The following is a 57522-nucleotide window of genomic DNA, read 5'->3' on the forward strand; positions in this document are numbered from 1 at the left end:
ACCCCCCCGCCCCCAGGGTCCCCCGCTCGCGAGCGGTGCACCGTCGGCGCGTCGTCAGCGGCCGGTGGTGACCGGCTCGGGGACGGGCTCGTGGGCGGGGGCGGGGATCACGGCCTTGCGGGCGTGCAGGACGGTGGCGCCCAGCGGGAGGGGGCTCCGGCCGACGAGGTGGAGGCCGGCGTCGGCCAGGAGGTGGGCGTAGTGGTCGGCGCGGCGTTCGCGGCCGCCGACGTTGCACATCATGTGGAGGTCCCAGGCGGTCGCCAGGGACGGCGAGCCGTCGGCGGGCAGGACGCGTTCGATGATGAGCAGGTCGGCGTGGGCGGGCATCGCGCGGGCGCAGTGGCGCAGGATCTCGCGGCAGCGCTCGTCCTCCCAGTCGTGGAGCACGCGGGACAGGACGTAGACGTCGCCGCCGGCCGGGACGTCGGCGAAGTCGCCCGCCCGGTAGGTGCAGCGCTCGCCGGTGCCGGCCGCGTCGAGCAGGCGGCGGGCGGCCTCGACGGCGTGCGGGCGTTCCAGCAGGACGCCGCGCAGGCGGGGGTGGGCGGCCAGGATGCGGCCGAGGAGTTCGCCGTTGCCGCCGGCGACGTCGACGACGGTCGCGGGGGCGGGCGCCTGGGCGGCGGCCGTGAGGGCGGGGTGGGCGGGAACCGGCTCGAACATGCGGGAACTGGCCGCCATGGAGCGGTCGAAGAGCTCGGCGAGTTCGGGGTCGCGGGCGAAGTGGTCGAAGTGGTTCTCGCCGAAGAGGTGGTCGAAGGCGGTCTGCCCGGTGCGCACGGTGTGGGCGAGGCCGCCGAAGGACTCGTAGAAGGGCCCGCCGTACATCAGGGCCAGCGGGCGCATCGAGCCCGGGGTGTCGGTGCGCAGCAGGGCGCCGAGTTCGGTGAGGCGGAAGCCGTCGGGGGTCTCGGTGACGGCGCCGAGCATGGCGAGGTAGCGCAGGAGGGTGGTGAGGCTCTGCGGGTGGGCGCCGATCGCGCGGGCGAGGGTGTCGGTGGCGGTGGCGGCGGTGGTGTCGAGGGCGTCGGGGAGTCCCAGTTCGGCGCTGACGGCGAGGGCCTGGGTCGTCCAGGCACCGGTCATCAGGCGCAGGAGCGCTTCGGCGGGCTGGTGGGCGCGGGAGTCGTGGAGGTGGGCGGCGAGGGTGGGGCGGTGGTCGCCGGGGACGTAGAGCTCGATGCGCCGGTAGCCGGTCCTGGCGTCGGCGGGGGCGGTGAAGTAGAGGACGGTGCCGTCCTCGTGGGGGTTGTAGCCGCCGCCGTCGGGGGCCGCGCCGTGGCGGGCGAGGAGGTCGCACAGGCCGCGCAGGACGAGCGGGTCGGGGCGGTTGACCTCGAGGGCGAGGTGGGTCTCGTGTTCGTGGGCGCGTTCGTGGGCGGCGAGGTCGGCGAGGCCGGAGCCGGGCGGCACGGTGAGGGCGAAGACCTCGACGAGGCGGGGCTCCTCGCCGGGGCCGGTGACGGGCGGGCGCAGGATGCGCACGTCGAGGGCGGCGGGGTCGAGGCCGTGGCGGTGGGCGAGGCGGTCGCGGACGACGACGCTGGGGTGCTGCGGGGTGTCGGGATCCAGGGCGCAGGCGGCGAGTTGGGCGCGCAGCGTGGCCTCGTCGGGCGGCAGGAGGAGCAGGGCGGCGTGGGCGAAGTGGCAGTGGTCGGCCAGTGCGCGCAGTTCCGGGCCGTCGAGGCCGGGCAGCAGGAGCGGGAGGAGGGCGGCGGTGTCCTGCCGGCGGACGAAGTCGGCGGTCGCGTGCAGGCGGGTCGCATCGTCCGGGGGCGTCGTCGTCATCGAGGGGGCGTCCTTGGTTCGGTGCTCGTGCGGGTGTGCTCGTGCGGGGTGCAGGTGGGGGGGTCGTACCGGTGTGCTCGTGAGGGTGCGCCCGTACGGGTGGTCCGGCTGCGGTGGGCTCAGATGCCGACGTAGCTCTCGGCGAACCAGTCCTGGAAGGCGCGGGAGGTGCGCAGCGAGTCGAGGCGTGAGCGCCGCATCGATTCGTGGAAGAACGATTCGCCGTCCGGTCCGGGCGGGCTGTGCAGGAGCTGGATCATCCAGTGCGAGAACTCCTGGGCGCGCCATATGTGGGTCAGGCAGGTCTGCGAGTAGCGGTCGAGGGCGCCGGTGTCGCCGTGGGCGAGGGTGTCGGTGAGGGCGTCGGCGAGGAGTTCGGCTTCCAGGACGGCGAGGTTGGCGCCCTTGGCGGCGGCGGGGGCTGGCAGGCTGGCGGCGTCGCCGGCCAGGAGGAGCGAGCCGTGGCGCAGGGGTTCGATGACGTCGGATTCGAGGTCGATGACGGTGCGCTGGATGATCGGGCCGCGGTGCAGGGGGCGGTGGTCGGCGCTGCGCATGCGGGTGTCGAGTTCGTCCCAGATGCGTTCGTCGGACCAGGCGTGGGGGTCGGTGCCGCGTTCGCACTGGAGGTAGTAGCGGGTGACCTCGGGGGTGCGGGCCATGTGGCCGGCGAAGCCGCGGCGGTGGACGGCGTAGCCGACGGCGTCGAGGCTGGGCGGGGCCTGGGCGAGCAAGCCGAGCCAGGAGATGCCGTGGTCGCGGTGGTGGCGGAGGGTGTCGGGGGGCAGCGAGCGGCGGGCGGCGCCGTGGCGGCCGTCGCAGCCGGCGACGTATCGGGCCTGCCAGTGGACGGTGTCACCGTCGGCGTCGGCGTCGGCGTCGGTGTCGCGGGCGGCGACGGTGGGGCGGGGACCGTCGGCGCCGTGGACGGCGAGGGCCTCGGTGTTGAAGCGGATGCGTCCGCCGGCGGCCAGGTAGTGCGCCAGCAGGTCGGTGACCAGGTCCTGCTGGGGGTAGACGGTGTGGGCCTCGCGGCGGCCGAGGCCGGCGTAGTCGAGGCGGAAGCTGCCGCCGTCGGTGCGGAACTCGCAGGTGCCGTGGGGCTGTCCGCGCCGGTGGAGGCCGTCGGCGAGGCCGTGGCGGTCGAGTGTGCGCACGGTGTTGGCGGCGAGGAAGCCGGCGCGGGCGCGGGTCTCGACGTGGGCGCGGTCGGCGCGTTCCAGGATGACGCAGTCGATGCCGCGGGCGTGGAGGAGGTTGGCGAGGGTGAGGCCGGCGGGTCCGGCGCCGAGGATGACGACGTCGGCCGTCTCCCGGGCCGTGCGGGTGTTCTGACTTTCGGTCACGGGAAGTGGATCTTAGTCACGGATGGATACAGGAAATGCCCCGAATCACTCGAATAGGTGATGGCGGTGACGTTCCGTGGTCGCTGTGGCGACGGCCGCCCCAGTGGGGAGCGGCCGTCGCCACCGGGAGTGACGAAGTGGGGCGGGACGGCACGGGATGCCCGGGCCGACGGGCCGGGCGTGTCAGGGGGCCGGGCGGGTGGCTGCGGTGAGGACGATCTCCCGGACGCGGTCGAGGTACTTCGGCACGCCCTGCGCGGCCTGCGGGGTGTCCGGCACGGTGACCACGAGGTCGGCCCGGTCGCGGAACCAGTTGAACCACATCGAGACGCCTGCCGCGCCGTCCGGGCCGGTCAGCAGTGTCGCGTCGGTGCGCAGGAAGTCGCGGGAACCGGGCGCGCCGCGGCCGTCCAGGTAGGAGACCATCGGCGGGATGACGGGCAGTGCCCCGCCGGGGAGCAGGTCGAGCGCCCGGTGCAGCGGCACGTCGCCGGCGGCGCGGGCGCGCTGGAAGCCCTGCTGGGCGGCGGGGATCGCCGCGGCGAGGTCCGGCGCGGCGGGCAGCCGGAAGAGCAGCGGGCCGAAGTTCACCAGCCAGCCGTGCACGGGCAGCAGCCGCGGGTAGGCCCTGGTCGACACCGCCGTGAGCACGCGGTAGACGTCGTTGCCGGTGAACTCCCGCTGCGCGAGCGCCAGCGCGGCGAAGGCGCCGGCGGCGAACCCGCCGCCGTGGCGGGCGCAGTGGGCCCGGAACGCCTCGGCCTGGGCGCCGGTGAGCATCGGGTAGTGGAGGCGGACACCGGGCACGAGTGCGTGGCCGTCGGTGCCCAGGTCGACGGGGAAGCCGGACAAGGCCCGGAAGCCTCCGGAGGTGGTGGCGGATCCGTCGTCGCCGGCGGCCAGGAAGGCGGACCAGAGGGCGAGTTCGGGGGCGTCGGGGGCCAGGGCGAGGGAGCGTTCGTGCTCGCGGCGGTTGTACTCCAGGTAGCCGACGGCCTCGGCCGGGCCGGTCGGCGTGGCGGCTGCGGTCGCCGCGGTGGTGCCTGCGGTGGCGCGGGCGGCGGCGTAGTGGGTGCGCAGCTCGTCGAAGAGCAGGGCCATGGAGTGGCCGTCGGTGTAGGCGTGGTCGATCGCGGCGTAGACGGTGGACGTGGTCTCCCGCAGGACGACTCCGGCGAGCAGGCCCGGGCCGGGGCGGCCGGGCGCGGTGTGCTCGTCGATCCGGCGGTGGAGGTGGTCGCGCAGGTCCGCGGCGGTGGCGAAGGCGCCGACGCGCACCGGGCGCACGGTGAGGGCCTGCGGCGGCAGGCGGAATCCCGCCAAATCGGTGCCGCGAGGCTCGTACCAGGCGCGGTAGGCCTCGTGCCGGCGCACCAGCTCCTGCCAGGCGCCGGCGAGCGCGCCGAGGTCGGCCCGGCCGGGCAGGTCGAAGGCCAGGGCCACCCAGGGCGACTGCCGCTGCCCGGCGGCGAGGCGGGCGGCGGCCATCCGGAGGTGGGCGCGCTGGAAGCCGGAGGGCGGCACGTCGTGCGGCTCGGGGGCGCGGTCGGCGCCCGGCACGAACTCGACCACCTCCCCGGGCTCGGGCCGCCAGTCGAGGATCTGGGTCATCCGCACGGCAGCATCTCCTCCGGGGAGTGGGCGGGGACGAGGACGGGGACGACGGCGGGGGCGGGCGCGGTCCGGGAAGCGAGGGCCGTCCGGGCGGCGATCCGCGCGACGGCCCGCTCGAAGCGGGCGACGTTCGTGCGCGCCACGGCCGTGTCGGGGAAACGCGTCGTCAGGTGCACGCCCCGCTCGCTCCTGGTCAGCCACACGTACACCTCTCCCGGGCTGTGGACGCGGCTGCGCAGCATCCGGTCCTCCTGCTCGGGCGGGGTGCCCTCGACCCGGCGCACGTCGAGGTACGACACGACGAACCGGGGGCGGATCTCCCGGCCCAGCATCCGGCGCACGTGCGCGAGCGAGCTGCCCGGGCCCGGGCGGTGGCGGCGCAGTTCGGCGGCGGCGTGCCCGAGCGTGTCCGCGAAGGTCGCCCCCGGGGCGGTGGGGATCCGCACCGGCTGAAGGCCCACGAACCAGCCCGGCGCCGCCCGCCACGGGTCGGGGCGGGTGTTGGCCAGCGCCACCGCGGACAGTTGCCGGGCGCCCGCGACCCTCGCCGCGGCGAGCGCGAGGCAGGACAGCAGCCCCGCGGACGTGGTGCCGCCGCCCGCGCGGCAGGCGGCGGCGAAGCGGGCGGCCGCCGGCGCGTCGAGCAGCCAGCGCCCGGTGCTGCGCTGCGTGTGCGGGGCCTCGCCGGCGCCCAGCGGCAGCGGGAAGGCGGGGGCCGCGCCGGCGTCGCCGCGCAGCAAAGCCCGCCAGCGGTCGAGGTGTTCGGGACGCATGGGCAGCCGCTCGGCCAGGGCCGGCTCCTCGGCGCCGAAGTCGAGGAAGGTCGGGCCCGTCGGATGCCCGGCGCCGCCGGCCAGCAGGTCGCGGATCTGGCCGGGGATCATGGCGAGCGTGAAGCCGTCCGCGACGCCGTGGTCGGCGCCCGCGAACACCGTCACCCCGCCCGGGGCCGCCACGTCCTCGACCGTCGCGAAGCGCACCTGCGGCCAGGCCAGCGGGCCGACGCGGTCGAAGAACGCCTCGATCTGCCGGCGCACCGAAGCACCGTCGGCGAACACCCCGACCTCCTCGCGGCGCAGCCCGACGGCGCCCGCGGGCAGTGTGCGGCGCGCGCAGCCCGCGGGGGTGGGCACCAGGTGGCTGCGCAGGTGCTCGTGGGCGTGCAGCCAGGCGGTGAACGCGCGGGCGAGGTGTTCGCCGCCGGTGGGGCCGACGCGGAAGGACACGCCGATCCACGCCGGGTCCACCTGCCGCGCGCCGCGGGCGGCTGCCGCGCGGACGTGGTGCTCGTGGACGAGTGCGGGCGCCCTCGGGTCGTCGGCCCAGGCCGAGGCGGGGGCGGTCGGCGTCCAGAACACCAGCCGGCCGGCGGGCGTCGTGCGGTCGCCCAGTTCTGTGAATTCCACTGACGCTCTCCTTGTGACGCCCGCGGTGCTGACGGCGCCTCGAATGCAGAGCCCCCGGACTTCCGGGGCCCGGTTGCGGGGATCTTTTCCGTGCGGGCCGCCGAAGCTATCCGGCGGCGATGAAGCGAGGATGAAACGAAACCGTTTCCGCTGGCCGGGCGTCCCGGGGCCGCCCGGCCGGGCGGGAATCGCTTGTCGGTGGTCCCGGCGATTGCTAGCGTCGGCGCCGTCCGCAGGGATTCAAAGCACGTCGGAAGTACGTCGGAAAAGAACGCGGGAAGCACGTCGCGAGGGACGTCGAATTCACGGGGAGTCAATTCATGGGCACACGAACGGACAGCGGGCCGTCCACGGACTACGCCGCCCTGCGCCGCGACCCGGAGTACGCCGGGCTGAACCGCGCGCTGCTCGACCTCGTCCCGGTCGGTGCCGGGCCGGCCGTCCTGGACGTCGGCTGCGGGGACGGCGCGGTGAGCGAGCAACTGCTGCTGCGCGACCCGGCCGTGTCACTGACCGGCGTCGACCCCGACCCGGCCCTGCTCGACGCGGCACGCACCCGCCTGGGCCACCGGGCCCGCTTCGTCGAGGGCGACGCGGCCGCCGTCGCCGGGCTGTTCCCGGCCGGCGGCTTCGACACCGTCGTGCTCGCCAACTGCGTCCACCTCGTCCCGGACCTCGGCGAGGCGCTCGCCGCGATCGGGCGGGTGCTGGCCGCCGGCGGACGCCTCGTGTTCAACTCCGCCTTCTACGCGGGCGCGGAGAGCGCCGCCGACCTCCCGCTGTACGCCGAGCTGGTCGGCGCGGCCCGCCGCACCGCCCGGGCCCGCGGACTGACACCGGCCCGCACCGCCACGGTCGCCGGCCGCCCGCCGGGGCTGCGCCGCAGCGCCGGCGACTACCGGGCCGCCCTCGCCGCGGCCGGCTTCACCGGGGTGGAGCGCACCGAGCGCGAGTTCACCCTCGGCCCGGGCTTCCTCACCGCCCTGTGCTCGACCCCGATGTTCGCTGCCGCCGCGCTGCCCGGGATCGAGCGGGACACCGCCGCCGGCCTGCTCGCCGAGGCGCTGGAGCAGCAGTACGAGCGCACGCCTTTCACGATCACGCGGCGCTGCGTGTACTTCTCCGCGGTCCGGCCCTGAAACACCCCACGAAACCGGCGAATCACGAAGGGAATTCATCATGACCGAAGTGCTGCCCGTGGTGGTCCGGGCGATTTCCGAAATCCGTCCGGACCTGGGTGGGAACCCGGATTCCATCACCCGGGAATCGGCTCTGTTCTACGCCGACGAACCCGGCCGTCCGGTGCTCGGCCTCGATTCCATGGAAGCTCTGGAACTGCTCGTCGTCCTGGAGCGGGAATTCGGCGTCGAGCTCGCGGACACCGGTATCCGGATCGGCGACCTGCAGACCGTCGGCGACGTGGTCGACGCGCTGAGCGGCGCTCGGGGCGGCGCGCCGTCGGAGGCACTGTGACGCCCCCGGCGGTGCGCCACCGCGTCCTGGTCACCGGGATCGGCGTCGAGTCGTGCGCGGGCCCCACCCCCGAGTCGCTGTGGACCGCTCTGGCCGCCGGGAAACCCGCGGTCTCGGCGCTGGACCTCGAACAACCGCTGCCCTGCCAGGTCGGCGGCGTCGTCACCGGCTTCGACCCCCGGGACTACCTGACCGCCCCGCAGGTCCGCCGCACATCCCGCTTCCAGCAACTGCTGTTCGCCGCCGCCGTCAAGGCCCGGGCGGACGCGGGCCTGCGCACGGCACCCGGCGCCCTGTACGTCGGCACCGGCGGCGGCGGGCTCGACGAGGCCGCCCGTCAGGTGACGGTCCTGCGCCGGGAGGGCTGGTCGCGCATGGACCGGCTCGGCCTGCTGCGCCTGCTGCCCAACCAGGCCGCCGGGCTCGTCGCCCAGGAACTGGACATCACCGGCCCGGTGCTCACCCTCTCGACCGCCTGCGCGTCCTCCACCGACGCGATCGGCGCGGGCCTGCGCGCGGTGCGCGACGGCACCGCCGACGTCGTCCTGGTCGGCGGTGTGGAGAGCTGGCTCGACCTGCCGTGCCTGGCCTCCTTCTCCCTCCTGGACGCCCTCTCCCGGCGGCCCGCCGCCGAGGCCGCGGCCGCCTCCCGCCCCTTCGACCGCGACCGGGACGGCATGGTGCCCGCCGAGGGCGCCGCGGTCCTCGTCCTGGAGTCGGAGCGCTCGGCGCTGCGCCGCGGCGCCACCGTCCACGGGGAGGTCCTCGGCGCCGCCACCACCTGCGACGCCCACCACGCCCTGGCCCCCCGGCCGGACGGCGCCGTCGCGGCCCGGGCGATCACCCTCGCCCTGGCCGACGCCGGGGTCGGGGCCGACGCCGTGGACCTCGTCAGCGCGCACGGCACGTCGACCCCGCTCAACGACCGGGCCGAGACCGCCGCCCTCAAGCGCGCCTTCGGTCCGCACGCCCGATGCCTGGCGATCACCGCGCCCAAGTCCGTCATCGGCCACGCCTGCGGCGCGTGCGGGGTCCTGGAGAGCGTCGGCGTGCTGCTCGCCATCCGCGACAAGTACGTGCCGCCGACGGCGAACCTGGAACACCCCGACCCCGACTGCGACCTCGACTACACGCCGCTCGCCGGCCGGTCGGCCCCGATCAACGTCGCCGTGAAGCAGAACTTCGGCTTCGGCGGCCAGAACTCGGTGGTGGTGTTCGGCGCCCCGTGAGCGGGAGGGCGCGGCGGGTGGCCGGTGACGGGTGACCGGCCACCACGGCCACCACGGCCACCGGCCGGATATGGCCGGTGGCTTGGCCTGTCCCCGGCCCGGTGGCCGGACCAGCATCGACGGCATCCACCGCAGAGAGACATCCAGTGTCCGGGGGCCACGATGCCGAGCATCACACCGTCCATCTCCATCACCACGACCAGCGCCCGCCCGGTCGACGCCGCGCTCGGGCCGCGCGAACGCGACCTGCTCTACGCCGTCGGCTGCGGCCTGAAGGACGACGAGATCGCCGCCGCCCTCGCCATCCCGCCGCGCGCCGTGGCCGGGCTCCTCACCCGGCTCCTCACCCGGCTCGGGCTGCCCGACCGCACCGCGGCCGTCGTCCACGCCTTCGACTCCGGTCTGGTCTCCCCCGGCCACGGCCCGCGCCGCCGCACCACCGGGCCGACGCCCTCGGACCGTGCCCGCCGCACGCCCGAACCACCGCTGCGGATCTCGCTGCTCGGACCGCTGCGGGCCTGGCACAACGGCCGCCCCCTCGACCTCGGGCACCTGCGCCAGCAGGCCGTCCTGAGCGCGCTCGCGCTGCGCCCGGGCCGAGCCGTCAGCCAGCGCGAACTCCTCGACGGCGTCTGGGGCGAGGAGCCGCCCGGCACCAAGGTCGTGCCGGTCTACATCTACCGCCTGCGCAAGGCCCTGCGCGCGGGCGAAGGACCGCACACGGCGATCGCCAGCGACCGCGACGGCTACCGGCTGGTGCCCGGCACGGTCGCCGTGGACGTCGCCCGCATGGAGGACCTCCGGGCCGCGGTCGGCACCGCCGAACGCGCGGGCGACCTGTCCGAGGCCGTGCGCCTGTGCACCCGGGCCCTGGACCTGTTCCGCGGCGAGCCCCTGGCCGGCCAGCCCGGCCCGCTCGCCGAACGGGAACGCCTGCGGCTCACCGAACACCGCACCGCCCTGGCCCAGCGCAAACTCGGCTGGCAACTGCGGCTGGGCCGCCACCGCGAGGCCGTCGCCGAGCTGTCCGCCCTCGCCGAGGCCCAGCCCCTCAACGAGCCGGTCGCCGCGATGCTGATGCACGCCCTCTACCTGAGCGGCCGCCAGGCCGACGCCCTCGCCGTCTTCGACCGCACCCGCCGCCGCCTGCGCGACGACCTGGCCGTCCACCCGGGCCCGGACCTCCGGCGCGTCCACCGCATGATCCTCCGCGGTGACGTCCCGGCCTCCACACCGTGACCGCCCGGCCCCACGGCCGGTCAGGTGTGCCGGTGCGGTCGCGCCCTTCCCCCGCCCCGTCCGGCGGCCGATCAGGAGTGCGGGGCGCGGGGTTCGATGTGGAAGTCGAAGGCGAGGGTGCCGGGGTCGACGGCGGTGACGCCGCCGTCGACGGTGAGGACGGCGCCGTTGACGAAGGAGGCGGCGGGCGACAGGAGCCAGGTGACGGCTTCGGCGGCCTCCTGCGGGGTGCCGGGGCGGGCGGCCGGGAGGAGCCGGGTGGCGGCGCGGTAGGCCTCGTCGAGGGTGTCGAGGCCGGCCTCGGCGGCGAAGCGGGTCATCCGGCGGTCGGCCATGTCGGTGCGGATCCAGCTGGGGCAGACGATGTTGGCGCGCAGGCCGCGGCCGCCGTAGTCGACGGCCAGGGAGCGGCAGAGCTGGAGGAGGGCGGCCTTGGAGGTGGCGTAGGCGGCGTCGCCGCGGCCGTTGCGCAGGGCGGAGACGGAGGCGACCGCGACGACGGCGCCGCGGGTCTCCAACAGGTGCGGCAGGGCGGCGCGCTGGAGCAGGAAGGGGCCGGTGACGTTCGTGCGCATCACGGCCTCCCAGCTCTCCGGGGTGAGGTCGCCGACGGCGCCGCCGACGCCGGTGCCGGCGTTGAGCACGAGTCCGTCGAGGCGGCCGTGGGCGGCCAGCGCGGCGTCCACGAGGGCGTCGGCGGCGGCCGGGTCGCCGGTGTCGGCGGGGTGGGCGAGGGCTCCGGTCTCCTCGGCGATGCGGCGCAGCGGCTCGGGCCGGCGGCCGGAGACGACCACGTGGTGGCCGGCGGCGCGCAGCAGGCGGGTGGTGGCGGCGCCGATGCCGGTCCCGCCGCCGGTCACGATGTAGACACGCTGGTCGTCGGACATTCTCCGCCCCCTGTTTCGGCACCGCTGTTGACGGTCAGTCAATCACGGCCGTGCTCCTGACAGGTGTCAGGGACCGGTGGGGCCCGCTAGTTCCTAGAGTGCTGGTGAGCGGCCCGACGGGGGCCGCTCACCAGCACCTGGAACGCGAGGGAGAACCACTCATGCGCAGGTTCCTGCACGCCGTCGTCGCCCTGGCCGTCGCGGGCGCGGCCCCGCTGGTCGCCCTGGCGGCGCCGGCCGCCGCCCAGCCGTCCTCCGTGCGGACGGACGCCTGGCCGTGCGACGGCCCGGCCCAGTTCTTCGCCGCCCGCGACGGGGGCGGCAAGTGGACGTGCTGGGCGAACTCCGGCGAGTCGTACGAGAAGGCGTACGGGGTGCGGCACTGGCAGTCGGGGCACAACTCGGGCCTGTTCGACTACGAGTGCCACGGCCAGACCGGCTCCCACCGCTTCGGCCAGGACGACGGCGGGGACCTGCCGGACTGCACGGTCTACCACGTCGAGATCGACTGACCGGCTCGCCCGGGGCGCCTGCCGTCCAGGCGGGCGGAGGCGTTGATCGCCGCGTCGTGGCCGGCGGCGGCCGGGCCCCGGTCCGGGCCATGATCGGGGCCCCGGCCGCCGCCGGCCGGGGCCCGGGTCAGGCCTTGACGGTGAGCCAGGCGCCCAGGCCGTTGCAGCCGCGGGCGTCGTAGGTGGTGCTGCGGTAGCCGGCCGGGATCGGCGAGTACGGGCAGGTCCAGACGCCATTGCGGACCAGCTCGTGGAACCAGGCGCCGACGCCGCTGCAGCCCTGCGGGTTGTAGCCCGTCAGCACGTAGCCGGAGACGATCGGCGAACCGGAGCAGGTCCACAGCCGGTTCTGGGCGGGCTGCTGGTACCAGGAACCGTGGTTGTTGCAGCCGCTGCTGTTGTACATGGTGATGACGTAGCCGGCCGGGACGGGCGCCCCGGAGCAGCTCCAGCCGCCGGCCGCGGAGGCCGTGCCGGCGGCGGTCGTGCCGGTGAGGGCGGCCGCGAGCACGGCGACCGTCGCGGCCGCCCTTCCCAGGCGGGTCGTCAACTGGCGGGGGGTCCTGGTCACGGCGACACCGTTCCGATCGGTCGTCCCCCGGGCCGTCGGTGCGGCACGGGGGGGTAACAACGGGGATGTGCCGCACCCTAGCGGCGGTGATCACACCGTCGATAGATCCTCACCAAAGGATCTTCACGTCTGACCGAAAACGATCGCACGGTCCACACAGCCCGAGGTCCCGCCCGGGCCAGGCCCTGCCGGTCGATGCGCCCGGCGGCAGGCGAGGCCGGCCGGTGCCGTGAAATGTTCGCGGTGAAGCGGGTTTTGACGGTACGTCGACATTCGGGCGGGTAACGTCGGGGCTCCGGCCCGGGTGGGGTGCGAGAAGCCGGGGCCGGTGCCGGGAGTGTCCGTTCGGGTGCGACGAGGGAGAGAACGTGTCGAACGTCAGTCGGCGGGGGTTCATCGGGGCGGCCGCGCTCGCGGGCGCCGGGGCCGCGCTCGGGCCCCTCGCACCGCCCGCCGCGGCGGCGGGCGACGCCGAGGAGGGCCGCCGGTCGCGGACACTGGCGTTCACCGCGGGCACCAACGCCTCCGCTGCCGTCTCCCCCGACGGACAGCGCCTGGTCATCGAGGTCCAGGGCGTCCTGTGGGCGCTGGCGCGCGGCGGCGGCGAGGCGAGCGCGCTCACCGCCCCCGGGCTGGAGCCGACGCGCCCGGCGTGGTCCCCCGACGGCTCGGCGGTCGCGTTCTGCGCCTACCAGGGCGGCGGCTTCCACCTGTGGACGATGGCCCCCGACGGGTCGAACCTGCGGCAGCTGACCTCCGGTCCGTGGGACGACCGCGGCGCCGCGTGGTCCCCCGACGGCCGTTTCCTCGCGTTCTCCTCCGAGCGCGGCGGCGACGCGGTGGCCGGCAGCTCGTACGACATCTGGACCGTGGAGGTCACCACCGGACGGCTGACCCGCCTGACCGACCGGGCCGACGTCGAGGACTACGACCCCGCCTGGCACCCGGACGGCGACCGGGTCCTGTTCGTGCGCGCCGACGCCGCCGGCGCGCGCACCATCGCCGCCGTCCCGGCCGCCGGCGGCCCGGTGAGCGTGCAGCGCACCGTGGACAGCGGCGCCGTCGCCTGCCCGGCCGTCTCGCGCGACGGCCGCGTGGCGTACGTGCGGTTCGGCGAGGTCTCGGCCTCCTACCAGGTCGCGAGCTCGTCGCTGGCCGTCGACGGCCAGGCGGTCTCCGGTGCCGAGGACGTCGCGCCGCTGCCGCCGAGCTGGACGCCCGAGGGCGGGCTCGTCTACTTCGCCGACGGCCGCCTCACCGAGCGCTCCCCCGCCCTGGACGGCGCGAAGGAGATCCCGTTCACCGCCCGCCTGGACGTGCCGCGGCCCCGCTACCGCCGCAAGACCCGCGACTTCGGCTCCACCGACGAGCGCGACGTGCGCGGCGTCCACCTGCCCGCGCTCTCCCCCGACGGCCGCTCCGTCGTCTTCTGCGCGCTCAACGCCCTGTGGCTGGCGCCGATCGGCGGACGGCCCCGCAAGCTCTTCCAGGCCTCCCCCGCCCACTACGTGCAGATGCCCTCCTGGAGCCGAGACGGGCGCAGCGTGGTGTACGTGTACGACGGTCCCACGGACGGCGACGCGGGCGGCGACGGCCTGGGGGCCGTGCACCGGCTGGTGCTGGACGGCGGGGCGGACACGGTCGTGGCGCGCGGCGGGCGGTTCAACCCGGCGCTGTCGCCCGACGGCACCCGCCTGGCCTGTCAGGACGTCACCGGCACCCTGCTGATCGTCGACCTCGCGAGCGGCGCCGAGACCAGGCTGGCGGCACCGCTGGGCGGCAACGGCCTTCCCGGGCGCCCGAGTTGGTCACCGGACGGGCGCTACATCGCGCTGTGCGACCGCAACCGGCTCAATCACCGCTTCCGCGAGGGCTACAACGTGGTGCGCGTGATCGACACCCGCGACGGCAGCGCGAAGGCCTACCTGCCGCTGCCGGACACCTCGGTGGCCGACCGGTGCGACAGCGGCCCGGTGTGGTCGCCGGACGGCGGGCACCTGGCGCTGGTCGTGGACTCGGCGCTGTGGGTGCTGCCGGTGGGCACGGACGGCACGCCGGCGGGCGAGGCGCGGCGGCTGACCGACGAGGCGGCCGACCACCCGTCCTGGTCGGGCGACTCCCAGCGGCTGCTGTACCTGTCGGGCCGGCGGCTGCGGCTGATCGGGCGCGACGGCGGCGGTGCGAGCACCGTCGCGCTCACGCTGCGCACCGCCCGCAGCCTGCCGGCGCGCTCGGACGTCACCCGCATCCACGCCGGGCGGCTGTGGGACGGCACCGGCGAGGGGGTGCGCGAGGACGTCGACATCGTCGTCACCGGCAACCGCGTCACCTCCGTCGAGCCGCACCGCCAGGGGGCGCGCCGCGCCGGGGAGCGGCTGGTCGACGCCACCGGCTGCACCGTGCTGCCGGGCCTGTGGGACTCCCACACCCACCCGTACCAGAACACCTACGGCGGGCGGCAGTTGCGCCTCGACCTCGCCTACGGGGTGACCGGCACCGCCTCGCTGGGCGGCTTCGCCTACGAGCAGGCGCGTCTGCGCGAGTCCGTCGACGCCGGGGAGATGACCGGGCCGCGGTTCCTGAGCACCGGTGAACTGCACGACGGCGCCCGTGTCGCCTACAGCATGGGCCGCGCCCACCGCACCGCCGAGGGGGTGCGGCGCAGCATGGAGCGGGCGGCGGCGCTGGAGTACGACTTCGTCAAGACGTACGTGCGGGCGCCTGCTTCGACGATGGCCGAGGCGGCGCGGGCGGCGCACGAGCTCGGGGTGCCCTCGGGCAGCCACCTGCTGACGCCCGGGGTGCAGGTGGGGCAGGACCTGACGACGCACCTGCAGGCCACCCAGCGCCAGGAGTACGGGCGGGTGTCCTCGCCGACCGGGCGCAGCTACCAGGACGTCCACGAGATCTACCGGGGCGGGGACTTCGCGATCATCATCACGCCGTTCTCGGCGTTGTGCCTGGTGGGCGCGGACCCTTCGCTGGCCGATGACCCCCGGGTGACGGCGCTGATGCCGCCGTGGGACGCGGCGGTGGTGCGCCAGCAGGCGAAGAGCGCGCCCACGCCGGACCAACTGCGCGCCTTGCAGCGGGAGATGGCCGTCTACCGGCGGATCCTGGACGACGGCGGAGCGCTGGCGATGGGCACCGACGCGCCGCTCACCCCGATCGGCCTGCAGGTGCACCTGGGGCTGCGGGCGCTGCACCACTACGCGGGGCTGACGCCGGCTCAGGCGCTGCGCACGGCCACGGCCGCGCCGGCGCGGCTGTGGGGTGTGGCGGACGACCTCGGCACGGTGGAGGAGGGCAAGCTGGCGGACCTGCTGGTGGTGGACGGGGACCCGCTGCACGACTTCGCGGACCTGGTGCGCACGGCGTGGGTGATGCGCGACGGGGTGGTGTACCGGCCCTCGGACCTGGTGGACGGCGGCGGGCAGGGGGCGCGGCGGTCCGCTGTCGCGGCGGCTCCGGGTGTGGACTGGCTCGCGGTCGGCGAGGCGCTGCGGCGGGAGGGCTGCTGCGCACCGTGAGGGCCGCCCCGGCCCGGCGGGCCGGGACGGCGGTGTCGTCCTGCACCCGTGCGCGCCGGTCCGCGGGCCGGCGCGGTCAGGTCGTGTAGAGGCACTGGGGTTCGCCGAACTCCACGAAGGTGTCGGCGAGTTGCAGGCCCAGCGCCGCCAGGAGGCGGCGGGAGCGGTGGTTGGCCTGCTGGGTGACGGCGATCACCGGGGTGCCGTCCGGTACCGTCCGCGCCCACCAGGCGAGGGCGGCGGCGACCGCCTCCCGGCCGAGACCGCTGCCCCAGGCGGCGGGCAGCAACTGGTAGGAGACCTCGGCCCGGCCCTCGCGGCGGTAGTCGGCGGCGAGGGTGACCAGGCCGATCGCCGCGCCGCCGGCCACGGGCGCGACCGCCCACGCGCCCGGTTTCGCCGGGTACTCGCGCCGCCGGGCTTCGACCCGTTCGGCGGAGGCGGGGCCGCCCAGGAAGGCGCGGACCTGCGGGTCGGTCAGCAGCTCGCCCATGACCGGGGCGTCCCCGGGGGCGACCGGGCGCAGCACGAGGCGGGGGGTGTGCAGTGTGACGGGCCAGGTGCGGGCGAGGACTGCGGTGACGGGGTCCATGGCCCTCAGGATGACAGCCGCGCGCGGAGTTCACCGGGATGATCCGCGGGCGTCCGGCGGTGTTCTCCGGAGACCGGGACACGTCCTGGAGTTTTTGTGCAAAGAAGCATCAGATTGTGCCGCACAGGTGCGGATTTACTCTTTGACGTGCACGGATGTGAACCGATACCGTCCGGCTGGTCTTTTCTTTGCCGGCTCTGGGGGGTGTTGGCACCTCCCGACGGCATGTCCTTTTCGGGAGAGTTTGTGCACGGGAATCGCGTCATACGCGGAATTCGAAGACTGGCCTGGCCCATGGGCCTGATGGTGGCGATACCGGTGATCGCCGGGTCGGTGCCGGTGGTGACGGCCTCGGCTGCGGAGGCCGTCGCACCGGTGGTGGTGGAGGACTACTCCTACCCGGGCGCCGCGAAGGTCCTGGCGGACCACAACGTGACCCTCAAGGCGGGCGACGGGCACATCGTGCTCGCCGACTGCGCCTCGGGTCCGGGCCTGGTGCAGCTGTACAGCCGGGCGGCCAACCCCAGTGAGGTCTGTTTCAGGATCACCGGGTCCACCGGGTACCTGTCGCTGGAGATCCCGCAGGTCTACAACATCCGCGGCGACGACCACACGATCAAGGCCACGCTGAACACGGCGGGCACGGTCACGAGCGTCGACGTCAACAAGAACGACTGGACGCCGGTCGGCGAGGGCGGCACCAGCGGCTCGACGACGCTGCTGGAGCTCAACGCCACCGACGGCCCGGTCACGACGGCCCCCGCCGGCACATACCCGGCGGTCGGGACGCTGACGGTCGGCCAGGCCGGCCACCCCGGCTCGCGCGCCTGCACCGCGACCCTGGTCGCCCCGCAGTGGGTGCTGTCGGCGGCCGCCTGCGTCGCCGGCAACCCGGCCGACCCCACCACCGCCCCGACCGGTCTGCCGCGCACCCGCACCACCGCGGCCGTCGGCGGCCACACGGTCGAGGTCACCGAGTTCGCCCCGCGCACCGACCGCGACCTGGTGATGGCCCGCCTGGCCGTGCCGGTCTACGACGTCACCCCGCTCGCGGTGTCCACCACCGCGCCGGCGGCCGGTGAGGCGCTGACGGTGGCCGGCTACGGCCGCACCGCGAGCGCCTGGGTGCCGAACGCGCAGCACAGCGCCGCGCTCACCGTCTCCGCGGTCTCGGCCGCCGGCGCCGACCTGGCCGCCACGACCGCGGCCGACACCGTCTGCAAGGGCGACTCCGGCGCTCCGGCGCTGCGCACCGAGAACGGCAAGCCGGCGATCGCCGCCGTCACCAGCCGCGCCTGGCAGGGCGGCTGCCTGGGCACCGACGCGGCCGAGACCCGCACCGGCGCCTCCGAGGCCCGCGTCGACGACCTCGCCTCCTGGATCGGCGGCCTGGTCAACCGCTCCTACCAGATCGTCAACCCGGGCAGCGGCCGCTGCGTCAACGTGTCCGGCGCGGGCCCGTGGACGAACAGCAACCCGATCATCCTGTTCGACTGCGTGCCGGGTGCCGGCAACGAGGCGTACCAGCTGACCGCTTCGGGCCAGCTGTTCAACCCGGCGAGCAACCGCTGCCTCAACGTCTCCGGCGCGGGCCCGACCTGGGCCAACAGCACCCCGATCATCCTGTGGGACTGCGTCGCGGGCGCGGGCAACGAGCAGTTCCAGCTGACCGCTTCGGGCCAGCTGTTCAACCCGGCCAGCCACCGCTGCCTCAACGTCTCCGGCGCGGGCCCGACCTGGGCCAACAGCACCCCGATCATCCTGTTCGACTGCGTGCCGGGCGCCGCCAACGAGACGTTCGCCCTCGCCTCCGCCGACAAGCAGGCCGCCGGCCCGACCGCCACGCTGCTCAACCCGGCCAGCGGCCGCTGCGTCAACGTCTGGGGCGCGGGCCCGACCTGGGGCAACAGCAACCCGATCGTGCTGTGGGACTGCGTCGCGGGCCAGGCCAACGAGCAGTTCCAGCTGACCGCTTCGGGCCAGCTGTTCAACCCGGCCAGCAACCGCTGCCTCAACGTCTCCGGCGCGGGCCCGACCTGGGCCAACAGCACCCCGATCGTGCTGTGGGACTGCGTGCCCGGCGCGGCCAACGAGCAGTTCCGGGTGACCGCCGACGGCCAGTTCCTCAACCCGGCCAGCGGCCGCTGCCTCAACGTGGCGGGCGCGGGACCGGTCTGGGACAACAACAACCCGATCATCCTGTTCGACTGCGTCCCCGGCGCGGGCAACGAGAAGTTCGTGTCCGGCGCCTGACGGCGGACAGCGGCGGGGCGGGCAGCGGATGCCCGCCCCGCCGCCGGTTTCACCCGCACCAATTCCAGGGCCGCCGGCGTGGATTGCGGACGCCTGCGGCCGTCACTGCGATTCACGTACGGATTGGGACATTCGTTGAAACTGTCATTGACCTCACGGGCCCGGTCGCGCCTCGCGGCCGGGTTCGTGGCGGGCAGCCTGCTGACCGGGCTGCTCGCGATACCGGCGACGGCCGACACCACGCCCGCCACCGCGGCGAACCCCGACCGGGTCAAGGTCGTCGCGGCCTGGCAGGCCGGCGGGCCGGCCGTGCGCCGCGCCGCCGAGACGGCGCTGACCGGCACCGGTGACGACCTGGCGGCCTTCCTGGCCAAGGGCCAGGCCACCGCCGCCGACCAGGACCTGCGGGCCAAGATCGAGGAGCTGGTCTCCGGCTCGGGCCCCGGCGTCCGCGCGGCCGGAATGACCGCGCTCGCAGGGTCTGCGGCTGATCTGCAGGCCTTCCTCGACAACGGTCTCAAGAAGGCCTACGAGGACGACCAGCGGGTGAAGGTCTCCCAGCTCATGGCCGCCGGCGGGCCGGGTGTGCGGGCCGCTGCCGCCAAGGCCATGGACGGCAGCCTGAACGACGTCAACCAGTTCCTGAACGTGGGCCAGTTCAAGGCCCGGGACGACGACGACCGCGTCCACCTGTCGCAGCTGATGGCCTCGGGCGGGGACGAGGTGAAGAAGGCCGCCAACACCGCGCTCAACGGTTCGATGGACGACGTCCAGCAGTTCCTGCAGTACGGCTACCAGACCGCGGCCGCGCACGACCAGGAGACGCTGACGGTCGCCCAGCTGGCCGACCTGACGAAGACCGCCTCCGACCAGGCCGGCCAGCAGGCCCAGACGGCCAAGGACGCGGCGGGCAAGGCGCTGGACGCGACCAAGCTGGCGAAGGACGCGGCCGAGCGGGCCGCGGCCGAGACCAAGGCCGCGCAGAACTCCGCAGGCGACGCCTCCAACGCCGCCGGACGCGCGGCCGACGCCGCCTCGCGCGCCGCCACCGCCGCGCAGACCGCCTCCACGGCGGCGAAGGCCGCCAACGAGGCGGCCCGGCAGGCCGCCAACGCCGCCGCCAACGCGGCCTCCGCCGCGACCAAGGCCGGCAACGCCGCGTCCCAGGCACTGGCCGCCGCGGCCGCCGCCGGCAGCGACGCGGGCAAGGCCGACGCCGCCAACAAGGCCGCGGGTGTCGCGCGAGACGCCGCCGTCAACGCGCGCACGGCCGCCGAGGCCAGCCAGTGGGCCGGCGTCGCCGCGACCCAGGCCGGCGCGGCCGCCCAGGCCGCCGCCTCCGCCGGTGCCAACGCCGCTGCCGCCGCCCAGGCCGCCGCCGACGCCGCCACCTACACCGGTGTCGCCGACGCCGCCGCCAACCAGGCCCGCCTCGCGGCCGCCCGCGCCAAGGCCGCGGCGGCGGAGGCCACCCGGGCCGCGAACGCCACCGTCGCGATCGCCGCCCAGGCGGCCGCAGCGGCCGGTGACGCGCAGCGCGCCGCCAACGACGCGGCCGCGCACGCCGAGGCGGCAGCGACCGCCGCGACGGAGGCCGCCCAGCACGCCGGTGAGGCCGCGAGCTGGGCCACCATCGCGGGCACGGCCGCCACCGCGGCCACCAGCTCCGCCGACTCGGCCGCGCAGTCCGCCCAGCAGGCCCACAAGATCACCGACATCGCCCGCGCCTCCGACCAGGAGCGCCTGGACGAGCAGCAGGCCACCGAGATGGCCGCCGCCGACCAGGCCTCGCGCGACGCCGACCTGAAGGCGAGGACCTCTGCCTGGGAGGCCGGCAAGGCCACCCAGTTCGCCGCCGACACCGACCAGCTGATCAAGGACGCCACCGCGTCCGGCGTCGACCCGAAGACGGCCGTGCTCAAGGGCCGCCAGGCCGCGCTGCGGCTGCTGGACGCCGGCGGCCCGTGGACCAAGGCCGCCGCCCAGACCGCCCTGGAGGGCGACGACACCGCCGTCCAGGCGTTCCTGACGACGAACCTCTCCGTCGCCCGCGACCGCGACGACCGCACCAGCGTCATGGCGATCGCCCGTACTCCGGGCAAGCTGGAGAAGCGCCTCGCCGCCGAGACCGCCGCCGCCGGAACTCCGGACCAGGTGAGGGCGTTCCTCGCCACCGGCCAGTACCCGGGCAAGGACGACGACGACCGCGTCCAGCTCTCCCAGATCATGGCCAACGGCGGGCCCGGCGTGAAGGCCGCGGCCGGCAAGGCACTTGACGGCACCATCGACGACGTCCGCGCCTTCCTGACGGTCGGCCAGTTCAAGGCCCGCGACGACGACAACCGCGTCCTGGTCACCCAGGCCATCGCCACCGGCGGTCCCGAGGTCAAGGCGGCCGCCCAGGCCGTCCTGTCCGGCCCCGCCGACGGCCTCGTGCCGTTCCTGCAGACCGGGATCCTCAAGGCCCAGCAGCGCGACGCCGTCACGGCCGCCCACGTGGCGACCATCCAGTCCTACCTCGCCACCATCGACGGCTCGGTCGCCCAGGCCCGCCAGTACGCCGCCCAGGCCGCCCAGTCCTACGCCACCGCCCGCGGCGCCGCCAACGAGGCCGCCGGCTACGCCAACCAGGCCGGCCAGTCCGCCCAGCAGGCCCAGGGCTTCGCCGCCCAGGCCGCCCAGTCCGCGCAGGCCGCCCAGGCCAGCGCCCAGCAGGCCGCGCAGTACGCCCAGCAGGCCCAGGCCTCCGCCGCCTCCGCCAACACGGCGGCGCGCAACGCCGGCTTCTCGGCCGCGGCGGCCACCAGCTACGCCGCCCAGGCCCACCAGTACGCGGCCACCGCGAAGGCGGCGGCCGACCAGGCCCAGGCCTCGGCCGCGGCCGCCAAGCAGAGCGCCGACGAAGCCGCCAAGGCGGCGGCCGACGCCCAGGTCGCGGTGTGGAAGAAGCAGGAGGCGGAGGCGGCAGCCGCCCAGACCGCGACCGCAACCGCCGGCAACGAGGGTGTCGACGGCAGCGGCGGTGACGGCGGACGGGCCTACTACGTCGAGACCGTGCCCCACGACGACATGAAGCCGGACAACGTCCAGGAGGACATGTCCAAGTGCATGGCCGACGACCCCGGAAGCATGAGCGGCATGTGGTCGTCGCTCTTCGGTTCCGACACGTGGCACAAGAACGCCGCGGGGGACCTGGTCTGCAGCGTCAAACTCACCGCGAAGGTCTCCGGCACCGTCGACTACGTCATGCGCACCTGCCCGGAGGCGGGACTCACCGTCGACGCGTGCAAGGGCAAGTACCAGACCTGGGACACCGTCGTCCTGAGCACCCAGCACGTGGACGGCGTCCCGTACGAGACCACGGTCGACCTGACGTACAAGGACTACAAGACCAAGTACGACCCGAACGTGGTCGCGGGTCAGATCCTGTGGCAGATGGTCGCCGGTGACTTCATCAAGTGCTTCAACAACCCGGGCCTGAACGCCTCCTGCGGCTGGGCCGCCGCGTCCCTCATCCCCGTCGGCAAGCTGGTCGACGCCGCCAAGGGCGTCGTCGCGCTGCGCTTCGCCATCGAGGCCGGAGTCGGCATCGAGGACGCCAAGCTCGCCCTCCAGGCGACGCTCAACGGCTACAGCCAGACGGTCGTCGGCAGCTTCACCGCCCTCGCCGACAACGTCGCCAAGTTCCGGCAGGCCCTGAAGGACGGCACCGGAACCGATGCCGCGCTCCAGGCCCTGCGCAACGACCCCAGCGTCGACCGGGCCCTGGTGGAACAGCTCGAAGCCGAAGCCGAGTTCACCACGGCCGCCCGCACGGCGTGTCCGGTCAACAGCTTCCCGGCCGGCACCCAGGTCCTGCTCGCCGACGGGTCGCACCGGGCGATCAGCGAGGTCCGCACCGGCGACCAGGTCATGACCGCGGACCCTGCGACCGGCGGCCTGCACCGGCAGCCGGTGACCGCCACGTTCGCCCACGACACCGAACGGCTCGTGGACATCGGCCTCGCCGACGGCAGCACCCTGTCCACCACCGCCGGCCACAACCTGTACGTCGACGGCGCCGGCTGGACCCTCGCGTCGAACCTGCGCGTCGGCACCAGCCTGCGCGGCGCGGACGGGCGGCCGCAGGCGATCACCTCCCTGCACGACCGCACCGGCCTCGCGCCGCAGCAGGTCTACGACCTCACCGTCGGCGGTGACCACACCTTCTACGTGCGCCCCGGCGGCGACAGCGGCCAGGACGTCCTCGTCCACAACTGCATCGACATCGTGGGCGACGGGAGCCTGTCCAATGCCCACACCCTGTCGGAGCACGTCGGCCTGACCACCCAACAGATCGAGGACAAGATCGCGAAGGACGGGGTCGCCACCGTCTGGACCGACCAGGCCACGGCCGCCCAGTCCGTGGCGGACGCGTTCCAGCAGTGGCTGGCGCGGTCCCCGAAGAACGCCGACAAGCTGCAGAAGTGGATCAAGGCCCAGTCGAGCAAGAGCTTCTTCGATCCGGCCGTCGATCTGTTCCCGATCGACTGGGAGCTCAGGGGCACGGGATCACTCGGCACGATCTACACCAAGGTCGGCAACAACATCGTCCCCACCGCGGCGGGCAGCAAGGTGGTCATCCGGCTGAAGTACGTCAAGAAGCACGCCGACAACTTCGTCGTCTACACCTCGTACCCGCAGTAGGGAATGATCGCCACCGTGAAGCCACGCGACGACTTCGACGAGGACTTCGGCCTCACCGGGCTCACGAAGTACCTCGCGATGCACCTGACGCTCAGGGACGAGGCAGCCTGCCTCGACCTCGCCGAGCGGCTCTTCGAACGGGAAGGGCCGGTGTACGCGCAGGAGGTGCTGGACGACGCCCGGCGCCTGGAGCGGTCGCGGCTTCCGGACGTCACGCTCTCGACCCTGTGGCTGGCGGCCGCCCGGGCGCGGTTCGACCCGGCGGGTGCCGGGCTCGGCATCCGCGCCTGGCTGCGCCGGGTGGAGGACACCTGTGCCGCCTTCGTCCGTCAGGACGAGCCGTCCTTCTCCCCTTCGCTCTCGCCGGCCGACCCGGACCCCGGGCTCCGAACGGCCGTGCTGGCCGAGGTGCGGGGCGTCGGACCGGCGCTGGCCGAAGCGGCCGTCACCAGTGTCTACGTCCCGCCACTGCCCGGCCTGGTGCCGGCGCTGGCGGAGGCCGTCGACGAACTGGGGGCCGACCTCGGGTTCCGGCTCTTCCTGCGGGCCGTGAAGGTCTACTTCGTCCCGATCGGCCCGGCCCGGCTGGGCCGGTTCGAGGAGATCGGCCGCAGGCTCGGCTACCACGAGTGGGTCGTCGAGGACGGGAACCTCAACATCTGGTCGGACCTGGAGGACTGACAGCGACACACGACGCACCGGCGGGGTCCTCCCCCGCCGGTGCGCCCCGGGCGGCCGGGTTCCCGCGATCTCGCGGGAACCCGGCCGCTTCGGCATGTCGGCCTCCTGAGGGAAAGTCGGCCGGGAGCCGGCCCGGCGGCGGGACATAATCCCGCCATGGGCAAGGACATCACCCGCACAGTGGACGCCCTGTGCGAGGCCGACGACTCGGACGTCTCCGTACTCCGCGCCGAGGTCGAATCGCGGGTCTCCACCGGCGAGTTCGCCTGGGCCGGCGGCCTCGCGGTGGAACTCACCGCCCGCATCTCCGCGGGAGAGGACCACAAGGGGCACTGCTCCGCGGTCCTGCACTGGACGCTGAACGCCCTGGCCGCCCGCCCGGGGGCGGAAAGCCTGCGCGCCCTGGTGCGCGTGCTGGACTCGCCGCACCGGAGCGTCTCCCCGCGCTACCTGGCCGCGGTCGTGGCCCGCGGGCACCGCATCGAGGACATCGCCGACGTGGTGTTCGACCAGGCGCCCGAGGCCGGCGCGCACGCGCACGAGTTCGCGGCCTGCCTGCTCCACGAGACGGTGCTCGTCTCGGACGCGGTGAACGGCCACCCCGCGCTGCGCGCCTTCGCCGAGGCCCTCGCGGCCGAGGGGCACCCCCTCGCCGCGCTGCCGCTGAGCCTGCTGCCCGAGGAACACGGGCTGCGGCGCCCCGCGGAGGCCGCGGACGACTGGACCTGGACGGTTCCCCCCGTGTGGCCGGAGCCGGGCGACGCACCGGAGATCACGCCGGCGATGCGGCGGCGGACGGCCGACCTCGATCCGGCCGAGACCGGCGTGCCCGCGACGGTGGAGGCCATGGGCGCAGCCGTCGCCCACTGGCTCGCCCAGTCCAACGGCAAGCTCGCCGCCCAGGAGTTCTGGCTGCCGGAGCCGGTGGCGCCCGAGGACGTCCCCGCGCTCCTCGCGCTCCTGCCGCTCACCCCCTGGCCCGCGGACGGGGCCCCGGCCAGGCTCCACCCGTCGAGCCCCGACCTCGCGCTGCGCACCCTGCTCACCGCCGCGCTGCGCGCACCGGCCTACGGCCACGGCTGCTACGGCGCGTACGGCAGGCTCGCCGCCTGGCGCTCCCTGACCGCCCTGACCGGCAGCCCCGCCAACGCGCCGATCGCCGGGACCGCCGATCGGGTGCGGCGGACCAGCTGGTTCCGCGTCGGCACCGCGTCCGCCCCCTGGTTCCACAACGTCGCCTGGGACCTCGCCCTCGCGGCCCTGCGCCCGGGAGGCCGGGAGATCGCGGTCCTGGCCGCCACCGACACCGACTGACCGCCGCCGTCCGGCCGACGGGTGTCGCGACGTCAGCAGCCCTGCGCGGCGCCATCGGACGGTCGGGCCGGCAGGCGCCGGCATCACCGTGGACATCCCCGTGACGCACGTCGCGGAGAGCCGGGAGGTGCTCGCGCCCGCCGGCCGGCGGGCGGTGGCCGTGGTGTCCCGGGGGCGGCACCGGGGCCCGGGCCGGCCGCCCGGGGACGGGCCCGGCCGGGTGACCTGTACATGATGCCGTAATCACGTTGTGACAGGGGGTGGCTGGTTCGTCCCCGTCCGGGTGTGGTGGGATGTGCCCCGTTGCCGGGCGACGGGCCCGGTGGTGGGCGCTGACGGGGGTGCGCGGTGAGGAGTGGATGGCTGCTCGGGCTGGACGGGGACGCGGCGAGGGTCGCGGGTCTGGGTCTGGTCCGGCTGGCGGCGGACGAGTGGGCGGGCGGGCCGGACGGGGCCGCCGAAGGGTCCACCGGGGCCGCGGCATGGCTGTGGCACGTGCGGGCGGCGTCGTTCGCGGACACGTGGCTGGCCTACGGCGAGTCGCCGGCGCGCGGGCTGCGGGTGCCGGCCGGGGCGGTGCTGGAGTCGCTCGCCCGACGGGCCGCGGAGCTGGTCCTGCGGGCCCGGCGGGACGACGGGCCCGCGGCGCTGGAATGGCTGGGCCAGTGGGCGGCCGAGGCCCGCGAACGGGCGCACTGGGCGGACACCGCCCACCCCAGCGAGCCCGCCGCGCTCGTCCTGGTGTGGCACGGCGTCCAGGCGATCACCGCCGAGGCCCCGGAGGACCGCGACGCCCACGGCCGGCACATCGCCGAACGCTGCGAGGCCTACGTCCGCGAGCGGCACCGCCGCCAGGACACCCTGGCCCTGCTGCTGTCCTGCGCCCGGATCGCCGCCACCGCCCTGGTCGAGCTGGGCGACGGCGACCCGGCCCGCGCCGGCCGGTGGCTGGAGGACCTCGCCGACCGCACCGTGCCCCACGACGGCCCGGCGCCCCTGTGGGTCCCGGGGCGGCCGTCGCAGCCGGCGGGCTGAGGGGCGGGCGAGGGGCCGTACACACCCCCTGCGGGGCACCCGGGCGGGCCGCCGGGGCCGACCGGCCGGACCGGGCGAACGGCTCCGGAGGAGCGCCTCGGATCGGGCCGGGGCGGCGGCGCCGCCCCGGCCGAGGTGCTCTGGCACGGGCCGGGTCCGGTCGGCGAGCCCACGAAGCACGCGACCCCGATCACCACCGTCTGACCACGGGCGGATCCGCGAGCGCCCTGCTCAGGCCGGCAGGCGCAGGCGGAACAGGGCGCCGCCGCCCTCGGCGGCCTCGGCGGTGAGGGTGGCGCCGTGGGCCTGGGCGATCTGGCGGGCCATGGCCAGGCCCAGGCCGGAGCCGGGGAGGGCGCGGGCGGCGGAGGCGCGGTAGAAGCGGTCGAAGACGTAGGGGAGGTCTTCGGGGGCGATGCCGGGGCCGTGGTCGCGGACGGTGAGCTCCAGCCGGGTGAGGCGGACTTCGACGGTGCCGCCGGGCGGGCTGAACTTGGCCGCGTTGTCGAGGAGGTTGGAGAGCAGCCGGGCGAGGCGGGCCGGGACGCCCGCGACGGTGCGTTCGGCGGCGGAGGCGTCCGGGTCGTCCAGGGTGAAGGCGACGGCCGGCCAGTGGCCGCGGGCGGTGTCGACGCAGTGCTGGACGAGCGGGGCGAGGGCGACCTGTTCGAGCAGCGGCTGGGGTTCCTCGTCGCGGGCGAGTTCGATGAGGTCGTTGACCATGCCGGTCACCTCCCGCAGTTGGCGGCGCAGCGCGGACGCCGCCCGCTCGCGCTGACTGTCCGTCAGGCGGTCGGCGCGGGAGAGGAGTTCGGCGTTGGTGCGCAGCGCGGTGAGCGGGGTGCGCAGTTCGTGGGAGGCGTCGGCGACGAGGCGGCGCTGGGCGGCGACGGACTGTTCGAGTTCGCCGAGCATGGTGTTGAAGCTGGCGGCGAGCCTGGTCAGTTCGTCCTCGCGGCGCCCGGGTGGCAGGTCGATGCGCAGGCCGGCGTCGCGGGTGGCGGCGATGCGTTCGGCGGTGCGGGTCAGGCGGGTGACGGGGGCGAGGGAGGTGCGGGCGACGGTGAGGCCGAGGAGGGCGGCCAGCAGGACGCCGGCGGCGGCGACGGCGGCCATCAGGGCACCGGCCTGTTGCACGCCTTCCTCGACGCTGTCGGAGCGCAGTGCGACCTGGACGGCCTGGCGGGTGCCGGGCGGTGCCGCGGTCATCGGGGTGGTGAGCATGCGGGCGGGGTGGCCGCCGATGGTGAGGTCGGTGAAGTAGCCGGGGCGCTGGCGGGCGGCGACCTGGCGGGTGGCCGGGGTGACGGGCAGCAGGTAGGGCTCGTTCGCCGTCCTGGCGGGGTCGGCGGAGACGATCTGGGCGCAGGCCGGGGCGGCGAGGTAGTTGCATTCGCCGTGGACGACCTGGGGGCCCTGGTCGCGGTGCTGCTGCTGGACGAGGGTGGCCTGCTGGGTGAGGTGCTGGTCGAGCTGGTGGTTGAGTTCGTAGCGGACGATGCTGAACGCGGCGGCGCTGATGCCGAGGGCGACGACGGCGACGGCGGCGGTGCAGGCGAGTGCGAGCCGGGTGCGCAGCGGGCGCCGGCGCCGCCAGCGGGCGTGCGCCGCCCTCACGTCGCCCGGTCCGGGGTGCCCAGGCGGTAGCCGACGCCGTGCACGGTGTGCACCAGACGCGGTTCGCCGCCGGCCTCCAGCTTGCGGCGCAGGTAACCGACGTACACGGCGAGGGAGTTGGAGTCGGGGCCGAAGTCCGCGCCCCACACCCGTTCCAGGATCACCTCGCGTGGGAGGACCTGGCCGGGGTGGCGCAGCAGGACGTCGAGGAGGGCGAATTCGGTGCGGGAGAACTCCACCGGCCGGCCGGCCCGGGTACCGGTGCGGGTGTGCGGGTCGACTTCCAGGTCGGCGAAGCGCAGGCCGGGTTCCTCCTCGGGGGCGGGGGCGCTGCGGCGCAGCAGGGCGCGCAGGCGGGCGGCGAGTTCGTCGAGGGCGAAGGGTTTGACGAGGTAGTCGTCGGCGCCGGCGTCGAGGCCGTCGACGCGTTCGCTGACGGAGTCGCGGGCGGTGAGGACGAGGATGGGGAGGCGGTCGCCGAGGGCGCGCAGGCGGCGGCAGACCGCGAGGCCGTCGAGGACGGGCATGAGGAGGTCGAGGACCATGGCGTCGGGCTGCCAGGAGGCGACCTCGGTGAGGGCGGCGAGGCCGTCGGCGGCGCCGCGTACCTGGTAGCCCTCGATGGCGAGGCCGTCCTCGACGGCGGCGCGCACCTCGGGGTCGTCGTCCACGACCAGCACTCTTTGCCCGTTGGCTTGCCCGTTGATCATGTGGGCCAGCCTCTCAAATGCTCTCTGAGAAGTCTCTTAGACGGCCTGAGCAGGCTCGTCGGCATGTGGACGACGACGAGAGAAGACGAGGTGCACGACCGGCGCCCGCCGCTGTCGGTGGTGATCGGGGCCGGCGGCACGGGTGGGCACATCTATCCGGGGCTGGCGCTGGCGGAGGCGCTGCGCCGGGCCGATCCGCGGGCGGTGATCTCCTTCGTGGGCACCGAGCGCGGTCTGGAGACGACGCTGATCCCGCAGGCGGGCCACCGGCTGCACACGGTCGACATGATCCCCTTCGACGCCTCGCTGGGCCCGCGCCGCTACCTGCTGCCGGCGGCGCTGCTGCGCTCGGGCCGACGGTGCAGGGAGATCCTGCGGGAGCAGGGCGCGCAGGTGGCGGTGGGGATGGGCGGGTATCCGAGTGCGCCGGTGATCGTGGGCGCGCGGATGGCGGGGCTGCCGAGCGTGGTGCACGAGTCGAACGCGGTGCCCGGGCGGGCCAACCGGTTCGCCGCCCGGCTCACCCCGCACGTGGCGCTCGCCTTCGACCGCACGCGGGAGCACCTGCCGGCCGGGCGGGAGGTTCAGACGGTCGGGATGCCGCTGGTGGGGGCGGTGGCCCGGTTGGACCGGGCGGCGCTGCGGGCCGAGGCGCGGCGGCACTTCGGCGTGCCGGAGGGCGCCGGGCTGCTGGTGCTCAACGGCGGCAGCCTGGGGGCGGCGCGGCTGACCGCGGCGGCCGTCGAGCTGGCCGGGCGCTGGCGCCACCGCACCGATCGGCGGCTGCTGATCAAGACCGGTCCGGCCGCGCTCGACCAGGTGCGGACGGCGCTGGCGGGCAACCCGGTGGCGCAGGCGGTCGCCTACCTGGACCGGATGGACCTGGCGTACGCGGCGGCCGACCTCATGGTGTGCCGGGCCGGCGCGGCCACCGTCGCCGAGCTGTCGAGCGTGCGGATGCCGGCCGTCCTGGTGCCCTACCCGCACGCGCCGCACGACCACCAGACGCACAACGCGCGGGTGCTCTCGGACGCGGGCGCCGGCCTGCTGCTGGCGGACGGGGAGTGCACCGGTGAGCGCCTGGCGGAGCTGGTGGATCCGCTGCTCGCGGATCCGCGGCGGCTCGCGGCGATGGCCGAGGCGGCCGAGCCGGGCGACCACGCGGTCGCCGCCGACCTGCTCGCCGCGAAGGTGCTGCGCGTCGTCGGGCGGGCGCCCGCCCCGCTGGTCCCCGCCCCGTACGGGCTCTGAGAACACCCGAAGAACTCCTGGAGGACAGTCATGACCGACATCAAGCACGCCGTGCAGCAGGACTGGAGCGGGCGGACCGTCCTGGTCACCGGCGCCGAGGGCTTCATCGGCAGCACCCTGGTCGACCTGCTGGTCGAGCGCGGCGCCCGGGTGCGGGCCCTGGTGCACTACAAGCCGTACGCCGAGCGCGGCTACCTCGCCCGCTACCTGGCCGGCCCCGACGGCGCCGTGGAGATGGTCGCGGGCGACGTGCGGGACGCCAACCGGGTCCTGGACGCGGTCGCCGGCTGCGACACCGTCTTCCACCTCGCGGCGCTGATCGGCATCCCGTACAGCTACCAGGCCCCCGAGGCGTACGTGCAGACCAACGTCGTCGGCACGCAGAACGTCGCCGCGGCCTGCCTGCGCCACGGCGCCCGCCTGGTGCACACCTCCACCAGCGAGGTGTACGGGACGGCGATCACCGCGCCGATCGACGAGCGGCACCCGCTGCAGCCGCAGTCCCCGTACTCCGCCTCGAAGATCGGCGCGGACATGATGGCGCTGTCCTACTGGCACGCCTTCGAGCTGCCGGTCGCGGTGGTGCGCCCGTTCAACACCTACGGCCCGCGCCAGTCGGCCCGCGCGGTGATCCCCACCGTGCTGGCCCAGCTCCACTCCGGCGCACGGGAGATCAGGCTCGGCTCGACCACCCCGACCCGTGACTTCACCTACGCGACCGACACCGCGGAGGGCTTCCTGGCCGTCGCCCGCGCCGACCGCGCGCTCGGCGAGGTCGTCAACCTCGGCACCGGCAGCGAGGTGTCGATCGGCGACCTGGCCAAGGCGATGATCGTCGCCTCCGGCCGGGACGCCGAGATCGTCGTCGACCCGAGCCGGCTGCGCCCGGGTGGCAGCGAGGTCGAGCGGCTGCTGTCCGACAACCGCAAGGCACGCGAACTGGCGGGCTGGGAGCCGCTGGTGGGCCTGGACGAGGGGCTGCGCCGCACCTCCGACTGGGTCGCCGGGCATCTGCACCTGCTCGCGCCGGAGCGTTACCAGGTCTGACGGGCCGCCGCCGGAACAGTGGTGACGGACCGTCGGGTCCGTCACCACGGGCGGGCTTTCAGTGGGTGGCACCCTCCGGGACGCGCAGGTCGGCGGAGGTGGTGGCCGCGGCGGTCAGCAGGGCGCGCAGCGCGTGGGCGACGGCGTCGGCCGGCAAGGAGGGCTGGGCGCGGTCGAGGACCTGCTCGGGCAGGGCGGGTATGTGGACGAACCCGCCGCGCACGCCGGGGCGTTCGGTGGCGAGCAGGTGCATCAGCGCGTAGAAGACGTGGTTGCAGACGAACGTCCCGGCGGTGTGCGAGAGGGACGCGGGCAGGCCCGCCGCCCGGACGGCGGCCACGCAGGCCTTGACCGGCAGCGTCGCGAAGTAGGCCGCGGGGCCGCCGGGGACGACGGGCGCGTCGACGGGCCGGGCGCCCGCGTTGTCGGGGATGCGAGCGTCGTCGACGTTGAGGGCCACGCGCTCGACGGTGACGTCCGGCCGGCCCGCCGCCTGGCCCAGACAGACCACCAGGTCCGGCGCGCACTCCCCCACCGCGGCGCGCAGTTCCTCGGCCGCCCGCCCGAAGACGCAGCTCAGGCGGACGGCGGTGACCAGCAGCCCCTCGGGCGGCTGGTCGGCGACGAGGCGGGCGACCTCCCAGGACGGGTTGACGTCGGCGCCGTCGAACGGTTCGAAGCCGGTGAGCAGGACCCTGGTCATGGGCGGCCTTTCTGGAGGAGACGGAGCGGGTCAGAACGCGAAGAGCGACATGATGGCGATGTTGCACACCAGCAGCGCGCCCGCGGTGGGGATCTGGGCCTTGATCGGCCCGTACTGGTCCTTGAGTTCGAGCAGTGCCGCCGGGACGAGGTTGAAGTTGGCCGCCATCGGGGTCACGAGCGTGCCGCAGAAGCCGGCCAGCATGCCCACGGCCAGGACGACGCCCGGGTGGCCGTGCAGCTGGGTGATGAGGATCGGCCAGCCGATCGCGGCGGTCATCACCGGGAAGGCGGCGAAGGCGTTGCCCATGATGACCGTGAACAGGGCCATGCCCAGACAGTAGACCGCCACCGCCGCGTACTTGCTGCCGTCCGGCAGGAAGTGGGTGGTGATCCTGCCGACCTGGGTGCCGACGCCGGCGCTCTGGAAGATCGAGCCCAGCACGGCCAGGAGCTGGGGCAGCAGCAGCGACCAGCCCATCGCCTCCAGCAGCCCGCGCCCGGAGTGCAGGGCGACGACGGGGTTGCGCTCGCGGGTGAGCAGCAGCGCGATGCCCAGGGCGACGAGCGAGCCGATGCCGAGCCCGAGGAGCGTCTCGCTGCCGGTCTGGAGCAGTGGACTCCCGCCCAGGTGCACGCCTTTGAGGAGCGTGCCGCAGGCGAGTGCGACCAGCGGCAGGGCGAGCGCGGGGACGAACAGCTTGCTGCCCAGGCGCTCGGCGGAGGCGGCCCGCTGCTCGGGGGCGGCGGCCGTGGCGGTGCCGCGGCCGGTGAGGCCGAAACCGGCCAGGCAGATCATCGCCAGGACGGCGGCGCCCAGCGGGGCCGCGGGCGCGCTCTTGTCGGCCACCCAGCTGCCGTAGACGAAGCTCGCGCCGAGCAGGCCCCAGAAGGCGGCGCTGCCGTAGCGCTTGGGGTTGGTGCGGTCCACGGCCATCTGCGCGGCCATCGCGAGGAAGACGGCCCCGACCAGCCAGTACAGCCACTCGACCTTGATCACTTCGTCTTCTCCTCGGCCCGGGTGGCGGCAGCGGTCGTGTTGCCCGTGGCGGGAACGTCCTGGACGTCCCGGGCGAGGGTGGCGTCCAGGCGCAGCAGGCGGGCGCCGTGGACGAGGGTGGCGCAGACCGCGGTGGGGATGGCCCACAGGGCGAGCTGCACCGGTTCCAGGTCGGTGTGGTAGGTCGCGTTGACGAAGCCGGTGATCAGGAGGATCGAGCCGACGGCGAGGAAGCAGTCCTCGCCGAAGAACAGGCCGACGGTGTCGGCGCTGGCGGCGAAGGAGCGCAGGCGTTCGCGGGCCCGTTCGGTCAGGGTGCCGTGGCGGCGCTCGGCGGCGGCCTCGGCCATCGGCGCGATCATCGGGCGCACGGCCTGGGCGGGCCCGCCGAGGCCGGTGAGGCCGAGGGCGGCGGCGAGCTGGCGCACCACCAGGTAGACGGCGAGCAGGCGTCCGGCGCTGACCCTGGCGAGCTTGTTCATCAGGGTGCGGGCCTGCTCCTGCAGGCCGTGGCGCTCCAGGAGGCCGATCACGGGCAGGGTGACGGCGAAGAGGGTCACCGAGCGGCTGGAGGCGAAGCCCGTGCCGAAGGCCTCCAGGACCTTCACCGGGCTCATCCCGCCCAGGAGTCCGGTGACGACGCCGGCGGCGCCGACGACGAGGAGCGGATTTCGCCGGGTGGCGAACCCGGCCACCACGACGAGGATGCCGACAAGAACGATCATGTTCCTGACCGCCTTTCAGAGGGGCCTCCGCCCCTGAAGGGTGGCCGTCGGGGACGCCGCGGGCGGAGGAGGTCCCGGCCGGGTGTGGCCGCGACCGTTCGGGGGTTGCCGCGAGGCTAGGGGATTGTGGAACAATCCGACAAGAGTTCAGGAGGTGGAACGTGACCGGGGTTTTCGACGCACTCGCGGCCGACCGGAGCCGGATCGAACGCGCCAGTGCCGCCCAGCGGGTGGCCGACGTGCTGCGCGACCACATCACCGAGGGCCGGCTCGCCCCCGGCACCCGGCTGTCGGAGGAGGCTCTCGGCGACGCGCTCGCCGTCTCGCGCAACACGCTCCGCGAGGCGTTCCGACTGCTGGCCGACCAGCGGCTGGTCGTGCACGAGCTGAACCGCGGCGTGTTCGTACGGATCCTCAACCCGGCCGACGTCGCCGACATCTACACGCTGCGCCTGGCCCTGGAGACGGCCGGCGTGCGCGCCCTGCGCAGCGCGGCGCCCGAGCGCCTGGCGGCCGTGCGGGCCGCGCTCGCCCGGGCCGAGGCCGCCGAGGCGCTCGGCGACTGGGTCACCGTCGGCACCGCCGACCTGCACTTCCACCTGGCCGTCGCCGGGCTCGCCGGCAGCGAGCGGATCGACGAGTGCATGGCGCGCCTGGTCGCCGAGCTGCGCCTGGCCTTCGCCGCCGTCCCCTCGGCGCGCGAGCTGCACGCGCCGTTCCTGCGGCGCAACCAGACGCTCACCGGACTGCTGGAGTCGGGCGAGATCGACGACGCCGAGGTGGAACTGACCCGGTACCTCAACGACGCGCGCGCGGTGATCACCCGGGCGATGACGGGCGGCGTGAGGTGACGCCGCCCGCCTCGACGGCCCTCATGGACCTCGGCGCCGGCCGCGGCGGGGACGTCATCGACCTCAACGCCGATCTCGGCGAGGGCTTCGGGCGCTGGACCCTCACCGAGGACGAGGCGCTGCTGTCGGTGGTCACCAGCGCCAACGTCGCCTGCGGCTTCCACGCCGGGGACCCGTCCACCATGCGGCGGGTGTGCGCCCTGGCCGCCGAGCGGGGCGTGCGGATCGGCGCGCAGGTCTCCTACCGGGACCTCGCCGGGTTCGGGCGCCGCGCGATGGACGTGCCGCCGGACGAACTGGCCGACGAAGTCGCCTACCAGATCGGGGCGTTGCAGGTGTTCGCGCAGGCGGCCGGGGCGCGTGTCGCGTACGTCAAACCGCACGGCGCGCTGTACAACCGGACGGTGCACGACGAGGAGCAGGCGCAGGCGGTGGTCCGGGGCGTCCAGCTGGCCGCTCCCGGCCTTCCCGTCCTCGGGCTGCCCGGTTCGCGACTGCACGAGGCCGCCGGGCGGGCCGAACTGCCGGTGGTGGCCGAGGCCTTCGCCGACCGCGCCTACACCCCGAACGGCGCGCTCGTCCCGCGCCGCGAACCCGACGCCGTCGTGCACGAGGCGCACGCCGTCGTCCACCGCTCGGTCGCCATCGCCCGCGACGGCGAGGTCACCGCGCGCACCGGCGAACGCGTCCGGCTGCGGGCCCGCTCCCTGTGCGTGCACGGCGACACCCCCGGCGCCGCGGACCTCGCCCGCCGGGTCCGAACGGCCCTGCGGGCGGCCGGAGTCCGGGTGGAGGCCTTCGCGTGAGCACGCGGGTCCTGCGGGTCGGCCTGGACGCGCTGCTGGTCGAGCTCGACGACGCCGACGAGACCGCCGCCTTCCACGCCGAACTCCAGCGCCGGCGCGCCGCCTCCGTGCTCCCGCCCGTCGCGGAGGTCGTGCCCGCCGAACGGACCGTCCTGCTCGACGGCGTCGCCGACCCCGACGCCCTGGCCGCCGAACTCACCGGCTGGTGCGTGCCGCCGCTGCGGGCGACGACCGACGAGACGGTGACCGTCCCGGTGCGCTACGACGGCGCGGACCTCGCCGAGGTCGCCGCGCTGTGGGGGGTCGCCGAGGACGAGGTGGCGCGCATCCACTCCGCGACCGAGTTCCGCGTCGCCTTCAGCGGCTTCGCCCCCGGCTTCGGCTACCTCACCGGCCTGCCCGAGCGCTACCGGGTACCGCGCCGGGCCGTCCCGCGGCCCGCCGTCCCGGCCGGCTCGATCGCCCTCGCCGGCCCGTACACCGGCGCCTACCCGCGCTCCTCCCCCGGCGGCTGGCAGCTGATCGGGCACACCGACACCGTGCTGTGGGACCCCTCCCGCGAGCGCGCCGCCCTGTTCAGCCCGGGCACCCGGGTCCGCTTCGTCATCGAGGGAGCATGAGCGTCACCGTACTGAGCACCGGCCTGCTGACGACCGTCCAGGACCTGGGCCGCCCCGGCCACGCGCACCTGGGCGTGCCCCGCTCCGGCGCGCTCGACCAGCCCGCCCACCGGCTCGCCAACCGCCTGGTGGGCAACCCCGCCACGGCCGCCACGCTGGAGACGACCGTGCTCGGCTGCGCGGTGCGCACCGGGCGCGCCGTGACGGTGGCCGTCACCGGTGCGCCGTGCGCGGTCCGGGTCGACGGACGGCCCGCCGCGTGGGCCGCCCCGGTGCGGGTGCCCGCCGGGGCGCTGCTGGAGGTCGGCGCGGCGACGTCCGGCGTGCGCAGCTACGTGGCGTTCGCGGGCGGACTCGCCGTCACCCCCGTGCTCGGCAGCCGCTCCACCGACCTGCTGTCGGGGCTGGGCCCCGCGCCCCTGGCCGTCGGGGACGAGCTGGCGCTCGGCGAACCGTGCGGCCCGGCGGCCGGGGCGGACGTGGTCGCCTCCCCCGCCGCGCCCGACCCGCTGCTCCTGCCGGTGCTGATCGGCCCGCGCGACGACTGGTTCACCGAGCGCTCCCTCGCCGTCCTCACCGGATCCGGCTACCGCGTCTCCCCCACCAGCAACCGCATCGGCCTGCGCGTGGACGGCCCTCCGCTGGAACGCGCCCGCGAAGGCGAACTCCCCAGCGAGGGCATGGTCCTGGGCTCCGTCCAGGTCCCGCCGGACGGCCGCCCGGTGGTCTTCCTCGCCGACCACCCCACCACCGGCGGCTACCCCGTCATCGGCGTCATCCCCGCCGCCGCCCTGCCCGCCGCCGCCCAGGCCACCCCGGGCACCCCGGTCCGCTTCACGGCGGTACGGCGCCGGCGGTGAGCCCGGCCGCACGACATCCCAGGTGACGGCTGCCTGCGGCCACGGGCACGATCACCACCGAACTCGCCCGTGCCCTCACTCACAGGCCGACAGGCCTGCGCGAGGTCGGGGACCCAGGACGTCCGCGCCCGTAGGGCGGTACCGCCGCCGCGGGGCCCCGAAGGGCGCTCGACGCCGAGCTTCCCGACGGGCGGGCGCACCGGGCCGCCCATGAGGTCGCCGAGGCGGCCGAGGGTGCCCGTCGGGCCCTGGCCGGTCACTGCGGGCCGCCGGGGGTGCCGTGGAGGGCGGTCCACGTCGTGGTGAACAACTCGTGCAGCGGGAGCGGGGGTTGGATGCGGGGGAAGGGGGCGTGGATCTCGTTGCGCCACAGGGGGCGGACGGTGTGGGTGGCGAGTTTGGGGGTTTCCAGGGGGAGGTGGGGGGACTTGAGGTCGGTCCACTCGCCGGGGAGGAAGAGGGTGCGGCCGGCGCGGGGGCGTTTGGCTTCGGTGACGGTGCCGGTGGCGAGGAGTTCGGTGCGGGCGGCGGCGTGCTGTTTGGCGGTCCAGGCGTTCCAGCGGCGGACGTTGCGGTCGGTGGGAGCGGCCAGGGTGGCGAGCTGGAGGTAGAGGGCGGCCGCGTCGGGACCGACGTCGAGGTGGCGGGCGGCATGGGCGACGAGGCCGGGGCAGGAGTGCTGCGGGTTGGCCTCGTAGGCGCCCGCCGGGACGGGCGTGGTGCGGGCGCGGTGCATCATCCGCTCCAGGCCACCGCCGGGCAGGTACGGCATGAGGACGTTCAACTCGGCTGTCAGTTCCGGGATTTCGCGCACGCTCCGGCAGGCCTGCGGATCGCTCAGCGCGGCCGGGCGCAGGAAGGCCCGGCCGCTGGGCGAACAGACGACGAGCGGGCCGGCGTCGTGGGCCACGGGCAGAGGGGCGTCCGTGTCCTTGCGGCGGCCTTCGGCCACCGGCAGGCACTCAGGGCCGAAGCGGTGCGCCAGGCCTTCGGGGGTGTCCTTGACCGCGGCTCGGCCCATCGCCAACAGCAGCTCCGGACGGCCGAGTTCGGCGCGCAGGCGCTCGTACAGGTCGAACGCTCCGGCCACCGCCGGATCGCCGACCGGACGGTCCGTCCACGCCCACACCAGGGCGCTCGCGGCCTGCCGCAGGTTGAGGCCCACCGGGGTGCCGTAGGGCAGGGCGGGACCGCCCGGCGGGACGGCGCGCACCTCCACGCCGCTCCCGTACGGGGTGGCCACGAGCTCCCAGCCGGCCGCCTCGACCGCCCCGTCGGCGGCGGCCGCGGAGCCGCCGGCCAGGCGGCGGGCCCAGACCTCGGGCAGGCCCAGGTCCGTCTCCAGGCTGTCCGCGGCCGCGTCGTCGACGGCGGGCAGGGCGCCGAGGCGCTCGCACCACACGGCGGCCATCCGCTCCGCGGCCGCCTCGACGCCGCCGGGGCGCCACAGGTCGGCCGGGTCCTCGGGCAGGGCGGCGGCCAGGACGGCCCGGCGGCCCTCGTCGCCGAGGCGCCCGCGCAGTTGGTCGTAGGTGTCGGCGGTCATGGGGGTGGCCCTGTACGGGGCCTTGGTGACCAGGGCGCGATGGTCGTCCCGGTCGGGACGGGCGGGCAGCCCGGCGAGCACCAGGCGCGCCAACGTCTCTCGCACTCCGGCGAGTTCGGCGAAGCGCGCGACCGCCTCCGCGGGCAGCGCGAGCGGCCCGTCCGTCTCGACGGCGGCGACGAGGGCGCGCAGCCGGGCGGCGTCGTCGCGGTCGACGCGCACGAGCCGGGCGGTGGGGACGGGCTGCGCGAGCGTCGCGTCGGCGCCGGTGACGAACCAGCGCTGCGACGCCCCCTGCGCCCGTACGCGCGCCGACGCCACCGCGAGGCCGTCCGCGCGCAGACGGGCCAGGGTCGCGGTGTCCGCGCGCCCCGCCCACCAGCGGCTGCCCGCGCGGGCGAACGGCTGGTCGGACCAGGTGCCCAACAGGGCCAGCAGGGCGGCGCGTTCGGCCTCCGGGGTGGGGGCGACCGCGGCCCGCCAGGCGGCGGCGTCGATCGCGCCCAGCAGCTGCGGCCACTCGTGCGGGGGCGCGGGCGGCGAGAGGCGGCGGACCTCCTCGCCGATGGCGCCCGCCAGGTGGGCGCCGTCGGCGGCGAGCGCGCCCAGGGTGGCGGGCAGGGGTGCGGGCCGGCCGTCGGGCCGCCCGGGGCCGTCCGGGAGCAGCCCGAACAGGGCGGGCATCAGCTCGGTGTCGGGCGCGCTGCGGCGCGGCAGGACGGGCGGGGTCTCGGCGAGGATCGCGACCCGCCGGTGCAGGGCGAGGCGGCGCTCCTCCACCCGGGCGGCCCGCAGGGCCACCGCGGCGACCGCCTCGACCAGCACCGGGTCGGTGACGTCGGGCAGTTCGCGGGCGACGGCGGCGCGCAGGGTGCCGGGGCCTTCGAGGGCCGCGGCCAGCAGGGCGTCGGCGACGGGTCGGGTGACGGCGCGCAGGGCGCGGGAGGCGGCCCGGTCGCGGGTGCGCAGCAGGTACCAGTAGGCGGGCGGCAGGGCGGTGCCGCCGGAGGCGGTGACGGCGCGGATGGGGGTGCCGCGGGAGCGGCGGGGCGTGTCGTGGCCGTCCTGTTCCCACAGCAGGATGCCGTCGGGGGTGTAGGCGCGGACGCCGGTGCGGGTCTGGGATTCGGCGAGGACGACGTCCTCGGCGGCGCCTTCCGGGGGTGCCCACAGGCCCCAGGGGGTCTGGCCGGGGCGGTCGATGTCGAAGCGGGCGGTGCGGCCGTCGACGCTTTCGAGGAGGAAGTGGTCGGGGGCGTGGTTGCGGTGGCGGGTGCGGTACAGGACGCGGGTGCCGACGAGTCCGTCGCGGCTGCCGAGGGGGGAGCCGGTGAGGGTGGCGGGCAGCGGGGCGAGCTGGAGGTCCTCGTGGGACAGGGCCATGCCGGTTTCGGCGGGCAGGGCGGGGTCGGCGGGGCGGCCGGGGAAGTCGGGCAGGGACAGGTCGCCCTGGGGTTCGCCGGTGACGGGGTCGACGGGCCGCCAGGGGCGGCGGCCGAAGACGGCGTTGGTCCAGATCCGCGTGCCGTCGCCGAGCTGGAGCTCGTCGCCGTCGATGCCGTGGGTGTCGCCGGGGCGCAGCACGTGCCCGCCGCTGTGGCGTCCGGTGCCGTCGGCGGTCTCGAACTGGAAGCCGTGGGCGCCGTCCAGGCTGCCGTCGTAGGGGACGAGGCCGCGGAGTTCGCCGGGGGTGAAGGGGGCGTCGGGGCGGTCGGCCCAGACGGCGGTGTCGCAGTGGTAGGGGCTGGGCTTGAGGGTCCAGCTGACGAGGAAGGAGCCGCCGGCGTAGTGGGCGGCGAAGAGGGTGGCGTCGTCGGGGACGGTGAAGCGGCAGGTGGCGCGGATGCCGTCGGGGGCGACGGCGACGGCGCGCTCGCGGTTGAAGACGGTGAGGACGGGCCAGGTGCAGGTGATGCCCTCGATGCCGGTGGAGCCGTCTGCGTGCTCGGCTTCGAATTCGGCTCGGACCGACTCCAGGGCCGGCCAGGCCAGTTCCTCCGGCAGTCCGGCGGCCAGGGAGCGCCGCAGGGCGCCGGCGGCGCCGGCCTCGGCGAGGGCGTCGGTGATGCCGGCGAGGGCGGTGACGGTGGGGCGGTCGAGGACGGTCTCCAGTTCGGTGACGGCTTCCTCGGCTCCGGCCATGCCGCCGCCGGCGACGGTGTCGACGAGGCGGGCGACGCGGGCGGCGACCTCCTGGGCGATGCCCTGGTTGCCCGGCAGCAGGGTGATCGCCGTGCCGGCCCGGCGGCGGGCGGACCCGTGGTGCGGGAGCAGGCCGGCGTGGACGGTGCCTTCCAGGCGGGGGCCGAAGACGGGGTCGGCGGCGAGGGCGGCGAGGTCGCGGCGGGAGTCCTCGCCCCAGAAGCGCAGGCGCGTCTCGGGGCCGGGGTCGGTGACGGGCACCTGGGCGGCGAGGCACGCGTCGAGGAGGTCGGCGTCCAGGCCCTGCCAGTGGTAGCGGGTGGTGTGGAGTGTCACGGCGGTGCCGCCGGTCCGCAGGAGGGGGCCGAACTCCTGCACCGTGTCGAGGAGTTCGGACGGGAGCTGCTGGCGGGCGACGCCTCCGCCGGACTGGCGCGCGTACTGGTACATGTGGGCGAAGTGCCCGAGCCAGCGGTGCAGGCCGCCCTCCGGGACGATCCGGCCCTCGGCCATCGCCCGCACCGCGCCGCAGGCGATCAGCAGCCGCAGCCAGGCGCCGCCGTCGGTGGTGCCGGAGGGGAAGAGCTCCACGAGGGCGGAGAGGTCCGCGCCGGTGGGCGGATGGGCGTTCAGGAGCGGCGCGGCGTCGTCGAGCAGGGCGGCCGGGAGAGCCTTGTCCCGCGCGGTGGCGAGGATCGCGCCGGCCATCCGGGCGACCTCGCCGTCGCCGTGTCCGGCGGCCTTGGCGGAGGCGCGGGCGCGGCGGACCAGGTCGGCGGGCAGGTCGGCGGGTGAGGCGGCCCAGGCGGTGAGCAGCTCGTCGAGGGCGCCGTGGGCGGCGGACGGGTCCAGCGTTTCGGCGAGGAAGCGCTGGTGGGCGGCGAGTTCCTTGGCGGGCAGGGCGCCGCACCCGGCGAAGAGCAGGGCGTTGGCCCGCCGGTAGCCGGGGTCGACGGGCAGGCCGTGGGCGGACTCGGCCGCGCGGGCGGCGACGTAGGCGCGGGCGGCGGCGCGGATGCCGTTGCGCAGCAGGCGGTGGCCGACGGTGTCCCAGAACCACGGCAGGTGCGCGGGCGGCAGCCGCCGGGCCCGTCGTGCCATCAGGTCGACGAACCCGCCGGGCTTCTCCCAGTACCGGTTGAACTCGCCGTTCATCTCCTCGACCGCCTCGCGCGCGGCACCGGCCGCGCCGGGGTCGTGGACGGCGGCCCAGTCGGCGTACGTGGTCGAGGCGTACGCGCCGGTGGCGGTGGCGGGCAGGAGGGACTCCAGCGGGGCGATCATGCTCCGGATCGTCGCACGGGCCTGTGACAGCGCCCGCGAGGGGGCCGGGCACGATGGGGCCGGTGATCACTTTCACCTGTGCGACCTGCGACGACGCGCTGAGCGCCGGCCTGCGCGAGGCCCGCCCCGCCGCCGATGGCGGGCAGCGGGCGACAAGGCACGGGATCGGCAGGCCGCGGACGGCGCAGGGCAGGTACGCGGCCGGACGGGACGGGGCGGTGTTCGTCCTGCACCCCGACGACGTGCCGGGCACCCGCCGGCACCCCGGCAGCGGGCGGCGCAACGGGCGTTGCGGGCTCGACGGCCTGGACGGGCCGAACCTCGTCCGTACGGGCTGCGGCGCGGAGGTCGCGACCGAGGAGGCGGACCGCCGGACGTCGAACCTGGTCGCGCTGATCGCCTCAGCCGTCCGCGCCGCCCTCGAAGTCGCGGGCGGCGAGGGGTAGTTCGGGCAGCGGCCAGCTGGGGTCCGGTGTCCAGGCGGGCCAGCCGCCGGCGAACGGGCCGGCGCGGTCCTGCAGCAGGCCCAGCGCGCGCTCGCGGGCCGCGTCGACGGCGCCGTGCAGACGCTCGTCGACCACGCCGAGGCGGCGCAGCTGCTCGTACTCGTCCTCGTCCTTCCAGCGGTGGGCGGACAGGTCGGGTTCGACCACCAGGTCCACGGCGAGGTCCATGGTGTCGATCCCGATGCCGGGACGGCGGCGGTGCGGCACCTCGAAGTTGACGTACCAGTGCAGCGGGGTGTGGGTGGCGGCGTCCTGGAAGCAGTGGACGGAGAAGTGTTCGCCGGTCAGGAAGCGGGAGAGCAGTTCGGTGCGCTCCCAGCGGTGGGGGGCGAGCGTCCAGGTGCCGGAGGCGAGGTCGTCGAGGCCGCTCTTGCGGGTGGCGTCGTCGCGGGTGCGGCGGGCGTCGATCCAGGAGGTCGGGGCGAGACCGGCGATTCCGGGCCAGTGGGCGAGGGTGAGGGTGTCGCCGGTGTCGTCGATCACCCGCTGGGGCATCGCCGTCCACACGCGCCCGGCGTGGACGTCGCGGCGCACGGCGGTGGCGCCGGGGCGGAAGGGTTCGGGCCGGCGGCCCGTCACCGGGCGGGCCGGGCCTGGCAGGCGGGCTGGTGCCAGGTCGTGCGCACGGGGGTGCCGTCGGGCAGGAGGTGCTCGGTGTGCCAGGTCCGGCAGCAGGCCGGGCGCTGGTACGGGCGGCGGCGGGGACGGGGGGACGCGGTGCGCAGGGTCATGCCCGGCGTTCTGCCACCGCCGGGCGTCGCCCAACCCCTCGGCACCCGAAAGGGCGACTGGTGGTTTGACCGGGGCTCAGGTCAGCCGGCGGCGGTGGGGGCCTGGGTGTCCGCCGCGTCGGCGGCGAGCTTGCGTTCGTCGGCCCGCAGGTTCTCGGCCTGTTCGCGCAGGCGCCGCCCGGCCCAGCCGTAGGACGCGCGGGCGTCGGGGGTGGTCATCCGCGGGCCGATGGTCTCGGCCAGTTCCCGCGCGGTGTCGAGCAGGTCGGCGAGTGCGCCGAGCAGGGCCGCCTCGTCCGGCCGGGCGACGTCGGCGCGGCGCGTGCGGGCGCGGGGCAGGGCGTCCTCCCTGACCTGCGTCCTGGCCTCGCGGACGGTCCTGGTCATCGCCGCTATGTCGGCGTCCATCCCGGCCTCCTGCTTTCCGTGCGCGCGTCGGTGCCCCGTATGTCTCCCCCGGGCGCCCGGGCCTCAACCAGGGGTGCGGACGGCAGCGGCGCGTTCAGGCCCGCCACGGACGGAACCGCTCGTCGGCGGGTGCGGTGCGGGCGCGGGCCGCGGTGGCCAGGAGGGCGGGCAGGGGGCCGGGAAAGGGACGCATCAAGGCGTCGACCTCGCGCCACAGTCCCGGTGCCGGCGGGTGGGCGGCGAGGTGTTCGGCGAGGTGGGCGAGGGCGGCGGTGTGCAGGGCGGCGCGGCCGCCGCCGGGTTCCCGGGTGCCGGCGTGGAAGGCGGAGGTCTGGCCGGCGTGGCAGGCGACGGCGTAGGCCGGGCGGGCGTGGTCGACGGCCTGCCGGGCGGTGATGCGGCCCAGTTCGATCGCGGACCACACGTGGTGGATGTCCAGGCCGCCCTTGCCGATCGGGGTGGCGGCCAGGACGGCGAGCGGGTCCGCCGCGTCGAGGGGGCCGAGGACGGGCGGGCGGCGGTGGTGCGCGGACGGCGGCGGTCCGTCCGCACGGGGCCCGGGGACTGCGGGCCCGGGGGCTGCGGGCCCGGGGGCTGCGGGCCCGGGGGTGGGCAGGTGTCGCGGGGCGGGGCGGCCGGTGAGCAGCACGCGGGCGACGTCGGGCGGGCAGTCGGGGCGGTGGGCGAGCAGCCGCGCCGCCAGGCGCGGCAGGCGGCGGAACAGCCCGGCCGACGCGACCAGCGCCCAGTCCACCCGGTACGGCTCGGCGAGGATCGCCCGGCCGCGGGGGGCGTCGGGCGCGGTGCGGATCCGGCGCAGGCGGCGCAGCAGGGCGCCGGTGCCGGTGATGCGGTCCTCGGCACTGGTGAGGAAGGGTTCGGGGTCGGGTTCGGCGCAGGCCTCGGCGATCCGGCGGGTCGCGTCGTCGAGGTCGGCGCCGGGCGGCAGGGCGGCCAGGACCTCCCGGACCCGGCCGGGGCCGCCGGCCAGGCGCACGGTGCGCCAGGCGTCGGCCCAGACGGTGGGCGGGATCGGGTCGTCCCAGCGGTGGGTGCGGCGGTCGACGAGCGCGGCGGCGGCCAGGTCGGGATCGCGGGAGGTCAGGGCGGCGCGGTGGTGCTCCGGGCGGTAGCCGCTGCCGGCGGCGACGGCAGCGGGGCGGCGCAGCCGCAGCCGGCATTCGGCCGGGTAGGTCAGGGACGGGTTGTCGGCCAGGCGTGCGTCGATGCCGGCGTCGTCGAGGTCGAGCAGGCGTTGCTGGGCCTGCGGGTCGCGGACGGTGCGGGCCAGGGCGCGGCGCGCGGCCGGGGTGCCGTCGGTGACGGTGCTGTCGGTCACGGTGGGCGGGTGGTCGTGGCCGAGGAAGAAGAAGTCGGGGTCGGCGTCGACGAGTTCGGCGAGGGCGGCGGCCCGGTGGGCGCGCGGGAGCAGTGCCACCAGGCAGCCGACGTCGAAGCGCCGGGCCAGTGCCTCGACATTCCGGGTGTATTCGTCCGCCGCGTCGGCTGTCACGGCAGGGGACGGTAACAGGCGGCGGGCGGGCGCCGCGTGGATTTCGCCGGGCCCGCCCGTGTGGGCGGGCGGGGTGGTAGGGCGTCAGGCCGGTGGCCGGTCGGGCGTCAGGCCCGTGGCCGGTCGGGCGTCAGGCCCCGGAGCGCTCGCCGGAGGCCCAGCCCAGGAGCGGGGCGTGCACGGGTGCCGCGCCGCGGGCGAGGCGGGCGAGGTCGGCGACGGCGTCGGCGAGGGCGTCGGGGTGGGGCCGGGTGGTGAGGGTGTCCAGGACGGCGGCGCGGGTGCGGGGCGGGCACAGGGAGAGGTGGAAGAGCATCTGGCGCCACGCGAGGGCGGCGTTGCGGCGGGTGGTGCGGGCGGTGAGGCCGCGGGAGGCGAAGCCGCAGGCGGTGGTGAAGGCGCGTTCGGCGAGGACGTCCCAGCCCTCGGGCGGGGTGAGGGCGGCGGGGCCGGCGAGGGTGGCGAGGTTGTGGGTGGTGAGGATCTGGGCCTGTTCGATGACGGCGCCGTTGCCCGTCACCGACCAGGAGGCGCCGGTGCGTCCGGCCCGCCGGGTGCACTGGGCGGAGAACTGCCAGGTGTCGTCCATCGCGTAGACGGCGGCGTAGTCGATGTCGAAGTACCTCTCGTAGAGGGAGCCTTCCAGCAGTTCGGCGGCGATGCGGGCGGCCTGCAGGTACTTCGGGCTGAAGCCGCCCATGAAGATGTCGGCGGCCAGTTCCTCCACGAAGGGCAGGTCGGCGCCGGCCTCGCGGGCGAGCGCGGACAGTTCGCCGACCAGCGGGTTGGGCAGGAGCGTGCCGGGGAACGTCGCGACGGCCAGGGCGCCGAGGCGGTGCAGGGTGGCGAGGTGGGCGTCGCGGGTGGTGGCGTCGGTGGTGCGGTGCGGTCGCACGGCGAGGTTCCAGGGGAGCTCGTCGGCGCGGACCTGGCTGGCGTAGTGGAGCAGGAGCAGGGAGCGGCGGCCCGCGAACGCCTTGTGGCCGGCGGCGGTGAGGGCGCGCAGGGCCGGGTCGGGGTGGGCGGAGGCCTCGGTGACGGCGGCGAGCTGGGGCGCGAGCTCGGCCAGGACCTCGGCGGAGGGCACCAGGCCGCGGGCGATGAGGGTTTCGACGCTCGCGCTGGTGGCGGCGAGGACGGGCTTGTGGAGGGCGGGCGGCACGGCGGTGCCGGCGGGAACCGCGGTAGCGACCGGGACGGCGGTGCTCTCGGCCCCGGTGACGGGGGCGAGGAGGGCCTGCGCGTCGGCCAGGCCGTCGTGCTGCGGGTGGGCGGCGAGACGGGCGATGAGCACCTGGGCGACGGCGTGGTGGGAGGGCTGGGCGGCCTGGCGGGCCTGTGCGCGGCGCAGGGCGGTGTGCTGGGCGGAGCCGGGCAGGCCGCGGCGGCGCACCATCGCGTCGACGGCGTGGCGCAGCAGGCCGCGGGTCCGGGGGTCCAGCTGACCGCCGGTGACGGTCAGTTCGAGTGCGGTGCGCAGGATGGCGAGGTTCTCGCGGGGGTTGCGGTGCTTGCCGCACAGGGGGTGGGCGGCGGCGAGGGTGCGGTAGCGCAGGAGGAGTTCGGCGCCGCGGCGGTGCCACGGCCCGTCCGTGCTCCGGCCGTCGCCGGTCGGGCCGTCGCCGGCGGCCAGCCAGTGGGTGAGCAGGTCGTCGGCGAAGGGCGCCCAGACGGTGAGGGCCTCGCGCTGGGCCTCCACCGCACGGTTGGGGGTGCGGCGGGCGAGGGCGGCGGAGGCCTCGCCGGCGGTGCGGCGGTGGACGGCGTCCGGCGCGGCCGACGGGGCGTCACCGGGCGGCGGGGTGAAGCGCAGGCGGGCGGCGAAGGGCCGCAGGACGTCGACGAGGTCGAGCGCGGCCTGCTGCTCGCCGGCGCGGACCAGCCAGGCCACGGTGAGCAGCGCGGCTTCCTCGGGGACGGTGATGCGGTAGCGGCCGGTGTCGAGCAGGTGCCAGAGGTCGGCGAGTCCGGGTTCGGTGAGGCAGTGCGCGAAGAGTTCGGCGCGGCCTTCGGGGATGCCGGCGCGGCGGCAGGCGTCGGTCTCGTGGGGCTGGAGGGGGCCTTCGGCGCGGGCGCGGCCGGTGGCGAAGCCGCCGTGCAGGACCTCGGGGGTGACCCAGGCGGGCAGGTCCGCGGCCGGGGTGCGCGAGCCGATGGCCAGGGTGCCCGCGCGCATGCCGGCCAGTATCTCGCGCCAGCCGGCCGCGCGCTGCTCGGCGCGGGCGCGGGTGGCCGGGTCGGGGTGGGCGAGGGCGGTGACGAAGGCGCGGGCCAGCTGCCCGTGGGCGGAGTCGGTGGAGACGGCGCCCGTGGTGGCGGCCCCTGACGGCTGCTGCTCAGCGTTGGTGTTCATGGCCGACGTGGCGGGCCCTGCCCCCGCGCCCTCCAGGACCGAAGCCTGGTGCTCTGTCTCGCTGAGCTACACGTCGTTGCTGCGGCGAGACCTTACGGGGGCGGGCGGCGGCCGGGCAAGCGGATATTCCGGCAGGTCAGGCCTCTCCCCCGCGACCCTCCCGGCCGCACGGGAAGTGACGAACAGTAACCCTAAATGACAGCTTTAGGCTCTGTCCCGTTCTCCACCCGCCGACGGCGCCCGGAGTGACGGAGCGTAGCCACCGGGCGCCGCCGGGCGGACGGATCTAGCCTGACGGTATGGCTTGCCCCGCACATCCAGGGAGGTGCGCGCATGCGTCGCACGATCGGTTCGCGAGCGGGGGTCGTCGTGGCGGCGGGGTTGGCGGCCGCCGTCTGCGGGGCCGCGCCGGCGGTGGCCGCCGGGAGCGGTGGGCCACGGACGGTGACGGTGCAGGCGTGTCCGGACGCGTCGACCGGGCCCGGGCTGCCGCCGCTCAAGGCGCTCGCGGCGCAGGTCACGCTCCCGGACGGGGTGAACCTGCCGCCGGGCGCGGCGGTGTACGGCGCCCGGTACCCCGGTGACGCGCAGTACGTGGTCGCGCCGGCCGGCTGGACGTGCGACGTCGTGTTCTTCGCCGCGGACGGCGGCGAGCAGGTGTACGTCCACCCGGGCCCGCACACGGCGGATCCGCTCGGCGCCTCGTACTCCGAGCTCGTGCAGGCCGTCTTCGACAGCGGCGGCGCGCAGACCGACGTCGACCTGGCCTGCCCGTTCATCCCGCAGGCCGCGCGGGGTGGGCAGTGCCTGGCGCCGCCGCGGCAGGCCGCGGACGTCGTGCACGCCGTGCGCACCGGGGATCCGAACCTGTACGCGTCGGCGGTGTCCGTCCCGGCGGGCACGCGGGAGCCGAACCTCGCCGCCAGCGCGCAGGCGCCGGCCGGGACGCCGCCGGGGCAGGTGTTCGCCCTGGTCACCCTCGCGGGCATCGGCGGGACGGCGCAGTCGGTCGGCTGCGCGGTGCCCGGGCCGGGCGCGGCGAGCACCTGCCAGGCGACCCTCGGCTACTTCCTCGCCGGCAGCGCGATGGGGCAGAAGCTGAGCGCGGGCCAACTCTCCTTCGCTCTCACGGACTTGAACGGCTTCGTGGCCTCGCAGGCGCACTGACCGGGCCGGCCTTCCCCTAACCGCCGCACGACGCTCGAGCGGATATGCGCCAGGTGCGCCACGGGCATTGACGGGCTATCAGCCAGGATGCATCGTGTTCCCAAGTCCGTTCATTTCAGCTTTCTCGGCGGAGGTGTCTGGGGATGGGGATGGGTGTGCGCAGCAGGGTCGTCGGGGCGGTGTCGGCCGGGTTGATGCTCGTCGGCGTGGCGGGGGTGCAGTTCGCCGGTGCGGGGACGGCGGATGCCATGCCGCCGTGCTACCGGCAGTGGACCGGGAACAGCGGGTCGACGATGTGTCCCGGGTACGACGTGTCCCACGTGGTCATCGGCTGCGTGCACGCGGGCGTGCCGTACGACGTCGAGGGGCCGTGGGTGAACCGGGGTGATTTCTCGGTCGCGCGCTGCAACAGCGGTGACGGGCTGCAGAAGGCCACCAACCCGCCGAGCGTGTGGTGGGAGGAGGGCTGAGCCGCCGACGGGGGACGTGGTGCGCGCAGGCCGGGCAGCGTTGCGCGCACCACGGCAGCCATGGGGGAGATCAGTCGCGCCGCTCGCGGAGGGTGGAGGCGCTGAAGGAGATCGCGAGCACGACGGCGAGCGCGAGCAGGACCGCGCCGATGACGATCGCCGTCCAGCCGCCGCTGGTGAGGTTGTCCAGCTGCTCGCGGTAGGTGGAGGTCTGGGGTCCGGGCATGCCCTCGGAGAACGAGCCGGTGGTGTGGGGCTCGCAGATGTCGCCGGGCGACATGGGTTTGCCGTAGCAGGTGGGCACGGCGGCGTGCAGCTTGTGGACGCCGAGCAGCAGCAGGCCGGCGCCCGCGACGAACAGAACGAGCACGATCAGCACTGTCCCGGCCTTCCGAGTCCCCCGCCCGTGCCGCCGTCCGGCACCTTTCGCACGACCGTACCCCGGGCGGGATTGAACGAATCCGGTCAAAGGCAGATAGGTCGGTCACAGTCGGGTCGAGTCGGCCGGAACACAGGGCTGTCGGGTCGACACCGTGCGGCATGGGTGCGACGCGTGGTGGCAGGGGGGTCCTGGTGGCGGCGTGTGCGGTGCCGCTCGGCGGCTGTGCGGGGACGGGCGGCGAGGCGGTGATCTCCGGGAGCTTCACGGAGGCGGAGGCCCGGCGCCTGGCGGCGCTGATCGGGGACCGTCTCCCGGCGCCCCTGCTGCTGACGGAGATGGTGTTTCCGAGTAACTGACTTATCGTCAAGCTTGGTGGGAAAACGGTGAAGTGGCATGCACGCCACTAGAAAACCGGCCGGTAACCCCCTTACCGTCGAGGCCCCCGCAGCTTCCCCACCCAGGAGCTCGACGTGCCCCGACGCCCCCACGTCCCCCTACCCCTCCCCCGGCTGCTCGCCGCCGTACTGGCGGTGGCGCTGCTCCTCGTGCCCGCGCTCGCCACCACCCCCACCGCCGCCGCGCCCGCCACCGCGGCGGCGGCCGACTACTGCGCTGGCCGCTGCAACGACATCCTGCCGCCCGGTGAGAACGGCAACGCCACGCTCGCCGAGATCCTGGTGAACCGGGTGTTCGGCACCCGCCCGGCCCACACCGACGACCAGCTCGGCCCGTACGCCTCGCTCGCCTCCGGCTACCCGGGCCTGACGGAGGCCGGGCTGCGGAGCTTCTTCAACGACGCGTCGTTCGGCGTGCCGGCGGACCAGGTCGCGAGCACGGCCAGTCCGCGTTCCGACGTGACGATCGTGCGCGACAAGGCGACCGGCGTGCCGCACGTCACCGGCACCACCCGTTACGGCACCGAGTTCGGCGCGGGCTACGCGGCCGCGCAGGACCGGCTGTGGGTGATGGACCTGTTCCGGCACGTCGGGCGCGGCGAGCTGTCCGGTTTCGCGGGCGGCGCGGCGGCCAACCGGCAGCTGGAGCAGACGTTCTGGCGCGCGGCGCCGTACACCGAGGCCGAGCTGCAGCAGCAGATCGACGTCCTGTCCTCGCGCGGCGGGCGGGCGGCGCAGGCGCTGGCGGACGCCTCGGCGTACCTCGACGGGATCAACAAGTACATCCAGCAGGCGTACGACTCCCGTACGTTCCCCGGCGAGTACGACCTGACGGGGCACGTGGACCCGATCACCAACGCCGGGTCGATCGCGCCGTTCACCCTGACCGACCTCGTGGCCCTCGCCTCCGTCATCGGCGCGCTGTTCGGCTCCGGCGGCGGCGGTGAACTCGCCTCCGCGCAGGTCAAGTCGGCCGCCGAGGCGCGCTACGGCAAGGACGCCGGCGACGCGGTGTGGCGCTCGCTGCGCGAGGCGGAGGACCCGGAGGCCGTCCAGACCCTGCACGACGGGCAGACGTTCCCGTACGCGACGGTGCCCGACGACCCGCAGGGCGTCGCGATGCCCGACCCGGGGTCGGTGGTGAGCGAGCCGGAGGTCTACGACGCCACCGGGTCCGCGCAGACGGCGACGACCAGTGCCGGGGGCGTGCTGCCGGGCAACCTGCTCAGCGCCAAGCACGGCATGTCGAACGCGCTGCTGGTCTCCGGCGCGCACACCGACGACGGGCACCCGGTGGCGGTGTTCGGCCCGCAGACCGGCTACTTCGCGCCGCAGCTGCTCATGCTGGAGGAGCTGCAGGGCCCGGGCATCAGCGCGCGCGGCGCGGCGTTCGCGGGCCTGAGCTTCTACGTGGAGCTCGGGCGCGGACAGGACTACGCGTGGAGCGCCACCTCGGCCGGGCAGGACATCACCGACACCTACGCCGTGCCGCTGTGCACGACCGACGGGTCGCCGGTGACGACCGCGTCCAACTCCTACCTCTGGCACGGAACGTGTACGCCGTTCGAGCGCCTGGAGCGCAAGGACGCGTGGAGCCCGACCACCGCCGACTCCACCCCGGCCGGCTCCTACACGCTGGTGTCGTACCGCACGAACTACGGCCTGGTGAGCGCCCGCGGCACGGTCGGCGGGGCGCCGGTGGCGTTCACCTCGCTGCGCTCCACCTACCGGCACGAGGCCGATTCCATCATCGGCTTCCAGGAGTTCAACGACCCGACGGCGGTGCACGACGCGGCGAGCTTCCAGCAGGCGGCGCAGGACATCAACTACACGTTCAACTGGTTCTACGCCGACTCGCGCGACATCGCCTACTACGACTCCGGGTCCAACCCGGTGCGCGCGCCGGGCGTCGACCCGGGCCTGCCGGTGCTCGCCCGACCCGCCTACGAGTGGGCCGGGTTCGACCCCGCGGGCAACACCGCCCGCTACACCCCGCCGGCCGAGCACCCGCAGTCCGTGAACCAGGACTACTACGTCTCCTGGAACAACAAGCAGGCCACCGGCTACACGGCGGCCGGCTTCGGCAACGGCTCGGTGCACCGCGCCAACCTGCTGGACGCCCGCGTCAAGTCCCTGGTGCAGCAGGGGAAGGTGAGCCGGGTCGCGCTCACCCGGGCCATGGAGGGCGCGGCCCTCACCGACCTGCGCGCCGAGGACGTCCTGCCCGATCTGATCCGCGTCCTGCGCAGCGCCCCCGTCACCGACCCCGCCGCCTTGGCCGCGCTGCAGAACCTGGAGGCGTGGCTGGCCGACGGCGGTACGCGGCACGAGAGTTCGCCCGGCAGCGGGGCGTACGCGGACGCAAACGCGATCCGCGTCATGGACGCGTGGTGGCCGCTGCTGGCCGACGGCGTGATGCGCCCGGGCCTGGGCGACCAGCTGTTCACCGCGCTCACCGGGGCGCTGCAGATCGACGAGTCCCCCTCGGGCCACAGCGGCGGGAGCGGCCCGGTCAGCGCCAACGAGGCCATCCCGCACAAGGGTTCGTCGTTCCAGTACGGCTGGTGGAGCTACCTGGACAAGGACCTGCGCGCCGTCCTCGGCGACGGCGTCGCCGGCCCGCCGGCCCGCCCGTTCTGCGGCGGCGGCGACCTCGCGGCCTGCCGGACCGTCCTGCTGAACACCCTCAAGCAGGCGGCCGCCCAGAGCCCGGCCCAGGTCTACCCGGGCGACGGCGACTGCGCGGCCGGCGACCAGTGGTGCGCCGACACCGTCATCCAGCGGCCGCTCGGCGGCGTCACCGATGCCAAGAGCACCTGGCAGAACCGCCCGACCTACCAGCAGGTGGTGCAGTTCCCCAGTCACCGCTGACCGGCCCCCGACCCCGCCACCCGCCTTCTCGTCGGATTGACGAGAAGGCGGGCGGTCCAATATCGTCGAGATGACGAAAAGGGGTTCCACCATGGCCGACATCACCAGGCGCCTCGGCATGCGCCACCTGCGCGCCGTTCCCACCGCGCACATCCGCCACCTGCGCCGCGGCAAAGTCGCCCACGACGGCACCGGCCTGGCGTTCTGGTTCCGGCCGCTGACCGCCGCGATCTCCGAGGTCCCGGTGGACGACCGCGAGCTCGCCATGCTGTTCCACGCCCGCACCGCCGACTTCCAGGACGTCACCGTCCAGGCCACCCTCACCTACCGCATCACCGAACCCGCCACCGCCGCCGCCCGCGTCGACTTCGGCATCGACCCCGACAGCGGCGCCTGGCGGGCCGCGCCGCTGGACCAGCTGGCCACCCTGCTCACCGAGACCGCCCAGCAGCACGCCCTCGGCCTGCTCGCCCGCACCCCGCTCGCCGCCGCCCTCGCCGACGGCGTCGACGCCGTGCGCGAGCGCATGGCGCACGGCCTGGCCGGCGAACCGCGCCTGACCGAGACCGGACTCGCCGTCATCGCCGTGCGCGTGGTGGCACTGCGGCCCGAACCCGAGGTGGAACGGGCGCTGCGCACCCCGGCCCGCGAACTCGTGCAGCAGGAGGCCGACCGGGCGACCTTCGAGCGCCGCGCGGTGGCCGTCGAGCACGAACGCGGCATCGCCGAGAACGAGCTCGCCAACCGCATCGAACTCGCCCGCCGCGAGGAGCAGCTGCTCGCCCGGCAGGGCGCCAACCGGCGCCTTGAGGCCGAGGAGGAGGCCGTCGCCGACCGGGTGCGCGCCGACGCCGAGGCGCTGCGCCGCACCCGCCTGGCCACCGCCGAGGCCGAGGCCGCGCGCGAACTGGGCGAGGCCCGGGCGGCGGCGGAGGCCGCCTGGCTGGGCGCCCACCAGCAGGCGGACCCGGCGGTACTGCGGGCGCTGGCACTGATGCGGCTGGCCGGGCACCTGCCGCGCATCGACAGCGTGACGCTCACCCCGGACGTGCTGACCGGGCTGCTGGCCCGCCTGGGCGCGCCCGGCGCTGCGGGGGCGGACCGGTGACGCTCGCCCCGCGCGTGGTGCTGGTGCACCGGCGCACCGAGTACGAGGAACTGGTGGCCCGCCACGGCACGCCCGGGCAGGCGGCGTTCTTCCTGGCCTCCCGGGGCCGCTCGGCCGAGGAGGTCGAGGAGCGCCACCTGCGCCAGGGCGCGGCGCTGGCCGAGGCGGCGGCGGCCGTACCGCTGGAGTGGCGGCGCACCCGGGTGGAGCGGGCGGACCTGCCGCGGTTCCTGTTCGAGCCGGGGGACGTGGTGGTCGTGGTCGGCCAGGACGGGCTGGTGGCGAACGCGGCGAAGTACCTGGCCGGGCAGCCGGTGATCGGCGTGGACGCCGAACCGGGGCGCAACCCGGGGGTGCTGGTGCGCCACCGCGCCCGCGCCCTGGGGCCGCTGCTGCGGGCGGTGCCGGGCGGGGGCGGGGCGGTGGAGGAGCGGACGATGGTCGAGGCGGTCGCGGACGACGGCCAGCGGCTGCTCGCGCTCAACGAGGTGTACGTCGGCCAGCCGGGCCACCAGACGGCCCGCTACCGCCTGACGGTCGGGGACGCCGCCGAGGCGCAGGCGTCCTCGGGCGTCCTGGTGGGCACCGGGACGGGCGCCACCGGCTGGTGCCGCTCGGCGTGGCTGGAGCGCGGCGGGCCGCTCGCCCTGCCCGCGCCGGACGCCCCGGCGCTGGCCTGGTTCGTCCGCGAGGCCTGGCCGTCCCCGGCCACCGGCACCTCCCGGGTCCACGGACTGCTGGACGGCGGGCGGCAGTTGGCGCTGACGGTGGAGTCCGAGCACCTGGTGGCCTTCGGCGACGGCATCGAGTCGGACGCCCTCGACCTCGCGTGGGGCCAGACCGTGCGCGTCGGCATCGCCGCCACCCGGCTGCGCCTGCTGGGCTGAGCCGGAGAGAGCCCTGTTCCCCCGCCGGAGCGGAGGAACAGGGCTTGGCACTGCCCGGTACTGCTACCGGTCCGATCGCAGTGCACCAGGCTTCGGCCCGGTGGTCGGCGTGGCTCGCCGAGGTGGCCACTGCGGCGTCAAGGACGGTCCCCAACCCCTGCACATCCGCATCTGGCAGTGCCGGGCATGCCTCGTGTGGCTGGACCGGGACATCAACGCCGCCGTCAACATCGCCAAGGCCGCCGGACCGGCGGTGACAGCCTGTCGAGCGCAGGTAAGACCGGGACCCGTCCCGGCACCGCGCGAAGAAGCAGGAACCCACCGGGACGGTCAGACGACCGTGGTAGGGATCCCCGGGCCGTAGCCCGGGGATCGGACGTCAATTGACGAAGGTGTTGCTGCTCCAGATGGCGCCGCCGATGCCCTCGCCGCCGTCGGCCTTGTAGACGACGAGGTTGCCGTCGTCCTGGACCTTCAGGTAGGCGCCGCCGGACCAGAAGGTGCCCGAGGCCCACAGGCCGGTGGTGCCGTCGGACTTGTAGACCACGGCGTTGCCGTCCTGCTGGATCTTCAGGAAGTTGCCCCAGCCGGTGGTGTTGCTCTGCCACAGCGTGGCGCCGTCGCTGTTGCGGTGCAGGACGAGGTTGCCGTCCCACTGCATCTCCAGCCAGGTGGTCTTGGAGTTCAGGCGCTGGCCCTGGTTGAGCGTGGTGATCGGGCGCAGGGTGGCGTTGGTCCAGACGGTGGTGGCGAGGGTCTCGTCGCCGCTCTTGAACATGACGAGCTTGCCGTCGCCCTGGAGCTTGAGGTGGCTGCCGCCGAACATGTAGGTGCCGCTGGCCCACAGGCCGCCGGTGCCGGCCGAGGGGTTGCCGTCGGCCCTGTAGACGACGAAGTTGCCGTCGGTCTGCATGAACGCCCACGCGCCCGGGTTGTTCACGGTGTTGCTGGCCCACAGGGCCTGGCCGTCGCTGCGGCGGTAGAGGACGACGTTGCCGTCCTTCTGGACCTCCAGGACGGAGGCGGGGCCCTCGCGCCACTGGCCGGCCGTCATGCGGGTGTTGCCGGTGATGGTGGCGTCGCCGCGGAAGGTGCTGGTCGACCAGAGCGCGCCGCCCGCGCCCTCGCCGCCGTCGCCCTTGTAGAGCACGAAGTTGCCGTCGTTCTGCAGCTTCAGGTAGGCGCCGTTGTTGAAGTAGGTGCCGGTGGCCCACAGGCCGCCGGTGCCGGCCGCGGGGTTGCCGTCGGCCTTGTAGACGACGAAGTTGCCGTCGGTCTGCATGTAGGCCCAGGCGCCGTTGTTGCCGCCGGTCGCGCTGTCCCACAGGACGCCGCCGTCGGCCTGGCGGTGGGTCAGCACCAGGTCGCCGTCGGCACGCATCGTCAGCTTGAGGCCGGGGCCGGTGATCGACTGGCCGGCGGTCAGCTTGGTGCCGGGCTTGATCAGCACGCCGGAGGAGGCGGCGGTGGCCGTCACCCAGGAGGCGAGGTCGTCGACGCGGGCCTCGGAGGCGCCGGTGCGGGTCTCGGTCTCGCCGAGGCAGCCGCCCTGCCAGGCGCGGCTGGTGACGGCGGCGATCGCCGGCTTGCCGTTCTCGGTGCGCAGCGCCGGGGCGCCGGAGTCGCCCTTGCAGACGGTGTCGGCGGCGGTCTTGGCGGTGAGGTCGACGCCGCCGGCGGTGACGGCGGCGGCCGTCAGGGTGGCGGCGTGGGGCGCGTCGGGGACCCAGGTGGTCGCGGTGCGGCCGTAGCCGGCGACGGTGAGGTCCTCGCCGGTGGCGGGCGCGGTGGCGGACACGGCGATCGGGGCGATGTCGTAGACCGGCGCGCCGAGGCGGGCCATCACCAGGTCGCGGTCGGCGCGCGGGGCGATCTCGACGACCGGGATGGTGCGGCCGCCGATCGTCACGGTGCTCTGGGCCGCGGGCGCGCCGGCGGCGGGCTTGTCGCCGAAGCAGGCGGCCGCCGACAGCACCCACTGCGGGTCGACGAGGGTCGTGGTGCAGGCGCGCGAGCCGGGGTGGCCGGGCTGGCCGATCCTCAGGGCGCCGACCGCGGGGTAGGTGCTGGCGGGGGCCGTCGTGGCGGGGCCGTCCGTGGCGTTGAGCTCCAGCAGCGTGGTCGAGCCGCTGGTGCCGCCCTCGCCGACCGGGGTCCAGGCGTTCTTGTTGACGTCGACGCTGGTGACGGTGCCCGCGGTGTTCAGCGTGGCCTTGATCGCGTGGTCGTCGCCCTTGATGTTGTAGATCTGCGGGATCTCCAGCGACAGGTACCCCGTCCGCCCGGTGATCCTGAAGCAGACCTGGCTCGGGTTCGCGGAGCGGCTGTACAGCTCCACCAGGCCGGGGCCCGAGGCGCAGTCGGCGAGCACGATGTGCCCGTCGCCCGCCTTGAGGGTGATGTTGCGGTCCGCCAGGACCTTCGCGGCGCCCGGGTAGGAGTAGTCGTCCACCACCGCCGGTGCGACGGCATCCGCAGCCGAGGCCGTCACCGCCGGGACCGAGCCGGCGATCACCGGTATCGCCACTGCCAGGCCCACGGGCCAGGCCACTCTTCGCATTCTGCGTTGCACGAACTCTCCCGAGGAAGGACACGCCGGGGGAGACGCCAACGCCCCCCAGAGCCGGCCGTGAAAATGATCAACCGGACGCTATCGACTCCATCCCTGCACGTCAAAGAGCAAATCGACACCAAAGCGCCACATCGGCAACCCCGGGTGAACCGGAGCCGAACCCGACGTGCTGCGCGGGCTCCGCGGGGCGTTCCGGTGGCCGGTCAGGGCCGGGGCCGGTCAGGGCCGGTCAGGGCCGGGGCAGGGCGGCGATCGGCGGCGACGATCCCGCCGTGGGCCGATGCGCACGCCGTGCACGGCGGCGGTGCGGTGGCCGAGCCACACGTCGTGGCCGATCACGGTGTCGCCGCGCCCGAGCAGGCCGGTCAGGAGGTCGGGTGCTCGACCACGATCACGGCGCCGCCCGGACCACGCGCGGCTGGTCCGGGAAGGGGTGCGGCACGGTCGGGTCGGGGACGACGACGGGGTCCGTGATCAGTCGCTGTACCTATGCGTGACGGATTCGGGAGAAAGGCGTTCGGCCTACCGTCGTCGATGTCAGCAGACAGCAACGGCGGTAGGCCGAGGAGGAATTGATGAGCGCGTTCGCGATCGCCCAGGTCAGGTCGGTGGAGTTCGGGCCCGACATCGTGGAGTACCTGGAGCGCATCGACGCCACCCTGGAGCCGTTCGGGGGCCGGTTCGTGGTGCACGGCGGGAACGTCGAGGTGGTCGAGGGGAGTTGGGGAACCGACATCATCGTCATCGAGTTCCCCGACCGGGAGCGGGTGCGCGCGTGGTACGACTCCCCCGCCTACCGGGAGATCCTCCCGCTGCGCACCCGCCACATGGACGCCGAC

Annotated in this window: 44 protein-coding genes, 1 tRNA gene and 2 pseudogenes (1 of these 47 only partly in view); 25 read left to right on the forward strand and 22 right to left on the reverse strand. The window is 75.3% G+C overall.

The features are described from left to right. Window positions 1–54: 54 nt before the first annotated feature. From AB0C76_RS30725 to AB0C76_RS30740, 4 genes are all read right to left on the reverse strand, one after another. Window positions 55–1791 (reverse strand): methyltransferase, encoded by a 1737-nt coding sequence (locus AB0C76_RS30725; protein WP_359971845.1) that lies wholly within the window; start codon window positions 1789–1791, stop codon window positions 55–57. A 119-nt stretch (window positions 1792–1910) separates the two neighbouring features. Next, window positions 1911–3137 (reverse strand): 4-hydroxybenzoate 3-monooxygenase, encoded by a 1227-nt coding sequence (locus AB0C76_RS30730; protein WP_359971847.1) that lies wholly within the window; start codon window positions 3135–3137, stop codon window positions 1911–1913. 183 nt (window positions 3138–3320) lie between these two features. Beyond that, window positions 3321–4754, reverse strand: coding sequence for a hypothetical protein (locus tag AB0C76_RS30735; protein ID WP_359971849.1), 1434 nt, complete (start codon window positions 4752–4754; stop codon window positions 3321–3323). Then, window positions 4745–6157, reverse strand: coding sequence for a hypothetical protein (locus tag AB0C76_RS30740; RefSeq protein WP_359971851.1), 1413 nt, complete (start codon window positions 6155–6157; stop codon window positions 4745–4747). Before AB0C76_RS30740 ends, AB0C76_RS30735 begins: the two co-directional genes overlap by 10 nt. 320 nt (window positions 6158–6477) lie before the next feature. On the opposite strand from AB0C76_RS30740, the gene AB0C76_RS30745 reads away from it, so the two are divergent. From AB0C76_RS30745 to AB0C76_RS30760, 4 genes are all read left to right on the forward strand, one after another. After that, entirely contained in the window at window positions 6478–7296 is an 819-nt protein-coding gene (locus tag AB0C76_RS30745) for a class I SAM-dependent methyltransferase (RefSeq protein WP_359971853.1), read from the forward strand. A gap of 40 nt (window positions 7297–7336) precedes the next feature. Beyond that, window positions 7337–7630, forward strand: a complete 294-nt coding sequence (locus AB0C76_RS30750) for a phosphopantetheine-binding protein (RefSeq protein WP_359971855.1) — start codon at window positions 7337–7339, stop codon at window positions 7628–7630. Then, on the forward strand, window positions 7627–8859 hold the full coding sequence (locus tag AB0C76_RS30755) for a beta-ketoacyl-[acyl-carrier-protein] synthase family protein (RefSeq protein ID WP_359971857.1): 1233 nt from the start codon (window positions 7627–7629) through the stop codon (window positions 8857–8859). The genes AB0C76_RS30750 and AB0C76_RS30755 overlap by 4 nt, the downstream gene beginning before the upstream one ends. A gap of 162 nt (window positions 8860–9021) precedes the next feature. After that, window positions 9022–10098: an AfsR/SARP family transcriptional regulator gene (locus tag AB0C76_RS30760; protein ID WP_359971859.1), complete on the forward strand. Its 1077-nt coding sequence runs from the start codon at window positions 9022–9024 to the stop codon at window positions 10096–10098. 71 nt (window positions 10099–10169) lie between these two features. On the opposite strand, the gene AB0C76_RS30765 is transcribed toward AB0C76_RS30760, so the two are convergent. Next, window positions 10170–10985 carry an SDR family oxidoreductase gene (locus AB0C76_RS30765; protein ID WP_359971861.1) on the reverse strand — a complete coding sequence of 272 codons (816 nt, stop codon included), beginning with the start codon at window positions 10983–10985 and terminating at the stop codon, window positions 10170–10172. A gap of 161 nt (window positions 10986–11146) precedes the next feature. Here AB0C76_RS30765 and AB0C76_RS30770 point away from each other — a divergent pair, with 161 nt between their 5' ends. After that, window positions 11147–11497: a hypothetical protein gene (locus tag AB0C76_RS30770; RefSeq protein WP_359971863.1), complete on the forward strand. Its 351-nt coding sequence runs from the start codon at window positions 11147–11149 to the stop codon at window positions 11495–11497. 127 nt (window positions 11498–11624) lie between these two features. Here the strand turns inward: AB0C76_RS30770 and AB0C76_RS30775 are convergent, their stop codons facing one another. After that, window positions 11625–12068, reverse strand: coding sequence for a hypothetical protein (locus AB0C76_RS30775; protein WP_359971865.1), 444 nt, complete (start codon window positions 12066–12068; stop codon window positions 11625–11627). 368 nt (window positions 12069–12436) lie between these two features. Here AB0C76_RS30775 and AB0C76_RS30780 point away from each other — a divergent pair, with 368 nt between their 5' ends. Beyond that, on the forward strand, window positions 12437–15598 hold the full coding sequence (locus AB0C76_RS30780) for an amidohydrolase family protein (RefSeq protein WP_359971867.1): 3162 nt from the start codon (window positions 12437–12439) through the stop codon (window positions 15596–15598). Between the two features lie 76 nt (window positions 15599–15674). On the opposite strand, the gene AB0C76_RS30785 is transcribed toward AB0C76_RS30780, so the two are convergent. Beyond that, window positions 15675–16190, reverse strand: a complete 516-nt coding sequence (locus AB0C76_RS30785; protein ID WP_359971869.1) for a GNAT family N-acetyltransferase — start codon at window positions 16188–16190, stop codon at window positions 15675–15677. Between the two features lie 294 nt (window positions 16191–16484). Between AB0C76_RS30785 and AB0C76_RS30790 the strand changes: the two genes are divergently transcribed. From AB0C76_RS30790 to AB0C76_RS30810, 5 genes are all read left to right on the forward strand, one after another. Further along, window positions 16485–18443 carry a ricin-type beta-trefoil lectin domain protein gene (locus AB0C76_RS30790; protein ID WP_359971870.1) on the forward strand — a complete coding sequence of 653 codons (1959 nt, stop codon included), beginning with the start codon at window positions 16485–16487 and terminating at the stop codon, window positions 18441–18443. A 147-nt stretch (window positions 18444–18590) separates the two neighbouring features. Further along, window positions 18591–23129 (forward strand): polymorphic toxin-type HINT domain-containing protein, encoded by a 4539-nt coding sequence (locus AB0C76_RS30795; protein WP_359971872.1) that lies wholly within the window; start codon window positions 18591–18593, stop codon window positions 23127–23129. 15 nt (window positions 23130–23144) lie between these two features. Next, a complete protein-coding gene (locus AB0C76_RS30800) occupies window positions 23145–23810 on the forward strand; it encodes a hypothetical protein (RefSeq protein WP_359971874.1) in 666 nt (221 codons plus the stop codon). A 156-nt stretch (window positions 23811–23966) separates the two neighbouring features. Beyond that, the gene (locus tag AB0C76_RS30805) at window positions 23967–25124 is read left to right on the forward strand and encodes a DUF6183 family protein (RefSeq protein ID WP_359971876.1); all 1158 of its coding nucleotides are present in this window, start codon (window positions 23967–23969) and stop codon (window positions 25122–25124) included. A gap of 348 nt (window positions 25125–25472) precedes the next feature. After that, the gene (locus AB0C76_RS30810; protein ID WP_359971877.1) at window positions 25473–26159 is read left to right on the forward strand and encodes a hypothetical protein; all 687 of its coding nucleotides are present in this window, start codon (window positions 25473–25475) and stop codon (window positions 26157–26159) included. A 231-nt stretch (window positions 26160–26390) separates the two neighbouring features. Here the strand turns inward: AB0C76_RS30810 and AB0C76_RS30815 are convergent, their stop codons facing one another. Beyond that, the gene (locus AB0C76_RS30815; RefSeq protein WP_359971879.1) at window positions 26391–27776 is read right to left on the reverse strand and encodes a HAMP domain-containing sensor histidine kinase; all 1386 of its coding nucleotides are present in this window, start codon (window positions 27774–27776) and stop codon (window positions 26391–26393) included. Further along, the gene (locus AB0C76_RS30820; protein ID WP_359971881.1) at window positions 27773–28486 is read right to left on the reverse strand and encodes a response regulator transcription factor; all 714 of its coding nucleotides are present in this window, start codon (window positions 28484–28486) and stop codon (window positions 27773–27775) included. Before AB0C76_RS30820 ends, AB0C76_RS30815 begins: the two co-directional genes overlap by 4 nt. 63 nt (window positions 28487–28549) lie before the next feature. Here AB0C76_RS30820 and AB0C76_RS30825 point away from each other — a divergent pair, with 63 nt between their 5' ends. Together AB0C76_RS30825 and AB0C76_RS30830 are read left to right on the forward strand one after the other, a co-directional pair. Further along, the gene (locus AB0C76_RS30825; RefSeq protein ID WP_359971883.1) at window positions 28550–29737 is read left to right on the forward strand and encodes a UDP-N-acetylglucosamine--N-acetylmuramyl-(pentapeptide) pyrophosphoryl-undecaprenol N-acetylglucosamine transferase; all 1188 of its coding nucleotides are present in this window, start codon (window positions 28550–28552) and stop codon (window positions 29735–29737) included. 30 nt (window positions 29738–29767) lie between these two features. Continuing rightward, on the forward strand, window positions 29768–30784 hold the full coding sequence (locus AB0C76_RS30830; RefSeq protein ID WP_359971885.1) for an SDR family NAD(P)-dependent oxidoreductase: 1017 nt from the start codon (window positions 29768–29770) through the stop codon (window positions 30782–30784). 58 nt (window positions 30785–30842) lie between these two features. Here AB0C76_RS30830 and pcp read toward each other — a convergent pair whose 3' ends face one another. Genes pcp through AB0C76_RS30845 form a run of 3 tightly spaced genes read right to left on the reverse strand, consistent with a single transcriptional unit; the run spans window position 30843 to window position 33211 of the window. Further along, window positions 30843–31487: a pyroglutamyl-peptidase I gene (pcp, locus tag AB0C76_RS30835; RefSeq protein ID WP_359971887.1), complete on the reverse strand. Its 645-nt coding sequence runs from the start codon at window positions 31485–31487 to the stop codon at window positions 30843–30845. Between the two features lie 30 nt (window positions 31488–31517). Continuing rightward, window positions 31518–32486, reverse strand: a complete 969-nt coding sequence (locus AB0C76_RS30840) for a DUF979 domain-containing protein (protein ID WP_359971889.1) — start codon at window positions 32484–32486, stop codon at window positions 31518–31520. Next, entirely contained in the window at window positions 32483–33211 is a 729-nt protein-coding gene (locus tag AB0C76_RS30845) for a DUF969 domain-containing protein (protein ID WP_359971891.1), read from the reverse strand. The genes AB0C76_RS30840 and AB0C76_RS30845 overlap by 4 nt, the downstream gene beginning before the upstream one ends. Window positions 33212–33372: 161 nt before the next feature. On the opposite strand from AB0C76_RS30845, the gene AB0C76_RS30850 reads away from it, so the two are divergent. Genes AB0C76_RS30850 through AB0C76_RS30865 form a run of 4 tightly spaced genes read left to right on the forward strand, consistent with a single transcriptional unit; the run spans window position 33373 to window position 36348 of the window. Beyond that, on the forward strand, window positions 33373–34062 hold the full coding sequence (locus AB0C76_RS30850) for a GntR family transcriptional regulator (protein WP_359971893.1): 690 nt from the start codon (window positions 33373–33375) through the stop codon (window positions 34060–34062). 23 nt (window positions 34063–34085) lie between these two features. Next, a complete protein-coding gene (locus AB0C76_RS30855; protein WP_359971936.1) occupies window positions 34086–34868 on the forward strand; it encodes a 5-oxoprolinase subunit PxpA in 783 nt (260 codons plus the stop codon). Then, window positions 34865–35488, forward strand: coding sequence for an allophanate hydrolase subunit 1 (locus AB0C76_RS30860; protein WP_359971895.1), 624 nt, complete (start codon window positions 34865–34867; stop codon window positions 35486–35488). The genes AB0C76_RS30855 and AB0C76_RS30860 overlap by 4 nt, the downstream gene beginning before the upstream one ends. Next, window positions 35485–36348, forward strand: coding sequence for a biotin-dependent carboxyltransferase family protein (locus tag AB0C76_RS30865; protein WP_359971897.1), 864 nt, complete (start codon window positions 35485–35487; stop codon window positions 36346–36348). The genes AB0C76_RS30860 and AB0C76_RS30865 overlap by 4 nt, the downstream gene beginning before the upstream one ends. Before the next feature lie 256 nt (window positions 36349–36604). Here AB0C76_RS30865 and AB0C76_RS30870 read toward each other — a convergent pair whose 3' ends face one another. Next, window positions 36605–41320, reverse strand: coding sequence for a hypothetical protein (locus AB0C76_RS30870; protein ID WP_359971899.1), 4716 nt, complete (start codon window positions 41318–41320; stop codon window positions 36605–36607). Window positions 41321–41382: 62 nt separating this feature from the next. On the opposite strand from AB0C76_RS30870, the gene AB0C76_RS30875 reads away from it, so the two are divergent. Next, complete coding sequence (locus tag AB0C76_RS30875; RefSeq protein ID WP_359971901.1) at window positions 41383–41766, forward strand: hypothetical protein; 384 nt, start codon at window positions 41383–41385, stop codon at window positions 41764–41766. Here the strand turns inward: AB0C76_RS30875 and AB0C76_RS30880 are convergent. From AB0C76_RS30880 to AB0C76_RS30905, 6 genes are all read right to left on the reverse strand, one after another. After that, the gene (locus AB0C76_RS30880; RefSeq protein WP_359971903.1) at window positions 41722–42405 is read right to left on the reverse strand and encodes a DUF402 domain-containing protein; all 684 of its coding nucleotides are present in this window, start codon (window positions 42403–42405) and stop codon (window positions 41722–41724) included. The genes AB0C76_RS30875 and AB0C76_RS30880 overlap by 45 nt on opposite strands. Continuing rightward, window positions 42402–42557 (reverse strand): hypothetical protein, encoded by a 156-nt coding sequence (locus tag AB0C76_RS30885; protein WP_359971905.1) that lies wholly within the window; start codon window positions 42555–42557, stop codon window positions 42402–42404. Before AB0C76_RS30885 ends, AB0C76_RS30880 begins: the two co-directional genes overlap by 4 nt. An 81-nt stretch (window positions 42558–42638) precedes the next feature. Beyond that, a complete protein-coding gene (locus tag AB0C76_RS30890) occupies window positions 42639–42965 on the reverse strand; it encodes a hypothetical protein (RefSeq protein WP_359971907.1) in 327 nt (108 codons plus the stop codon). A 94-nt stretch (window positions 42966–43059) separates the two neighbouring features. Beyond that, on the reverse strand, window positions 43060–44478 hold the full coding sequence (locus AB0C76_RS30895; RefSeq protein WP_359971909.1) for a hypothetical protein: 1419 nt from the start codon (window positions 44476–44478) through the stop codon (window positions 43060–43062). Window positions 44479–44608: 130 nt separating this feature from the next. Continuing rightward, window positions 44609–46831 carry a hypothetical protein gene (locus AB0C76_RS30900; RefSeq protein ID WP_359971911.1) on the reverse strand — a complete coding sequence of 741 codons (2223 nt, stop codon included), beginning with the start codon at window positions 46829–46831 and terminating at the stop codon, window positions 44609–44611. Beyond that, window positions 46831–46907, reverse strand: a tRNA-Arg gene (locus AB0C76_RS30905). Before AB0C76_RS30905 ends, AB0C76_RS30900 begins: the two co-directional genes overlap by 1 nt. A 257-nt stretch (window positions 46908–47164) precedes the next feature. On the opposite strand from AB0C76_RS30905, the gene AB0C76_RS30910 reads away from it, so the two are divergent. Together AB0C76_RS30910 and AB0C76_RS30915 are read left to right on the forward strand one after the other, a co-directional pair. Further along, window positions 47165–47998, forward strand: a complete 834-nt coding sequence (locus tag AB0C76_RS30910; protein WP_359971913.1) for a hypothetical protein — start codon at window positions 47165–47167, stop codon at window positions 47996–47998. Window positions 47999–48141: 143 nt separating this feature from the next. After that, a complete protein-coding gene (locus AB0C76_RS30915; RefSeq protein ID WP_359971915.1) occupies window positions 48142–48468 on the forward strand; it encodes a hypothetical protein in 327 nt (108 codons plus the stop codon). 70 nt (window positions 48469–48538) lie between these two features. Here AB0C76_RS30915 and AB0C76_RS30920 read toward each other — a convergent pair whose 3' ends face one another. Further along, complete coding sequence (locus AB0C76_RS30920; protein ID WP_359971916.1) at window positions 48539–48838, reverse strand: hypothetical protein; 300 nt, start codon at window positions 48836–48838, stop codon at window positions 48539–48541. Between the two features lie 557 nt (window positions 48839–49395). On the opposite strand from AB0C76_RS30920, the gene AB0C76_RS30925 reads away from it, so the two are divergent. The 4 genes and pseudogenes from AB0C76_RS30925 to AB0C76_RS30940 form a co-directional block, all read left to right on the forward strand. Beyond that, window positions 49396–52116: a penicillin acylase family protein gene (locus AB0C76_RS30925; RefSeq protein WP_359971937.1), complete on the forward strand. Its 2721-nt coding sequence runs from the start codon at window positions 49396–49398 to the stop codon at window positions 52114–52116. 91 nt (window positions 52117–52207) lie between these two features. Then, entirely contained in the window at window positions 52208–53224 is a 1017-nt protein-coding gene (locus AB0C76_RS30930) for an SPFH domain-containing protein (RefSeq protein ID WP_359971918.1), read from the forward strand. After that, window positions 53221–54111 (forward strand): hypothetical protein, encoded by an 891-nt coding sequence (locus AB0C76_RS30935; RefSeq protein ID WP_359971920.1) that lies wholly within the window; start codon window positions 53221–53223, stop codon window positions 54109–54111. Before AB0C76_RS30930 ends, AB0C76_RS30935 begins: the two co-directional genes overlap by 4 nt. Before the next feature lie 130 nt (window positions 54112–54241). Next, a pseudogene (locus AB0C76_RS30940) lies at window positions 54242–54475 on the forward strand (zinc ribbon domain-containing protein); the annotation flags it as partial. Between the two features lie 15 nt (window positions 54476–54490). Here the strand turns inward: AB0C76_RS30940 and AB0C76_RS30945 are convergent. Beyond that, window positions 54491–56662 carry a trypsin-like serine protease gene (locus AB0C76_RS30945; RefSeq protein ID WP_359971922.1) on the reverse strand — a complete coding sequence of 724 codons (2172 nt, stop codon included), beginning with the start codon at window positions 56660–56662 and terminating at the stop codon, window positions 54491–54493. A 275-nt stretch (window positions 56663–56937) separates the two neighbouring features. Next, window positions 56938–57058 (reverse strand): annotated as a pseudogene (locus AB0C76_RS30950) (antibiotic acetyltransferase); the annotation flags it as partial. Window positions 57059–57258: 200 nt separating this feature from the next. Between AB0C76_RS30950 and AB0C76_RS30955 the strand changes: the two are divergent. Then, window positions 57259–57522 carry the 5' portion of a DUF1330 domain-containing protein gene (locus AB0C76_RS30955; protein WP_359971924.1) on the forward strand. 60 nt of this gene lie beyond the right edge of the window, so only the first 264 of its 324 coding nucleotides appear in the window; its start codon is at window positions 57259–57261; the stop codon falls past the right edge of the window.

It is taken from the genome of Kitasatospora sp. NPDC048722, from assembly GCF_040650235.1.
In the GTDB taxonomy this organism is placed as follows: Bacteria; Actinomycetota; Actinomycetes; order Streptomycetales; family Streptomycetaceae; genus Kitasatospora.

Bases quoted from the DNA above. Each gene is read 5' to 3' on its own strand.
- AB0C76_RS30725 (WP_359971845.1), bottom strand. From the start codon at position 1,791: ATGACGACGACGCCCCCGGACGATGCGACCCGCCTGCACGCGACCGCC.
- AB0C76_RS30745 (WP_359971853.1), top strand. From the start codon at position 6,478: ATGGGCACACGAACGGACAGCGGGCCGTCCACGGACTACGCCGCCCTG.
- AB0C76_RS30750 (WP_359971855.1), top strand. From the start codon at position 7,337: ATGACCGAAGTGCTGCCCGTGGTGGTCCGGGCGATTTCCGAAATCCGT.
- AB0C76_RS30760 (WP_359971859.1), top strand. From the start codon at position 9,022: ATGCCGAGCATCACACCGTCCATCTCCATCACCACGACCAGCGCCCGC.
- AB0C76_RS30765 (WP_359971861.1), bottom strand. From the start codon at position 10,985: ATGTCCGACGACCAGCGTGTCTACATCGTGACCGGCGGCGGGACCGGC.
- AB0C76_RS30770 (WP_359971863.1), top strand. From the start codon at position 11,147: ATGCGCAGGTTCCTGCACGCCGTCGTCGCCCTGGCCGTCGCGGGCGCG.
- AB0C76_RS30785 (WP_359971869.1), bottom strand. From the start codon at position 16,190: ATGGACCCCGTCACCGCAGTCCTCGCCCGCACCTGGCCCGTCACACTG.
- AB0C76_RS30790 (WP_359971870.1), top strand. From the start codon at position 16,485: ATGGGCCTGATGGTGGCGATACCGGTGATCGCCGGGTCGGTGCCGGTG.
- AB0C76_RS30805 (WP_359971876.1), top strand. From the start codon at position 23,967: ATGGGCAAGGACATCACCCGCACAGTGGACGCCCTGTGCGAGGCCGAC.
- AB0C76_RS30820 (WP_359971881.1), bottom strand. From the start codon at position 28,486: ATGATCAACGGGCAAGCCAACGGGCAAAGAGTGCTGGTCGTGGACGAC.
- AB0C76_RS30825 (WP_359971883.1), top strand. From the start codon at position 28,550: ATGTGGACGACGACGAGAGAAGACGAGGTGCACGACCGGCGCCCGCCG.
- AB0C76_RS30830 (WP_359971885.1), top strand. From the start codon at position 29,768: ATGACCGACATCAAGCACGCCGTGCAGCAGGACTGGAGCGGGCGGACC.
- pcp (WP_359971887.1), bottom strand. From the start codon at position 31,487: ATGACCAGGGTCCTGCTCACCGGCTTCGAACCGTTCGACGGCGCCGAC.
- AB0C76_RS30845 (WP_359971891.1), bottom strand. From the start codon at position 33,211: ATGATCGTTCTTGTCGGCATCCTCGTCGTGGTGGCCGGGTTCGCCACC.
- AB0C76_RS30855 (WP_359971936.1), top strand. From the start codon at position 34,086: ATGGACCTCGGCGCCGGCCGCGGCGGGGACGTCATCGACCTCAACGCC.
- AB0C76_RS30865 (WP_359971897.1), top strand. From the start codon at position 35,485: ATGAGCGTCACCGTACTGAGCACCGGCCTGCTGACGACCGTCCAGGAC.
- AB0C76_RS30870 (WP_359971899.1), bottom strand. From the start codon at position 41,320: ATGATCGCCCCGCTGGAGTCCCTCCTGCCCGCCACCGCCACCGGCGCG.
- AB0C76_RS30885 (WP_359971905.1), bottom strand. From the start codon at position 42,557: ATGACCCTGCGCACCGCGTCCCCCCGTCCCCGCCGCCGCCCGTACCAG.
- AB0C76_RS30890 (WP_359971907.1), bottom strand. From the start codon at position 42,965: ATGGACGCCGACATAGCGGCGATGACCAGGACCGTCCGCGAGGCCAGG.
- AB0C76_RS30900 (WP_359971911.1), bottom strand. From the start codon at position 46,831: ATGAACACCAACGCTGAGCAGCAGCCGTCAGGGGCCGCCACCACGGGC.
- AB0C76_RS30910 (WP_359971913.1), top strand. From the start codon at position 47,165: ATGCGTCGCACGATCGGTTCGCGAGCGGGGGTCGTCGTGGCGGCGGGG.
- AB0C76_RS30915 (WP_359971915.1), top strand. From the start codon at position 48,142: ATGGGGATGGGTGTGCGCAGCAGGGTCGTCGGGGCGGTGTCGGCCGGG.
- AB0C76_RS30930 (WP_359971918.1), top strand. From the start codon at position 52,208: ATGGCCGACATCACCAGGCGCCTCGGCATGCGCCACCTGCGCGCCGTT.